36 protein-coding genes and 1 pseudogene (1 of these 37 only partly in view) are annotated in these 44,248 nt (G+C 53.4%); 9 read left to right on the top strand and 28 right to left on the bottom strand.

Annotation, left to right across the window (positions count from 1 at the left end):
- Positions 1-98: 98 nt before the first annotated feature.
- Positions 99-428 carry a hypothetical protein gene (locus tag AC3ZVB_RS06335; RefSeq protein ID WP_490146092.1) on the bottom strand — a complete coding sequence of 110 codons (330 nt, stop codon included), beginning with the start codon at positions 426-428 and terminating at the stop codon, positions 99-101.
- Between the two features lie 720 nt (positions 429-1,148).
- Here AC3ZVB_RS06335 and AC3ZVB_RS06330 point away from each other — a divergent pair.
- Complete coding sequence (locus AC3ZVB_RS06330) at positions 1,149-2,087, top strand: NAD-dependent epimerase/dehydratase family protein (protein ID WP_490146091.1); 939 nt, start codon at positions 1,149-1,151, stop codon at positions 2,085-2,087.
- Positions 2,088-2,179: 92 nt separating this feature from the next.
- Here AC3ZVB_RS06330 and AC3ZVB_RS06325 read toward each other — a convergent pair whose 3' ends face one another.
- From AC3ZVB_RS06325 to acnA, 22 genes are all read right to left on the bottom strand, one after another.
- Positions 2,180-2,566, bottom strand: coding sequence for a VanZ family protein (locus AC3ZVB_RS06325; protein WP_490146090.1), 387 nt, complete (start codon positions 2,564-2,566; stop codon positions 2,180-2,182).
- Positions 2,563-4,656, bottom strand: coding sequence for a YjbH domain-containing protein (locus tag AC3ZVB_RS06320; protein ID WP_490146089.1), 2,094 nt, complete (start codon positions 4,654-4,656; stop codon positions 2,563-2,565). Before AC3ZVB_RS06320 ends, AC3ZVB_RS06325 begins: the two co-directional genes overlap by 4 nt.
- A complete protein-coding gene (locus AC3ZVB_RS06315; protein WP_490146088.1) occupies positions 4,653-5,426 on the bottom strand; it encodes a capsule biosynthesis GfcC family protein in 774 nt (257 codons plus the stop codon). The genes AC3ZVB_RS06320 and AC3ZVB_RS06315 overlap by 4 nt, the downstream gene beginning before the upstream one ends.
- Positions 5,423-6,082, bottom strand: a complete 660-nt coding sequence (locus AC3ZVB_RS06310) for a YjbF family lipoprotein (RefSeq protein WP_490146087.1) — start codon at positions 6,080-6,082, stop codon at positions 5,423-5,425. Before AC3ZVB_RS06310 ends, AC3ZVB_RS06315 begins: the two co-directional genes overlap by 4 nt.
- Before the next feature lie 14 nt (positions 6,083-6,096).
- Positions 6,097-7,203: a polysaccharide biosynthesis/export family protein gene (locus tag AC3ZVB_RS06305; RefSeq protein WP_490146086.1), complete on the bottom strand. Its 1,107-nt coding sequence runs from the start codon at positions 7,201-7,203 to the stop codon at positions 6,097-6,099.
- 88 nt (positions 7,204-7,291) lie between these two features.
- Entirely contained in the window at positions 7,292-7,576 is a 285-nt protein-coding gene (locus AC3ZVB_RS06300; protein WP_490146085.1) for a hypothetical protein, read from the bottom strand.
- 520 nt (positions 7,577-8,096) lie between these two features.
- Positions 8,097-9,182 carry a glycosyltransferase family 4 protein gene (locus tag AC3ZVB_RS06295; RefSeq protein WP_490146084.1) on the bottom strand — a complete coding sequence of 362 codons (1,086 nt, stop codon included), beginning with the start codon at positions 9,180-9,182 and terminating at the stop codon, positions 8,097-8,099.
- A 32-nt stretch (positions 9,183-9,214) separates the two neighbouring features.
- The gene (locus AC3ZVB_RS06290; protein ID WP_490146083.1) at positions 9,215-10,012 is read right to left on the bottom strand and encodes a glycosyltransferase; all 798 of its coding nucleotides are present in this window, start codon (positions 10,010-10,012) and stop codon (positions 9,215-9,217) included.
- Positions 10,009-11,121 (bottom strand): EpsG family protein, encoded by a 1,113-nt coding sequence (locus AC3ZVB_RS06285; protein ID WP_490146082.1) that lies wholly within the window; start codon positions 11,119-11,121, stop codon positions 10,009-10,011. Before AC3ZVB_RS06285 ends, AC3ZVB_RS06290 begins: the two co-directional genes overlap by 4 nt.
- Positions 11,122-11,166: 45 nt before the next feature.
- Positions 11,167-12,345: a glycosyltransferase gene (locus tag AC3ZVB_RS06280; protein WP_490146081.1), complete on the bottom strand. Its 1,179-nt coding sequence runs from the start codon at positions 12,343-12,345 to the stop codon at positions 11,167-11,169.
- 14 nt (positions 12,346-12,359) lie between these two features.
- Positions 12,360-12,947, bottom strand: coding sequence for a DapH/DapD/GlmU-related protein (locus tag AC3ZVB_RS06275; RefSeq protein WP_490146080.1), 588 nt, complete (start codon positions 12,945-12,947; stop codon positions 12,360-12,362).
- Positions 12,948-12,953: 6 nt separating this feature from the next.
- Positions 12,954-14,324, bottom strand: coding sequence for a lipopolysaccharide biosynthesis protein (locus tag AC3ZVB_RS06270; protein ID WP_490146079.1), 1,371 nt, complete (start codon positions 14,322-14,324; stop codon positions 12,954-12,956).
- Complete coding sequence (locus AC3ZVB_RS06265) at positions 14,311-15,459, bottom strand: DegT/DnrJ/EryC1/StrS family aminotransferase (RefSeq protein WP_490146078.1); 1,149 nt, start codon at positions 15,457-15,459, stop codon at positions 14,311-14,313. The genes AC3ZVB_RS06270 and AC3ZVB_RS06265 overlap by 14 nt, the downstream gene beginning before the upstream one ends.
- Positions 15,456-16,043, bottom strand: coding sequence for a UDP-2-acetamido-3-amino-2,3-dideoxy-D-glucuronate N-acetyltransferase (wbpD, locus tag AC3ZVB_RS06260; RefSeq protein ID WP_490146077.1), 588 nt, complete (start codon positions 16,041-16,043; stop codon positions 15,456-15,458). Before wbpD ends, AC3ZVB_RS06265 begins: the two co-directional genes overlap by 4 nt.
- Before the next feature lie 7 nt (positions 16,044-16,050).
- Positions 16,051-17,001 (bottom strand): UDP-N-acetyl-2-amino-2-deoxy-D-glucuronate oxidase, encoded by a 951-nt coding sequence (gene wbpB / locus AC3ZVB_RS06255; protein ID WP_490146076.1) that lies wholly within the window; start codon positions 16,999-17,001, stop codon positions 16,051-16,053.
- Between the two features lie 69 nt (positions 17,002-17,070).
- A complete protein-coding gene (wbpA, locus tag AC3ZVB_RS06250; RefSeq protein WP_490146075.1) occupies positions 17,071-18,384 on the bottom strand; it encodes a UDP-N-acetyl-D-glucosamine 6-dehydrogenase in 1,314 nt (437 codons plus the stop codon).
- Positions 18,385-18,481: 97 nt separating this feature from the next.
- Complete coding sequence (locus AC3ZVB_RS06245) at positions 18,482-19,873, bottom strand: undecaprenyl-phosphate glucose phosphotransferase (protein WP_490146074.1); 1,392 nt, start codon at positions 19,871-19,873, stop codon at positions 18,482-18,484.
- 750 nt (positions 19,874-20,623) lie between these two features.
- Positions 20,624-21,142 (bottom strand): transcription/translation regulatory transformer protein RfaH, encoded by a 519-nt coding sequence (gene rfaH / locus AC3ZVB_RS06240; protein ID WP_490146073.1) that lies wholly within the window; start codon positions 21,140-21,142, stop codon positions 20,624-20,626.
- 54 nt (positions 21,143-21,196) lie between these two features.
- The gene (locus AC3ZVB_RS06235) at positions 21,197-23,434 is read right to left on the bottom strand and encodes a polysaccharide biosynthesis tyrosine autokinase (RefSeq protein ID WP_490146072.1); all 2,238 of its coding nucleotides are present in this window, start codon (positions 23,432-23,434) and stop codon (positions 21,197-21,199) included.
- Between the two features lie 24 nt (positions 23,435-23,458).
- Positions 23,459-23,893 carry a low molecular weight protein-tyrosine-phosphatase gene (locus AC3ZVB_RS06230; protein ID WP_490146071.1) on the bottom strand — a complete coding sequence of 145 codons (435 nt, stop codon included), beginning with the start codon at positions 23,891-23,893 and terminating at the stop codon, positions 23,459-23,461.
- Between the two features lie 213 nt (positions 23,894-24,106).
- On the bottom strand, positions 24,107-24,898 hold the full coding sequence (locus AC3ZVB_RS06225) for a CPBP family intramembrane glutamic endopeptidase (protein WP_490146070.1): 792 nt from the start codon (positions 24,896-24,898) through the stop codon (positions 24,107-24,109).
- A 431-nt stretch (positions 24,899-25,329) separates the two neighbouring features.
- Positions 25,330-28,071, bottom strand: coding sequence for an aconitate hydratase AcnA (gene acnA, locus AC3ZVB_RS06220; RefSeq protein WP_490146069.1), 2,742 nt, complete (start codon positions 28,069-28,071; stop codon positions 25,330-25,332).
- 222 nt (positions 28,072-28,293) lie between these two features.
- Here acnA and rlmM point away from each other — a divergent pair, with 222 nt between their 5' ends.
- Together rlmM and tusA are read left to right on the top strand one after the other, a co-directional pair.
- Positions 28,294-29,367 carry a 23S rRNA (cytidine(2498)-2'-O)-methyltransferase RlmM gene (gene rlmM, locus AC3ZVB_RS06215; RefSeq protein WP_162437433.1) on the top strand — a complete coding sequence of 358 codons (1,074 nt, stop codon included), beginning with the start codon at positions 28,294-28,296 and terminating at the stop codon, positions 29,365-29,367.
- A 203-nt stretch (positions 29,368-29,570) separates the two neighbouring features.
- Positions 29,571-29,822, top strand: coding sequence for a sulfurtransferase TusA (gene tusA / locus AC3ZVB_RS06210; RefSeq protein WP_162437432.1), 252 nt, complete (start codon positions 29,571-29,573; stop codon positions 29,820-29,822).
- Here tusA and AC3ZVB_RS06205 read toward each other — a convergent pair.
- Positions 29,819-31,222, bottom strand: coding sequence for an MATE family efflux transporter (locus tag AC3ZVB_RS06205; protein WP_490146068.1), 1,404 nt, complete (start codon positions 31,220-31,222; stop codon positions 29,819-29,821). The genes tusA and AC3ZVB_RS06205 overlap by 4 nt on opposite strands.
- A gap of 557 nt (positions 31,223-31,779) precedes the next feature.
- Here AC3ZVB_RS06205 and AC3ZVB_RS06200 point away from each other — a divergent pair.
- Positions 31,780-31,947 carry a hypothetical protein gene (locus tag AC3ZVB_RS06200; protein ID WP_490146067.1) on the top strand — a complete coding sequence of 56 codons (168 nt, stop codon included), beginning with the start codon at positions 31,780-31,782 and terminating at the stop codon, positions 31,945-31,947.
- 568 nt (positions 31,948-32,515) lie between these two features.
- Positions 32,516-33,664, top strand: coding sequence for a 4-phosphoerythronate dehydrogenase PdxB (gene pdxB / locus AC3ZVB_RS06195; protein WP_490146095.1), 1,149 nt, complete (start codon positions 32,516-32,518; stop codon positions 33,662-33,664).
- Positions 33,665-33,867: 203 nt separating this feature from the next.
- On the opposite strand, the gene AC3ZVB_RS06190 is transcribed toward pdxB, so the two are convergent.
- On the bottom strand, positions 33,868-34,047 hold the full coding sequence (locus AC3ZVB_RS06190) for a PA1571 family protein (protein ID WP_162437430.1): 180 nt from the start codon (positions 34,045-34,047) through the stop codon (positions 33,868-33,870).
- Positions 34,048-34,281: 234 nt separating this feature from the next.
- On the opposite strand from AC3ZVB_RS06190, the gene AC3ZVB_RS06185 reads away from it, so the two are divergent.
- Entirely contained in the window at positions 34,282-36,057 is a 1,776-nt protein-coding gene (locus AC3ZVB_RS06185) for an ABC transporter transmembrane domain-containing protein (protein ID WP_490146066.1), read from the top strand.
- Positions 36,058-36,158: 101 nt separating this feature from the next.
- Here AC3ZVB_RS06185 and AC3ZVB_RS06180 read toward each other — a convergent pair whose 3' ends face one another.
- Positions 36,159-38,087: a transglycosylase SLT domain-containing protein gene (locus AC3ZVB_RS06180; RefSeq protein WP_490146065.1), complete on the bottom strand. Its 1,929-nt coding sequence runs from the start codon at positions 38,085-38,087 to the stop codon at positions 36,159-36,161.
- 213 nt (positions 38,088-38,300) lie between these two features.
- Between AC3ZVB_RS06180 and AC3ZVB_RS06175 the strand changes: the two genes are divergently transcribed.
- Positions 38,301-40,220 carry an ATP-binding cassette domain-containing protein gene (locus tag AC3ZVB_RS06175; protein ID WP_162437427.1) on the top strand — a complete coding sequence of 640 codons (1,920 nt, stop codon included), beginning with the start codon at positions 38,301-38,303 and terminating at the stop codon, positions 40,218-40,220.
- Positions 40,221-40,260: 40 nt separating this feature from the next.
- Here the strand turns inward: AC3ZVB_RS06175 and AC3ZVB_RS06170 are convergent.
- Positions 40,261-40,371 (bottom strand): annotated as a pseudogene (locus tag AC3ZVB_RS06170) (outer membrane lipoprotein carrier protein LolA); the annotation flags it as partial.
- Between the two features lie 34 nt (positions 40,372-40,405).
- Positions 40,406-40,846, bottom strand: coding sequence for a universal stress protein (locus AC3ZVB_RS06165; RefSeq protein ID WP_162437426.1), 441 nt, complete (start codon positions 40,844-40,846; stop codon positions 40,406-40,408).
- Positions 40,847-40,965: 119 nt separating this feature from the next.
- On the opposite strand from AC3ZVB_RS06165, the gene AC3ZVB_RS06160 reads away from it, so the two are divergent.
- Positions 40,966-41,403: a hypothetical protein gene (locus tag AC3ZVB_RS06160; RefSeq protein ID WP_490146064.1), complete on the top strand. Its 438-nt coding sequence runs from the start codon at positions 40,966-40,968 to the stop codon at positions 41,401-41,403.
- A 704-nt stretch (positions 41,404-42,107) separates the two neighbouring features.
- A protein-coding gene (gene fadB, locus AC3ZVB_RS06155) for a fatty acid oxidation complex subunit alpha FadB (RefSeq protein ID WP_490146063.1) crosses the window boundary here: on the top strand, positions 42,108-44,248 show its 5' portion. 7 nt of this gene lie beyond the right edge of the window; the window shows 2,141 of its 2,148 coding nt (coding positions 1-2,141); it begins with the start codon at positions 42,108-42,110; its stop codon lies off the right edge, out of view.

The raw sequence follows: 44,248 nt of genomic DNA, 5'->3' as shown, positions 1-44,248 counted from the left end.
CGATCTGGCGAGCATTCTCACCTAAATGGGTGTCCGGTTTCATTAGACCACTACAATGACGCTAGGCCAGACACCAAACCTTCATCAGCCTTACACCACTATTCACTCCCCAAACCCCGAGGCCGTAACCGCCGCCGAACCACCTCCAACACATCACACCCATCCCGCAACGGCAGGGCGCACAGCAACGCAAAGTCACTAAGAATAAAAGACTGACACTCAATCGACCCGCGCATGGACAGGTTTTCCAGCACTTGGGTAACGGCGTTAATTCGGTAATTGGCGGCATCGACAAGGACGTCGAGCGGGGCTTGGGTGTCGACGAAGAGGGTGGGCATGTCGTCGCAGTTGCTGGTGAGGGGTTTGAAGCGGTTTTCGGGGTGGGGGGTTGGTTTTATGTAGGGTGCGTCGGTAGTTGGTTTTGTCATTTGTTTAACACCTGGGATATGGATTCAAGCTACCAACAGCCTTCCTACGGGCTAGGGTGGCAGCCGTACGCGGGAGTAGGAAACCGAGTACCCAGAAAACTCAGCCACGCCGAAGCGTGCCCCGCGCACAGCTGCCGCGAACGATATTGCGGACACTGAGTAAAGTGCCGCAATCAAACGACAGCGATGGTGCGCTTTGAGTTTCCAAGGGTTCCTACGCCCTGCCACTGCATATGCAGCGACAACGAAAGACTATCCATGGGGATCACCGCGCACCAGTTCATGCAAACCGCTAAAACTTGAAGGAAATCTCCGACGACCACGTCTCCGAAATTCTTCGGTTGTAGGACTGACGTCGTGATCTATTCCTGAAATCCGCCAATACGGCGCCGCAGACTGTGCGGTCTGACGAAACAGAAAGAAGTCAGACAGGGTAGGTGTGGTAAGTAGGAAGATTCGCTGAATAGCGAGAATAAAGCGATAGGCGCTGAAAGACCGCAATATCTCCATGCGCACAAAATGACTGTGGGAGCGGGCTTGCTCGCATAGTCGACTCAGCTCGAAAGCGCTGTGTCACTTGTGGGATAATCATCGGTTGCAACACCTCCATACCTACTGCATACCTGCCTTGAGCACATCCACGAGAGATGAGCCAACCAACAAGGTAAATTTTCGAGGCGAGGAAACCATTCCTCCCGAACTTTTCAATGGATTTTAAAGATGTCTAATGGACGTATTCTGATCACTGGGGGCGCTGGTTTCATCGGCTCCCATCTAACTGATGTATTACTTGCCAAAGGTTACACAGTCAGAATTCTTGACGACCTCTCGACTGGTAAGCGTAGCAATCTCCCGCTAGACAACCCAAGAGTGGAATTGATCGTAGGCGACGTGGCTGATGCTGATGTCGTTGCACGCGCGATGGTTGATTGCCAGGCAGTCGCACACCTTGCAGCCGTGGCTTCGGTCCAGGCTTCGGTCGACGATCCGGTACGCACACACCAAAGTAATTTCGTAGGGACGCTGAACGTTTGCGAAGCCATGCGTCAAGCCACCGTCAAACGAGTAGTTTTTGCCTCCAGTGCAGCGGTGTACGGTAACAATGGTGAAGGGTTTGCTATTGACGAGGACACGCCTAAAGCGCCGTTGACACCCTATGCTTCGGACAAGTTGGCAAGTGAGCATTACTTCGACTTCTACCGACGCCAGCACGCGTTGGAGCCTGTCGTCTTTCGCTTCTTCAATATTTTTGGGCCTCGCCAAGACCCGTCTTCGCCGTACTCCGGCGTGATCAGTATCTTTAGCGAGCGCGCACAGAAAGGCTTGCCCATCACGATTTTCGGAGACGGCGAACAGACCCGTGATTTTTTCTACGTAGAAGATTTGGTGGGGTTGTTGGTGCAGGCACTAGAAGCACCGCACGTTGAGGTTGGAGCGATCAACGTGGGCATGAACCAAGCGACTTCATTAACGCAGATGCTCGAAGTATTGGCGGAGGTGCTAGGTGAGATTCCACCTGTTAGCCACAGTCCGGCAAGAGCGGGAGATATTCGCCATTCACGCGCGAATAATGATCGACTACTGAAAAGATTCAAACTGGCAGAGACGACGCCGATGAGCGTTGGTCTTGCGAAATTGCTAGGAAAAGAGACTTGCTGATCAGCAGGGTGGAGCGGTAACAAAAAAGTCTGGCCATGGTTTTACAAACGTGGCCAGATTTTTTTATGCGTTCTAAAAAGTAGCTTTAAGCTTCATGCCGCAGGAGTCGATTGGAGCTTTTTGAGTTTCGAGTTCAAATATCCACGCCACACCAAAATCGCCACCATCCCGCACAAAACCCCCGTGGCATTAGCCACCATGTCACCCCAGGACGCCGTGCGAAGCGGCATGAAACTCTGCTCCAGCTCAATCAACATCGAACCCAACAGTGTCCAGAACAACAACCAGATGATCCGAGTGCCGGGGAACGCCAAATAAGCGCTCACCGTCAGACAAGCGAACCCGGTCCAGTGATGCAGCTTGTCCTGATTCTCGAACACCTGCGGCACCGGCTCGCCGCGCATCCCGGCGACGCACAGCACCAGCAGGATCACGAAAAAAGCCAGCTTGGGCAGGGCACGCAGTATCTGCTGCTTCATTCGGTGACCTTGTAGAAGTTGTTGTGGAACAGGTCGATATTGCGACGCTCGGTCAGGGAGTACAGCGAGTAGCTGCGTGCAAGCGCCGCACCACCGTCTCGGGTCAGCGGTGTCCAAGCTAGGCTAGCGCGTCGCGTGGTCGAACTGGCCATCAACTCATCGAACGGAATCGAGAAGTAGATACCCTTGCCGAAACTACCTTCGCCATATTCTTCTTTCGTGGCATTGGTGATTGTAACCCAACCACCGAATCGCACGCCGTTGGCGAACTCACGGGACAAGTCCAGGGTAGCGCCGTAATCCTTGGCCAAATAACGCCCAACGCTGAGAGCGCCCAGAATGTCCTGGAACGAACTGCGATAGTAAAGCGTGGCATTGCCGGTGATCGTACTGTAGTCCCGCAGGCCAAGCCCCTGATCGAAATCACGCTGCTTGACCCAGTTCATGTCTACACCAACAGCCCAGCGCTCGCCCATTGGGCGGTAAAGCGCTTCACCGCCAACACCAGCGAACATTGACTCCAGATAGCCGCCGTAAACCATGCCGTAGAGGTCTTCATCCAGCTGTTTAACTTTGTTCAACTGGAAAGTCGGCATCGTGACTTCCGACGTCGTCATGTACTGACGCAGGTCGGTACGTACACGAGGCAGGCCGCTGGGTGCGTCGTACTTGAACTTATCAAAGTTGTTGATCAGGTTCGCGCTCAGCAAACCACTCCACCACAAATCAGGCTGGAAGCGATACTCGGCGCTCAGGTCCGCACTGAATTGGTAAAGCAGGAATCCATCTGGACCGCCGACGTTCTGTTTGTACCCCAGACCCAGGCCATAGGTGAACTTGTCCGGTGTCTTCGCGTACAGGGTTTTCTCCTGATGCGGCACGGGAACATTCTGCTCGGTCACGCGACGCAGGTCTTCCAGCGGCCGATCTTCTTGGATCACTTCACGGAACGTATCCCGTGGCAAGCTGACTTCCTGGACTGGCAGGCTGTAGCGAGTGTCTACCATCGTGAACCAGTTGATCTCGTCGTTGACACTGTTGTCGAGGATACGAGATGCACGGCCCACGGCTTTCGGCGTGTGGAAGTAGCGGCCTTGTTCGCCGTAGACGATCAGCTCGGAATCGCGCTGGGTGATTTTCGAAACGGTGTAGCCCGCGTTGTTCTGCAAACGCTTGGCTACGCCAGCCCATTGCACGTCCGTTGGCGCAGTTGTCGGCTTGACGTCTGGTACGGGTTCGGGTTTTGGGTCGAAGCTTTTGGTTGGCGCTTTGCGGGTGGCAAAGTTGGTGTGCAGGGTGATGCCGAACATCGCGGTATTGCCGCGTTCCCAGGCTGCGTGCAGGTCGACCCAGTCATTGGCTTTGAAGACGAAGCCTAGGTTGATTGGGGAATCCTGGATCTGGTTGTTGTTCTGGGGCTCGTGTTGGTAGTCATTACCTTCGTACTCGAGCTTTATGGACAATGGGTCCCAAGGGGTTTGGTAATTTACGCCACCGAAGAAGGAAGGGGAGCCACGGAAGTAGCTGTTACCGTTGAAGTCACCGGCTTGAGTATTAGTGGAAGCTGGTCGGTCATTGAATTTGTCATCGACCCAACCCAAAGGATTATCAATATCGCCGCGGTTACCGATATAACCCCAAGCCAGGCCCAAACTCAGGTCGAAATTCCCCAGGCGTTTGTTGCCGACAAAATACTCGCTGGAGAACAAGCCTGTACCACCGATGTCCCGTGCTCCTAATGCAACTTCCGGTATCCAGTGGCTTTCGTCGAATAGGCGTACCTTTGCATCAATCGCCTTATCCTTATAGCTCTGGCTACCGCTCAAAGATTCCGGACCATAGTCTCGGTTACTGATCGAGGTGTATCGGAACGAGCCTTCCAACCAGTCAAAGGGCTGGAAAGAAACGCTGTAGCGGCTGTATGGATCAGTTCTGCTGGCGGTCAGAGACAGTTCGCCAGCAGGCGCCATACGCGCGCTAGGTGTCTGCAACAGGCCAACACCACCAAAGTCGCTCTGCGTGTAGCGCGGCTCAGCCACTGCCCAAGCGCTGCAGCCAAGCAACAGGCATGGAATCAAGTGATACTTCATGGCGTCACCTCCAGCAGCGGCTGGGTGGCGATAAAAGCAGCCAGTTCGGTATTCAGATCAGGCGTAGGATCGCCCTTCGCGGTGCTGTGCACAGGCACGTAGATGCGAGCGCCTGGGGCTGGCGGTACAGACTTGGTTTCATTCCAAAGCGCGATGCCTTCCTGAAAAACACGCCCATCCGGCTGGATAACGAAGAGCACATCCTTGTCAGCACCAGCGTCACGTTGGCAGTTTTTCAGATAGCTGATTGCCGGCTGCAATGCCTGGTACGGAAGATCGCATTCGCCTTGTACTGCCCCAACAACTCGTACCGTAGTAGGACGAGGAGGGTAGAGCAGTACATCGCCATTGCTCAGGTAGGGATTGTCCCCACGGTTCAATTCAACACGCACCGGATCGAGTTGAGCCACCCTGCGTCCGGTAACCGGCATCGCTTGCACCTTGGCGATCAAGCGTTCAGCCAGTTCAGCCAACTCGATTTCGTCATCTTGCAATGCGTTGCTTTTTACAGTCCCCAGATCGAATAGCACGCCCAATTTCAGTCGCTCTTGCGCGTTGCGCAATGGAGTATGCAACCACGCAGCGCCGAGCAGATAAGCCTTAGGGCTCACTTGAGCTGGTAGTAAAACGTCATGCAAGCGAGTCCCTTCCTGGAACGAGTAGCGCCCAGGTTTGGCGGCATCGCCCTGCACGGTGACCAGCGAGTCAGCATTTACGGCAAAAGTCATGAGCAGGCTGCAGCAAAGCAGCCAGGAGGAACGAGGAATCATTGCACTACCGGCTTATTCGGGCGCACTTGAACAATGCGTAGGGGCAATTCGGGGGTCAGATGTTGCACGCTGGCCATGATGAAGCCGTCGGCAGGGTCAACCCAGTACTGGTTCCGCGCAGTGAAGCCGAGACCTTCCATGGCGATGTCCTCGTCAACGCGCAGTAACTCAACGTCGCGGTCGAGGATATGCACGATTTCCAGGCCCTTTTTCTCAAAGCGGCTGGTGAGGGTCACACCCATCCGGTAACCGTCGACAAAGTCGACCTGGCGGCGGGTCTGCAGGCCATCGACAACGCGGTGCAAGCCGGCTTTGAAAGGCGATTCACCGTCAAAGCGTGTGCCATCGAGGTTGTTGTTGAAACCAACACTGCGAATGGCCAAGCCGTCTTCGAGCATCAGAATCTGGCGAGTCGAGGCCATCCAGAAACCGACACCACCCTGCTGACGCACCAGCGCCATTACAGCTTCACCCGTAGGTGCAGCAATGGTGATCTGGTAGTAGGGAGTTGCATCCACTTGCTGACGAGTAAGTTCCAAGGGTTCAGGCCCTTCGAAAGCGGCTTTCAGCGTATTCATGGAAGCAGTCATCAACGGGTTGCAGGCGCTCACCAGCAATGAGGCCACTGATAAAGTGGCCAGTCGCAAAAATTTCACAAGACTTCCAGTTCTTAGTTGTTGCTACCCAAGTCGTCCTGAATGCTCACGCCAGTGCGAAGCAGGTTCGCTGATGGGAACACCTGGCTGATAAAGCGGTTCCAGCGAGTGACATCTGCAGGGCCGACATAGACCACATCCTGCGGCTTTAATTTGAAGTGCTGGGCAAGGGCGAATGCCGACGGCGATTTGAGATCGATCTGGAACACCTTGACCGGCTCATCCGCGAGATTCTCAACACCGCGGATCACGTAAACCTCTTTGCCGCTAGACGTTTCTTGGCGTAGCCCACCAACGCTACCGAGTGCGTCGGTCAGGTTCATATTGCTACCCTTAAAGTTTAGCGAGCGAGTCGCAGTAACTTCACCTAGCACATAGACCTTTTTCTGGTCGTTGTATGGAAGGTGCAACTGATCGCCGTCTTTGAGGTAAATATCGTGAAGATGAGAGTTCTTACGATTTAGTGCATCCAAATCAATGAAGTATTCATGACCTTCGCGCTTTAATACTAGACCGGAAATATCTGCAGTCTCGGGAACGATGGAGCCTTGGCCCACTGCGTCGAGAAGTCTGAGCGGCGTGTTCGTAATGGGGAGCTGACCTGTTTTTAGGAAAGCACCGGAAAGAATTACCTTCTGGCTTACAAACCGCAAAATGCTTACATCAACCTGAGGTTCAGCGACTACTTTAGCCAATCGAGATGCAATAATTGACCGGAGCTCCTCAATGGTCTTTCCCGCCGCATCAATCGTACCCACATAAGGATAGAAGAGGCTGCCATCGGGACGTACCAGCCGCCCATTCGCTTCTATTTGTTGTTGCGGACCAGATGGTGCAGTGAGCTCCGGGTGGTCCCACACAGTGATATAGATCAGGTCGCCCGCACCGATCCGATATTCCGTAGGCTGGTAGCTAAGCAACTCAGATGCAATAACGTTGGAGTAGTCGGCAGCTGACTCTATAGCTACGAGTTTAGGGGTGATAGGAATCAGCTCCATGCGGCTGCTTTCCGGCGAACCCTCTCTTACCAGATTGCCTGTGTCCATGTGCTGACCAGGGGAGAAAATACAGCCTTGCAGGGTCAGGCCAACCAGCATGGCCAAGGGAAGCGCGCGATTCATTTTCGAAATTGCTCGAGGGAAGGCAAAACAAAACCTCCCAGCTGGGCTGGGAGGTTAGCGTATCGAACTTTAAGCTAAGAAACTGCTATCAGTTGGTGCCGGTAGTGCCGGTAGTGCCAGTGGTGCCGGTAGTACCTGGAGTTCCATCATTACCACCACCGCCGCCGCTGTTTGAGGCGGCTACAGCGACAGCGATCACACCTGCGCCGACAGCTAAGCCAGTACCGAGGGTCACGCCGCCGGCGATAGGAGTAGACAAGCTAAGCGGAGCAGAGGTGTCAGGTGCCGTTGCGGCTTTTGCAGGTACGGTTTCAGCAGCCATCAATGGCAGGCTGATAGAGGTGACGAGGGCCAAGGCCAGTAGCTTCTTCATGTTAATGCTCCTTGAAAGGATAATCCCTGAGGGTTATAGGGTTAAGGTTATTGTAGGAAGGGGGCGCATTGCAAGCCGGGTTTTCGACATTAACGAAAATTTTTTTGTTTTATTTGGGTTTCATGCCTCGTAATGTAGTGGATTTATAGCCTCGGATGTGATGGGCGGTGTGGAAAAGATTTTGAAGAATTGATCCGCTATTTGATGAGCGCCAACGAATGCCTACAAGATGTAAGGGCATGCAATTGAGAAAAACAGCAATCGACGATTATCTTTCCAGAATAGGTTGTCATTAATTCAATATACTAAACAACCTTCCTGTAATCGATGCTCCAGCGGTGATATGTTAGTCTGTTGAGGTTGTAAGCATTTGAGTTGGCATCTGTTTAAAATGCGTATTAAAAATTTAATATTTTTTAATTAGTTGGCCGGATAGTCGCGTCGCTAGCATGGGCGTTGGGGAAGTTAGGTATTAACCTAAATAGAGTATAGAGTGCAGCATTCAAGACCCGGCATCGCTTTATGGTGAGCGGTACAACTCCATTATTTGTCGATGGGTGCGATCTATAGAAAACGACTGTTCAAAAACCAATCTGCCTTCTTTCCCCATGTTCAAGAGAGTTTGATAGTCCAAGTTACGGATGGCATCGACCAGTTCTTGTGGGTTAGAAGGTGGAATTAACAGTCCAGTTTTGTTGTTTTGCACAACTTCAGACAATCCCCCAACTCTCGAAGCTATCACGGGTAATCCCGACCGCATTGCTTCTATGGCTACAAGCCCAAAGCCTTCCCATCTTGATGGGACAACTAATATATCAGCCGCCGAGTACAATTTTAATAATTCATTTGGTCTCAGCCATCCGACATGAACGATGTTGCTCGGAAATTCTAGGAAGGCTGAATCACCCAGTACATAGTCACCAACTAAGATTGCACTTGCTTCGTGTTCTAATGAGCGCATAGCGTCGCAGAATATATCTACGCCTTTTTGATGGTCTAATCGTCCCACGAAAAGCAATTTGCGTTTATTTTTTGGCCAAATATATGTGGTTTTGTCGTTAGGAAGAGGTGTGTCGCTTAAGCCATTCAATACTACGGTAAGCTTTCTACTTGAAATTTTGGCCAATTCAGCCTGGATTTTTTCATGTTGTGAAATACATACTATACAGTGGCAGAATAGTGACAAAAAACGTTCGACATTCTCAGTTAGAGTCTTCTTCCATTTTGCCATTGGTCTGTCCCAAGCCCAACCGTGGGGGCAGTAGACAATATTAATCTTACGATGTAGCAATTTAACTAGAGGTCTTACCGATGCACCAGCGAATGTAGAATGAACGTGTATGTTAGTCGCGGAGTATTCACGCAGTATCTTATTTATAGTGAGAGCCAGAGAAAGCGAATTACCAAGTCTGCCGCGCTTGTCCGGAAAAGTAATTAATACAATGCCCTCAGGTAATATTAATTCGATTGCTTGTGAGTCGGGGATGACTAGAGCGATAGTTCCAGCGCCTAGTGCGGCTAGTTGCAGAGGTAATAACTCGCGCAGATAAGTCGCTATGCCTCCTTTGATTGTTTCAGCGCAATGAATAACTTGAAATGTCTTCATGTAATATTATGTCTTTGAGGGTGGGGCATTGGTTATCTATTTGGCCGTAGTAACATGTTCAAGAAGACTGTGAAACTCCTAGGTGTGTGCAGTAAAATAGCGGATCGAATTAAACCGTATATAGCGTACCGGTTAAACATGAAGTGCTTAAGAATAACGGACATTCTACTGCGTATTTGCGTTTTTCTCTTTTTTGTAGAGATGCCATTAGGGTCCACAATGCAGTTAACCAAGCTTTCTTGGATATTGGATGCGTGGTGTTTTTGAATTATTTTGAAAAAATATGCGTAATCTTCTGCGGCTGGAGCATCCACAGGATAAAAACCTACTGTATCTAAAACTGTGCTGCGGAATACCACCGTAGGATGTGTGAATGTAGCGTTTATGAACATCCGTTTTTTGATTGTCTCGAAATTGGATGGATGCTGGACGGTGTAAAGTTTTTCGCCATGCATGTCAATGAAATCTACCCATGCACCAACTAGATAGCAGGAATGATTCTGCTCAAGAAATTTGATTTGTTTTTCAAATCTGTTGTTCTTGCAAATGTCACCACAGTCTAAACGAGCAATAAATTCGTAGTCACGGCCGTAAAGTTCCAAACCAAGATTTAAAGCGTGTTCGATACCTTGATTTTTTTCTAAATCAACCAGCTTTATAGGTAGGGGGCCTTGGTACGATTTTATAACATCTGCAGCCTTAATTATTTGGCTGCCATCATCCACGACGACTACCTCTAAGTCACAATAGTCGTGGTCTATGGATTCTAAAGAGTCAAGCAGAGAATCCCCCGCATTATAATACGGTATTAATACACAGCATTTTTTCATTGCGTAATTCCTAAAGTGGTCATCGCGCTTTCACGCGTAAAAACGAGCGTGGCCATTAACAAAAAAAGCGCTAAATAAAGTTGATTCTTCAGCACTGGGGCAATTTTGAATTTGGAAAAAAGCAATGTAACGGCTAACGGCACTACGAACAGAAACCAAACCATATATCGTTCAGATACGTCAGAGTTCGTGACCGCAAAAAGCATCAGCGAAAAAAACATAAGAACGAATTTCGAGACTTTTTGATTTTTTTCTAGAGTGATAGCGTTAGTAATGATAAGTGACAGATAAATTATCACGCATAGCCAGAAATTGACCGTCTTCCAAATAGCTTCGATGTGCGATATACGACCGCCTTTCAAATATAAGTCTGATTTTGTTGATAGCCAAGTAAAGCCAGTAACGTCGGTTACAAAGTCTACCAAGGGCCCTATGAGTGACGAACAAGCCAGCGCCAATAGTGGGATGCAGACGTAATACAGCCGTTTGTTAGGTACAGCAAGGACAAGAGGGCTTGCTAGTATAATTAGAGAAGACCAGTGAAACGAGGCTGCCAGCGCTGCGCAAATGAAAAACTTAATATTTTCTTTTTTGAAGCAGTAGTGGAACGCGATTAGGCCAAGTGGGATGGAATAGACTTGGCGCATCGCATTTCCGGAGTAAACTGCAAAGAATGTCAGAAGTGTTAGTGAGAAAATAAGCGGTGATAATTTGCTCCCCTCAGTTGTTTTTTTGTAGGATAAATAGGTCAGTCCTACCACTATCAAATAGTTAGCAATCAACCAACCTCTTACGTCAAACATAGACTTCAGAATGGCTTGCACTGGCCAGAAAAGTAATTCCGTCCCATAGATGGCGTCATTTAGAGCGGTAAATGGATTGCTAATTCTATTAAAAGCCGAAATATAGGCAGTAGTGTCACCGCCTGAATCAAACGGTCTCAAGGCAATAAAATAGAAGCCAAGTACTATCGGAGGCAGTGTAAAAAATAACAACTTATGAGCATTGTGCTCTATGTTTTTTTCAGTTATCGAACTGTTCTTGTGCAATATTGCAGAGAACAACCAGCTGATGATAAAGTATAAAAGGATAATGTAAGTGCTGGTCATTGAGATACTTCTGAATTGGTTGGTTCTAGTTCGGAGTCAGCGAGATTACAGATCATTCTTCTGACGCTTTACGACAGGGAGGCTTGCGGATCTTAGGAAGTTTAGGAAATACTTTGAGAATATATCAATTGTATGATTTTGCTTTACGAAATTTGTGCTGATATCTGTATTAATTTCATCCCTATTGTATTTCTGTAGTGCAAGTGAAATTTGAGACGCTAAGGCTGCCGGTTCGGGTGGTACTCGATATCCAATGCCATCGGGTACAAGACGGTGTGTTTCCCCGACGTCCGTTGCAATCACTATAGCACCACATGACATTGCCTCGAGAATGGACTGAGATGGATAGTTTTCATTATCCTGAAGTGACAAGAAAATTTTGGTTTTAGAGAATATATCAAAGGGATCTTGAGTATGGTCCAGGTCAATGTCAAATTCTGGATAATTTTGTATTAGGTGCTCTAGATGGTCTTGCAACGGACCTTTACCGAATATTCCAATTTTGCGGATGATGTCACTTTGATTTGATTCCTTAATTTTAGTAAGCGCTTCGAAAAAAAGATTGAAACCCTTACCCTCACAAAGTCGACTCATTAATACCAAATCGAAATATTTATTTTCTGAGTTTTTGGACTGTGAATAATCCGTGAAGGAGCAAGGCGAGATTTCGTAAGGAGGAATGTGGGGGAAAATACCTTGCAAGTTTTTTAGAATACCATTGGATAAGATGTCTAACCTGCTTGCCTTGGCAATACTTCGGGACCAAATGTGTAATTTAATACGGCTAAAATATTTTTTTGAAGATCTGTTTGAATCAACTATAGATAGTGAATAGGTTACACCAGTGATTTTCGATAGGAATGAATGTGCGTAAGTGAATATTGACGCGTCCACAGGGTAGTGAACGTGTTTGATTCTCTCAGACAATATAATTTTCCACAGCTTAATCAATGTTAATATTTTTACCGCGATCCCATCGCGGTTTTTTGGCGATGAGTTAATTTCACGCGTGTCCGGTGAAATTGTATCGATATTTGCCGTTCTCAAGGCCTCGCTACCCTGAGCATTAATGACCAGTAGCAATGAGGCATCGTGCTGAGTAATGTTATTAAACACTCTAGAAAATCTACGCTCAGCACCTCCTGGAACGCCGAAGTAATTGATAAAAAGCGATGACTTTTTCATATCAGAATTGTGGGAGCTTGTTTTTTCAAAAAAGAGCATGTGATATCCGAAAATTAATCTAGTTTGGATAACGTATTTCTTAAAATTCGGGCGGGTGTGCCACCAATGATAACGTTACCACCAAGAAAGCTTTTTGTGACGACTGATCCCGCAGCTACAATAGTCCGGTCGCCAAGTTCCACCCCAGGCAAGATCACACAATTCATGCCTATCCAACAATGCTTTCCAATTGAAACGTCGCGACCATCTTCATGTTCATCTAAGTTTTCAATTTTGTGATTTGCCGTAATTATTCCTACATTAGGACCTAAATAGGTTCCGATTCCCAAGTGAATATGAGCTTTGAAATTCTGGAGATAGATGCCTGGTGATTGAAAATTGTTCAGGTCGTCAGGGTGAAATGTAATATTTTTCGGATTCGAAACTGCGCTTGTAAGGCCGGTAGGCCAAGGCATGGGGGGGGCCAATCTTAGAATATTTTTCTGAAATATTGATTTTAAAGACCAGATATATCCTATATGACTTTCGTCAAAATAACGCCCTTTTAGATACCGCTGATCAAAATATATGCTTATAAATTTATATATAAGAGGTTTGCTGAGGTAGAATGTTTTTTTGAGGCATTTTTTTATTAGATTCATGGTGATTTAGTATCCAATATTTTCTAATAGAATTTGTACTGGAATAGCTATTGCGATTGAAAAAACTAAGAGTTTTCCGAAAACAAGTGCCATTCTTCCGCAAGAAGCTGATCCAAGTCCTGCAGTCGCGCAAAATAAAGTAAGGCAAATGGCGTAGAATCCTGCGCTCGCTATTGCATAGGTTTCGCTCAAAAATCCAGGCGCCCACATTGCAGCCATTATCACAGCCCCTAGCCGCGCTAACAGCCCTATAGTAGTTAGGACGAGCATCGCCAATTGGCGCCCTTTTACATGCATCACCATTGAAATTGGCGATGCCAGCAGTTGAATTATTAGCCATGGCGTCATCCAACTGACCAAGCTACCCGCTCGGCGCCATTCGTCCCCGAATAAAATGGCAAAAGCCGCTGGAGCGGTGAAACACGCTAGAACAAGCGGTATTATTCCGATTTTAATCAATCCAATTAAAGTTTTCTCCGTGAACTCGCCCAGAGTTCCTTGCCTATCCTCTTCAGCCGCTCTTGATAAGTAAACTTGAGATGCGGCGCTTCCAATTAAACCGAGTGGAGCTTGCATCACTCTCATTGCTAACATCAAAAAACCGGCCTCTGCACCGACCGCTAATGCAGCAATTGCAATTAACGGCAACTGGATTCCAGCGCTGTTAGTTAATGCTTCAAATGAGGAGTATTTTGGGAACCGGCTGTAGGTTTTGAAATTCAGTATCATTGACGCTACGTTGATTCTTTTTAAAATTTGTGTCTTGTCGTTGACTACCTCTCGAGTTAGCCCTACTAGACCGGCACCACTTGTAACCAACTGCCCTAGTATAAGTCCTAAGGGTATAAGACCCATTACACCCAGGCTAAGTTGTGTGGCTATGCCAAAAATTGCCTGACTCATTCTTGTTTTCGATATCAATAGAAATTTTTTCTTACGAGTCGCCCAGAACTGGAGTGCGTTATAACTGCTCGTGATGAAAATCCCAACTGGTACTAGGAATAGATATGGTTCAATTCCGGGTTGTTTGAGCGCTTCTGAAATTATGTTAGGGAATAGAGTTATAGGTATGGCGATCAATATGGTGACAATGGACGAGAAAAATAGTGCCAATGCTAATATATTAATAGCTTCTTCGTCATTGTCAGGTAACGGAATCGCTATATCGAACCGAAGACCTGCAGCTACCGATAATATAGTAACTAGTGCCGTATACACTGCCAGAATGCTAAAGTCGTTTGGACCGTATATTCTAGTCAGCAGCGGCAGCACTATGATCATCAGTAACTGGGCAAAAGCCGTCCCTCCAATCAAAATGCCCACAGATCTGGAGAAGCTGTTTTGTTTCAGGTCTTTAAGTTTTTCAAGGAAATGCATTATGGTTTGTCTTGAGTGACGCCGTTGCCGCTTCGGTAATCAATTTTATTTGCTGCGTTGTAAGGTAAGGGTGCATTGGCAAACTCACCACTCTTTCGGCAAGTCTATCACCGACACTGAGCTGAACGTTGTCATCGGAAACAGCTGGTTGCTTGTTCAATGGGATTGGATAATGAACAATCGTCGGAACGCCAAGTTCAGTCATGTTTGATTGAAAGCTGTTGCGATCGCTTACTTGGATAGTGTATTGCGCGTATACACTTGTACAGTTCACGTCCACTAATGGTGTTATTAGTGACTGCTTCGTATCAGTTGCATTTGTACCGTTTTTTATATTTTCCGCGTTTAGTGCTTGGTTGTATTGCGCGGCTATTTTTTGACGAAGAATAATTTCTTCTTCAAATATTTTCAGCTTTGGCAGTAATATGGCTGCCTGAATAGTGTCCAGCCGGCTATTAACGCCTACGCGAATATGATGATAACGTCTGTCCTGCCCGTGTCTAGAAATTTGGCGGATAATAGTTGCCAGTTCTTCGTTATTAGTGAAAATAGCACCGCCGTCTCCATAGCCTCCAAGAGGTTTGCTCGGGAAAAAACTAGTACAAGCGATAGTTGAGAGATTGCAAGATCGCCTTCCTTTATACGTAGCCCCAAAGCTCTGAGCCGCGTCCTCTATCACTGGAATATTGTATTTTTTGGCTATGCTGTTTATTGCATCAAAGTCAGCGCATTGCCCATATAGTGATACCGGGATAATCGCCTTGGTACGTGGGGTGATCGCTTGCTCAAGCAGTTCTGGATTCAGGTTGTAGGTGCGCGGGTCAACATCTACATAAACGGGTTTTGCACCAAGTAACGCAACGGTTTCCGCAGTTGCGATATAAGTAAATCCAGGTGTAATTACTTCATCACCTGGACCTATGCCCAATGCCATTTGGGCTATTTGTAGGGCATCTGTACCATTGGCGCAGGTTATGCAATATTTTGCGCCTACAAAGTCCGCTAATTTTTGTTCAAGCTCGGCTACCTCTGGGCCCAGTATATATTTGCCATGAGCAAGTACCCGTTGGATGCCCGCATCTATCTGATCTTTGATACGTTCTTGTTGTGTTTTGAGATCTATAAATTCTATCACTTGGTCACATCCACTTTTGACAGGGTTTTGCCATGTAATATGTATCTAGTGGCGGAGTTTGCACAGACTACTTCTCCTTCTCCATTGATCGGAAGTTCTAACTGTTCTCCGAATTCACTCATCCAGCCTATTTGACGAGCAGGCACTCCAACCATTAGCGCAAAAGCAGGAACGTTTTTATTAATCACTGCGCCCGCGCCAACAAATGCATATTCACCAATCGTCACGCCGCAAACTATCGTGCAGTTGGCGCCAAGAGTGGCGCCTTTCTTGACAAGTGTATTGCGGTACTGGTCCTTACGTTCTATCAATGAACGGGGATTATAAACGTTGGTGAATACCATGCTCGGCCCGCAGAATACACCTTCTTCAAGGGTCACATTGTCATAAACAGAAACATTGTTTTGTATTTTGCAGCGATCGCCTATTACTACCGTATTGCCGACAAAGACGTTTTGACCAAGAGAGACGCCTTTGCCAATATGAGCGCCTCCGCAAACGTGCACGAAATGCCAAATGCGAGAACCCTCGCCAATTTGTGCACCGGCATCTACGATCGCGCTTGGGTGTTGATAATGCGACATAAGGTACTCAACGATTGAGAGTTGTTAAAAACGGATGTCCTTCATTGTCTTGCGCTGTCACAGTAGTGGCTGAGCGAATAGTGTCAACAGTCTCTACACAATGTCTCGCATCTTCAATACCGTATCCGCGTCCAGCGAGTATTTCATGATAGCTTGTAGTATGTAGATCGGTGAAGCCGTCAGAAAACTCCATCTCCTCACCGTTAACGGTGATGGAGCGATAGGTCGGTTTTTTGCCTTTTACGGAAGCTGGTAAATCGCAGGCATCGATTGAAAGAAACCATCTAACACGCGCTTTTTCATATTCGAGATACCCCGATGCCTTAGATTCAGATGTGAAATGCACAACGTTTCTTTGCAGCTTTCCAAAAATGAAGTGCAGCATGTCGTAAAAATGTACGCCAATATTTGTAGCAATACCAAACGACTTGCGCGGATCCCCTTTCCAGCTTTCCATGTACCACTTTCCGCGTGAAGTAATATATGTAAGCTCCACGTCGTATTTGTGATCGCTTGCTTCATCAGCGACCTTATGTTTGAGATTAAGAATTGCTTGATGATGACGTAGTTGTAAGATGTTATATAGTTTATTTCCCGTCTCTCGCTCCACTAGAGCGAGCTCATCCAGAGCCTTCGGGGTTGGTACAAGCGGCTTTTCACAAATTACGTCGCATCCCAAGCGCAGACCTGCAGCAATATGTGAATGGTGCAGGTAGTTCGGTGAGCAAATGGAGATATAATCAAGCGCGGTTGATGAATCTCTCTTCAGACGATAAGCGTGTTCTTGAAAGCACTCAAATTGAGTAAAAAATTCGCTTTCTGGGGAAATGCTGTCAATTATTCCCACTGAGTCGTTTATGTCGTATGCAGATACCAACATATTTCCGGTTTCTTTGATGGCGCGCATGTGGCGTGGGGCGATATATCCGGCAGCGCCGATAAGTGCAAACTTTTTCATGAAATTCCTAGCTGAACTAATTAACCGGCGGGACTATTGCAAGTCCTACCGGATTTCTTAGTGTGGTTATCAGGCTTTAATAATATTATTTGCCGGTGTGCGATATTTGCCTCGGCTATCGACTATCAATCTTGCATGCGTTTTTATCAAGTCGTAGTCAAATTTATCGTGGTCAGTTGCAAGTATTACCGCGTCGAATCTCGAAATATTTTCTGCAGTTAATGATTCACTGCTCAAATCGAAATGATGTTCACGCATAGTCGGGAATACAGGTACGTGTGGGTCGCTGTATCCCACGATGCCGCCTTTGGCTTGAATTAATTCCATAATTTCGACTGAGGGTGATTCGCGCATGTCGTCTACGTTTTTCTTGTAGGCAATGCCAAGTATTAGAATGTTGCTTCCATTCAGAGCTTTACCGTTATTGTTTAGGCCGTCCATTAGTTTGTTCAGTACATATTCAGGCATAGCTTTGTTGACCTCACCTGATAATTCGATGAATCGGGTGTGAAGTCCATACTCACGTGCCTTCCAAGTAAGGTAGAAGGGGTCAATTGGAATGCAGTGACCACCAAGCCCCGGACCTGGATAGTAAGGTGTAAAACCAAAGGGTTTCGTTGCTGCAGCGTCCACTACCTCAAAGATATCTATTCCCATTCGGTCGGCAACAATTTTCATTTCGTTAACCAATCCGATATTCACAGCACGGTGAATATTTTCCAGAAGTTTTGTCATTTCGGCTGCTTTGGTAGAGCTAACCTGAACTACTTGGTCAATAGCTTGTTCATACAGTGCTACCCCAACTTCAAGGCATGCTGCAGTATGGCCACCAATAACCTTTGGTATAGTGCGAGTTTCGAAGTTTAGATTCCCTGGATCTTCACGTTCCGGCGAATATACCAAAAATATGTTTTCACCGACTACTAATCCACCTTCCTGTACACGAGGTAGCAACTCTTCTTCGGTCGTGCCAGGGTATGTAGTGCTCTCCAGCGAAACGATCTGACCTGAACGCAGATATGGTTTGATCGCATTCGTGGTATTGATCACGAAGCTCATGTCTGGTTCGCGATATTTGTTCAGCGGTGTTGGTACACACAGGATCAATGCGTCACACTCGCTAACCCTACGAAAGTCAGTAGTAGCGTTAAATCCAGATTCGCGCGCCGCCGAGACACTAGAGCTCGAAATGTGTTCTATGTAACTTTGGCCTGCATTTAGCTTGCTGACTTTACTTTCGTCTATGTCGATACCTAATACGCGGAAGCCAATCGCGTTGTATCGCAGCATCAGTGGTAGGCCTACATATCCCAAACCTACTATACCAATGATCGCCTCTTTGCTCTTGAATTTTACTATGCTGGATTTTTGGTGGTCGGACATAAAGTGCTCATGATTAATATGTAGTATATTTGATGGGTAGTTGATTTTTATCTTCGTATTAATGCGAAATATTATTTCGCAAGATTACCGTATAGTTTTAATAGATATCTTTCGACAAAAGTGTGAGGGGAGTTTTGATTAATATTTTTACATCCAGCCACAAAGACCAATTGTTTATATAGGCTAGATCAAGCTCCACTCGTTTCTCCATTTTGTCGATGGTCTCTGTTTCGCCCCGGAATCCACTGATCTGTGCTAAACCCGTAATGCCAGGCTTAATTCTGTGGCGCGCCATATAAGCGTCGATTTTTCCGGTGTAATAATCGTTATGTGCTATTGCGTGGGGGCGAGGTCCAACTAGCGACATTTTTCCTTGAAGCGCGTTGAACAATTGCGGTAATTCATCGATAGAAGTGCGGCGGATAAATTGACCCACTCGAGTGATTCGGGGGTCGTGACGGCTGGCCTGTTTGACCTCTTCGTCGTCATGTAATCGCATGGAGCGGAACTTCCATACCTTAATGATCTTTCCGTTCCAACCATGACGTTTCTGTTTGAATAATACTGGCCCTGGCGAAGACAACTTCACGGCGATAGCAGTTCCCAGTAACACTGGGCTGAGCAGAACGATGGCTATTAGCGCGACAGTACGGTCAAGCACCGCTTTTGAAAGCGCAGCAGTAGGATATGAGGTCAGCGGGCTTTCATTGAGGTGGATCGCAGGAAGCCCTTCGATTTCTGATACCGAGTGGTTCAGAAGGATCAGGCTTTGAAGGTCGGGAATCCAGATTACGTCCACACTGGAATCCAAAAGATCAATGTAGAGTTCTTCGATCTTCTCGGCTTCTGTGAGTGGTAACGCGATGTAGAGGCGGCGGATGCGGTGGGTTGCGATCAAGTCGCGTAGGTGAGCCAAGCTGCCCAGGACTGGGTAGACACTGTTGCTGGGCAATGGCAGATCGTCCGCAGTCACTAAACCAATTAATGGTTCGTTTTTTTGCCGAGCAAGTTTATCTGCGAGATCGAGCGCCAGCTCGCCAGCTCCAATGATTAGCGACGTGCGAGCCGCTTGAAGCTTTTGTTGATAGCGTCGGGCGAGGTTGTGAAGCGGCACATATAGACAAGCTTGCAACGCGAAGCCGGATAGAGCCAAGGTGAGAATCACCTCTCGAGAAAACAATTCGCTGGTCTTTGTTATGAAAGCCATAACTGTTAAGCCTGAAAGCAGCGCCAACCATCCGGCTAGCAGGCGACCAAGACCTACAAGATAACCATGCTGTTTATGGTAGACCTGCATCATCGAGTAAGCAGGTACAGAACCAAGCAACATGAGTACGCTAAGAACTCGATACTGCGTATCGACTTCCCCTGTTTTCATAACTGCCAATGCGCAAAGCAGGAGAATAAGTACAGAAATTGCTGCCACCCATTGGGCCCAGAAGGTAAGTCCGCGGCCTGCTGGCATTGTGGTGTTGCGCTTGCGAATCAAGATAATGTCCCTTGCGTTGAAATGGGCATAGCCATCCAGGCTGTGCCCGCTGATAGGAGTATTAGTTCCGTTCAGCTGGAGTTACTGTTTGGGCCTGTGGCACAAACCGGTCGTTGTCGTGGCGTCTCCCTTATCCGTAGTAGGGGACGCACTTCGCCTTGGCCAATATCAAGGTTTTGGACACGCTACCGCCCCAGGATTCACCGTTGGTTTCCTGAGAACGTGCGCCGTGGCTGCGACGTGAGCCGTATGCGCAAGCGCTGGCAATTTTTTGGGATGAGGATCAATCAGGCAGGCCGAGTCTGGGCTCGGTTAATGGCAAGCAGAGGAGATGAGTCTGTCCTTGACTGCTGCACAACGTGGGGTCTGTGCAATGGCATCCTGCCGGAGTGAGTTGTTACCCTCAGCCGACGGCGCATTTTACTGATTTGGTGGGAAAAGTGAAGGTAAAAACAGTTTTGTGTGAAAGATCCTACAGGCGGAAGTGTGTGATTTGAGTAGTGGTTCACAAGGGTAGTAGCTGGAGTGACCGGCGAGTCTTAAATCTGGGTGTGGGAATAGTGTTTTTTGATGATGCCGGGTTACATGGATGGGGGATTTCAGGGCGGGTTTGGTGAGTGGCATTTCGGGTAATGAGGGGACGTTGCTGGAGGCGTTGAAATCAAAAGATCGCAGCCTTCGGCAGCTCCTACAGGGGAGCAGTGGTGGTGGGGGAGATAGAGATTGTTTTTGTTTTTATAGAGAGTGGTATCAGGTTTTTTCTATTGCGGTTATTGGGACGCTAAGAGTGTGTTCGCGGTGGAGGAGCTGCAGAAGGATCACGATGCGTTCGGCACCGTCGTGGGAGAGGAAGATGGCCTCGAGTTCTTTGTAACTGCCGCTGGTGATGCGCACTTGGTCACCGGGTTCCAGTGCTATGGAGTCTTCGGTTGACGCGCAGTGTTGATTTTGACTTCGTTGCTTGAGTTGTTCGATGAGTCCATCAGCTACGGCGATCGGCTGTTTTCCGAATGTGACCAGTTGGTTGACTCCCCGAGTTGAGCGGATGGGGTGCCAGTTGTCGTTAAGCTGGTCGAGTTGGATGAACAGGTAGCCAGGGAACAATGACTCCACCGAAGTGGTGCGGCGGCCGCGTTGAATGCGTTCTACGTGTTGGGTGGGGCGATAACACTTGAAGGCTTGGCGCTTCAGGTTTTCCTCGGCGCGTGAGTCTTGTCGTGGCTTGCACTGGATCAGGAACCAGCGGGGTGGCGGGTGCTGAGGGGGCATGCGATGGGCTCTCATGGGTAGATCAGGGCAGCGGCACTGCCCTGATATCCGGCATTACTTTTTGTCTGAAGCGTATTCGTATTGGTAGTAGCTGTAGCTGCCGTAACCATAAGCCGAAGCTTTTCGCTCCACGGCGTTAAAAATCGCACCTTTGACGACGATACCGTTTTGTTCAAAGCGTCGCTTGGTCACTTGAATTTCCTTGGCAGCGTTAACGCCGAAACGGGTCACAATGAGGCTTGTGCCGGCTTGCCGTCCGACAAGGGCTGCATCGGTAACAGCCAGAATTGGCGGGGTGTCGATGATAACCAAATCGTACTGGCTGCTTACTTTTTCCAGGAACTGAGTGAAATTGCTGTGCATCAACAATTCAGAAGGATTCGGAGGAATTTGTCCGCGGGTAATGACGTGCAAGTTATCTACTTCAGTGGAATGGGTCGCAGTGGTCAAGTCGATTTTGCCTGCAAGCAGATCGGATAGTCCGTTGCTCACATCCATGCGGAACAATTTGTTTAAATAACCTTTGCGCATATCAGCGTCGACCAGCAGAACCTTCTGCCCGGTCTGAGCAATGATGGCGGCCAGGTTGCACGAAACGAAGGATTTACCTACGGCAGGGCTCGGGCCGGAGATCATTAAGATGTTGTTCTTTGCTTCCAGAGTTGCGAAGTGAAGACTAGTACGCAGGCTTCTCAACGACTCCACGGCAAGGTCGGCAGGGTTGTTGACCGCCAATAATAGGGAGCCAGTCGTTGCGCGACCGTTACCTTTCAAAGTAGCTTCAATTAGAGACTGCCCTTTGCTGAGCGGGATCGAAGCGTATACAGGGATGCCAAGTTGTTCGATGATCTCTGGATCTTCGACACCGCGATTCATCGCCTTGCGGACCAAAACATATGCAAGGGCAATCATTAAACCCAGAAGTGTAGAAATCAATACGATCAACGGCTTCTTCGGTTTTACCGGTCTCTCGATGTTGGCGTCAGCCGAGTCGATAACTCGTACGTTACCTACTGTGCCGGCACGGACGATGTCCAACTCTTGAGTCTTGTTCAGCAACTGAGTATAAATCTCAGTCGTGACCTGCATATCTCGAGCCAAGCGCAACAACTCCTGCTGAGTCTCCGGCAAATTTTTGATCTTCTTTTCTAGCCCCCGTTTTTGTTGATCGAGTTGGCTCATTTGGGTCATCAAGGCTTGGTACGCTGGGTGTTCTCGTGTGAATCGGTGTTCCATCTCTGCTTGCTTGAGCTTTAATTCAGAAATCAATGTTTCTAAGGCCACAATCTGATCGAGCACGGCTTTGGTTTCGATCGTGATGTCTACAGAGCGGGCACTTGTCTGATAGGCGTTAAGTTGGCCTTCAGCTTTCTCCAATTGTTTGCGTACGTCTGGCAACTGGGTGCGCAGGAACTCAAGGCTTTGCGCAGCTTCTGCAGAGTTTCGCTGAACGTTCTGCAATACATATAGACGGTTGATCTCATCGAGCACTTTGTTAGCCAGCTCTGGATCTTCATTTTCGATTGACAACGCGATGATGCCGGATTCCTTGCCGCGCTCACTTGCCGATACATCTTCCTGATATTGTAAAATAGCGTTGAGGCGACGCTGCTTTCTGACATCGAATAAAGCGCCGGCATTGGCATTAAGGGTGGCGACTTGCAGCTTGAAACCATTTTGCTCAAGCTTCTCGCCTGCTTGGCCAGTTAGAAGAACTTCGTCGTCATTGTTGAGCAATGTGAAGCTTTTGTCACCTTCAGCTCGCAGCGTTAGGCCCTTACCTAGATAGTCATCCGGTACTTCTAGCTGGAAAATATCCAGCTTTTCCCCGCCCCATGTATAACTGTCTAAACCAAACAATGATGTGGCTAACGCATTTTCGCTATCAGGCTTAAAGTGTCGGCTCAGGAAGTGACCAATAAGCGGAAAGTAGTTCGGCTCAACAATAATATCGAGCTTGAGGTTTTCTACAGCCTTACCCAGCACCGCTCGGGATTTAAGCAGCTCAATCTCGGTCACCGCCGGAGATGTCCCACCAAACATCTCGCTCATTTCACCCATGCCGCCAAGAGCAGCCATACCACCTTTTTTCTCCTCTACCTGCACAAGCGCGTTAGCTTGATAGATCGGGGTAGAAAGAAGGGCGTAAGCAACGCCTACTGCGCAGAAAAACGCAGTAATGGTGATAATTATCCACTTGCTATCGATCAAAGTGCCGAATAGCGCGAGCAGATCGATGCTGTCATCGTCGTCGCTGTGATCCTGAATAGGTAGGCTGTTTTGGCTTGGCATGCGGGGTACTTTTACAAGAGGTGATTATAGTTTTTGCGACCAGCTGTCGACGCCTTGCGTCATCAGTTGGTAGACGTGTTCGAAGGCGACTTTCTGCTGGCGGTACGGATCGGGAATTTCCTGATTGTTCTGCCATTTGCCCAGCAGGAATGTCTTGCCGCGGACTTCCGGCGCCATGCGCGCGATGCTGTCCACGTGGCGTTGTTCCATGGTCAGTATTACATCGGCCTGTTGCAGCATTTCTCGAGTCAGTTGCCGACCTTTATGGTCTGGCAGGTCGCCGCCGTGTTCGCGCAGGACTTCCAGCGCGGTGGCGTCCATGGATTTGTCTACGAGGGCGCCGAGGCCGGCTGAGCTTATGACTTTGCCGCGATCAGCCAGCTTGCTTTTAAGCAGGGCTTCTACGGTGGGGCTGCGGCAGATGTTGCCGATGCATACGACCAGGATTTTATTGAACATAGGGCTGCGCAGGTTACGGAATCGAGTGTTTTGACCGCACGGGCAGCAGGAGGAGGGGGATGGAATTCCTTTCCAGCGCAACAGTACGGCCTTCTCCGGTGCACTACTGCTGCCGGGGCCATTTTAAAAGCGTGCACTCTAGTGGCGTAGGTGGGTAGGGTCAAGGCTCGATGGGAACTTTCTGTCATACGGGCGTTCGGTTTAACGCCCTGGCTATTCCGCCAGCATTGGGTACGTGAATAACCCGAAGTGCAGCAGATTCAAACCGAAGTGCGTGGCGATGGCGGCGGCCAGTCCTCCGAACCGGTAGGCCAGGCCGTAGCCAATCCCAGCGATGGTCGCCAGCAGTACCCATTGCCAGCCGGCGCCCCAGTGGGCAAGACCGAAAAGTATTGCGGCAAGTAACAGCGCGAAGTGCTCACCGTACGGTAAGTGTTTGAGTCGTTCGCTCAGGCTGCCTTGTATATAGCCGCGGAACAGGGCTTCTTCGACCAGGGTGACGAGTAGAAGGTTGTTGAGGATCCAGATTCTGGCGACGTCGGGCCATTTGGGTGCCCAATCGATGATGCCGAGTAGCCATGCGCTGGTGAGGGTGATCAGGGCTGTGAGGCTTAGGGTGATGGCGCTGGTTTTCAGTGTTTGCGTGAAAGAGCGCTGGGCGATGATCCATGGGCAGGCGAGCAGGAGCCAGAAGCCGAGCAGGGGTTTGTCGAGGTTGAGGTACATCGAGAACGGGATGGCGTTTTCGGTGAAGCGTGTGGGCTCGATGACTTGGGCGTTGTGGAAGCCGGGTAGGTAGTGCAGGGCCAGGGCGAGTGCGAGGAGGACGAAGAGGCTATGGCCGAGGTAGCGGGCGTAGCGGTGGTTTTGGGGTTGGACGGCGATGCCGGCGAGGATGAGCAGTGTGATGGGGATGCTGGCCTGGAGGGATAGCTGACCGTAGGTGAGCGCCAGGACGTAGCCGGCGGTGAGCATGGTGAGGTAGGGCCAGGGTAGGCGGAGCATGGGGTCATCCTTGGTTGATGCGGGCTTGGCTTGGGGCATTTAGGCAGATGTGGGGGATGGTAGGCAATTGGTGGGGAGGGTTTTTGCAGGGGATTTATTGTTGGAGGCGGTTGGTTGGGTTGCGTGTTTTCAGTGGGGGCGATGTGGGTGGTTTTGCGGCTGCCGCGCAGCCGAGCGGGAGTGAACTCCCTCGCCACAGGGGTGGGTGTTGGCCATATGGTTGTGTTTGTAGGGACAGTGTCGGAGTTGTAGCCGCAAGGTATGTGATGAGGGCGCTTGATGTGGGTGTCTTTGGGTTTCAGTCGTCTGTGAGAGCGGCTTTATCTTTGGTAGCTGTGTGGCTGACAAGACGCTATCGCGAGCAGGCTCATTCCTACAGAAGAAATGAAATTGTGGGGTTGGCGTGGCCGCGCAACCCCATGCTGCTGCGTTTATGAGGCTATTAGTTGGCGCAGTACGTAGTGCAGGATCCCCCCCGATTTGAAGTACTCCACCTCATTCAACGTATCAATCCGGCACAGCACGTCGATCTTCTCGCGGCTGCCGTCTTCCCGGGTGATGATCAGCGTCAGGTTCATCCGGGGCGTCAGTTCCACGCCGGTCAAACCGAGGATGTCGATGCTTTCTTTCCCCGTGAGCTTCAGGCTCTTGCGATTCTGATCCAGCTTGAATTGCAGCGGTAGCACGCCCATGCCCACCAGGTTGGACCGGTGGATACGTTCGAAGCTTTCCGCGATGACGGCTTTTACGCCCAGCAAGTTCGTACCTTTGGCCGCCCAGTCGCGGCTGGAGCCGGTGCCGTATTCCTGGCCGGCGATGACGACCAGCGGGGTGCCCGCGGCCTGGTAGCGCATGGCGGCGTCGTAGATGGCGACCTTTTCTCCGGTAGGGATGTAGATCGTGTTGCCGCCTTCTTCGCCGCCGAGCATTTCGTTGCGGATGCGGATGTTGGCGAAGGTGCCGCGCATCATGACTTCGTGGTTGCCGCGGCGGGAGCCGTAGGAGTTGAAGTCGCGGGGTTCCACGCCTTTGGCGCGCAGGTATTGGCCGGCGGGGCTGTCGGTCTTGATGTTGCCGGCCGGTGAGATGTGGTCGGTGGTGACCGAGTCGCCAAGCAGGGCGAGGACGCGTGCGCCCGAGACGTCTTTGACTTCCGGTGGCGGACCGCCGATGTCGTCGAAGAATGGTGGGTGCTGGATGTAGGTCGAGTCGTCCTGCCAGACGTAGGTCGCGGCTTGCGGCACTTCGATGGCTTGCCACTGTTCGTCGCCGGCGAACACTTCGGCGTATTCCTTGTGGAACATGGCAGTGTTGACCTGGCTTACGGCGTCGGCGATTTCCTGGGTGCTGGGCCAGATGTCGCGCAGGTACACCGGGTTGCCTTCTTTGTCGTTGCCCAGCGGTTCGCTGCTGATGTCGGTGCGCACGGTGCCGGCCAGTGCGTAGGCGACGACCAGTGGCGGGGAGGCGAGCCAGTTGGTTTTGACCAGTGGGTGCACGCGGCCTTCGAAGTTGCGGTTGCCCGAGAGGACCGAGGCGACGGTGAGGTCGGCTTTCTGGATGGCTTTTTCGATCGGCTCCGGCAACGGTCCGGAGTTGCCGATGCAGGTGGTGCAGCCGTAGCCGACCAGGGAGAAGCCGAGTTGATCAAGGTATTGGGTCAGTCCCGCGGCCTTGTAGTAGTCGGTGACGACTTTCGAGCCGGGCGCCAATGAGCTTTTCACCCAGGGTTTGCGGGTGAGGCCTTTTTCCACGGCTTTTTTCGCCACCAGGCCGGCGGCCATCATCACGCTCGGGTTGGAGGTGTTGGTGCAGGAGGTGATGGCGGCGATGACCACGGCGCCGTTTTTCAGGCGGTAGGTGTGGCCGTCGTATTCGTAGTCTGTTTCGCCGACCAGGTCAGCGTTGCCCACGGCAACACCGCCGCCGCCTTCACTTTCCAGTCGTCCTTCTTCTTTGCTGGTGGGCTTGAATTGCAGGTCGATGAAGTCACTGAAGGCCTGTGCGACATTCGGCAGAGAAACGCGGTCTTGCGGACGTTTCGGGCCGGCGAGGCTGGCTTCGACACTGGCCATGTCCAGGGCGAGGCTGTCGGTGAACGACGGTTCCTTGCCGGGCAGGCGCCACAGGCCCTGGGTTTTGCAGTAGGCCTCGACCAGTTTGACGGTTTCCGGCGGGCGGCCGGACAGGCGCAGGTAGTCGAGGGTGACGTCATCCACCGGGAAGAAGCCGCAGGTGGCGCCGTATTCCGGGGCCATGTTGGCGATGGTCGCGCGGTCGGCCAAGGGCAGGTCGGCGAGGCCGTCGCCGTAGAATTCGACGAATTTACCGACCACGCCTTTTTTGCGCAGCATTTGGGTAACGGTCAGCACCAGGTCGGTGGCGGTGATGCCTTCCTTGAGCTTGCCGGTGAGTTTGAAGCCGATCACTTCCGGAATCAGCATCGACACCGGTTGGCCGAGCATCGCCGCTTCCGCTTCGATCCCGCCGACGCCCCAGCCGAGTACGCCGAGGCCGTTGATCATGGTGGTGTGGGAGTCGGTGCCGACCAGGGTGTCGGGAAAAGCGTAGGTGCGGCCGTCTTCGTCCTTGGTCCAGACCGTGCGGCCGAGGTATTCCAGGTTGACCTGGTGGCAGATGCCGGTGCCCGGTGGCACGACGCTGAAGTTGTCGAAGGCGCTCTGACCCCAGCGCAGGAAGGCGTAACGCTCGCCATTGCGCTGCATTTCGATGTCGACGTTCTGCTCGAACGCGCTGGCGCTGCCGAACTTGTCGACCATCACCGAGTGGTCGATCACAAGGTCCACGGGGGAGAGCGGGTTGATCCGCTGCGGGTCACCGCCGGCCTTGGCCATGGCGGCGCGCATGGCGGCCAGGTCGACCACGGCGGGAACACCGGTGAAGTCTTGCATCAATACCCGCGCGGGGCGGTACTGGATTTCACGATCGGAGCGACGCTCCTTGAGCCAGGCGGCAATGGCCTTGAGGTCGGCGCCGGTGACAGTTTTTTCATCTTCCCAGCGCAGCAGGTTTTCCAGCAGCACTTTCAATGACATCGGCAGCTTGTCGAGATCACCGAGGCTTTTGGCAGCATCGGGCAGACTGTAATAATGGTAGGTCTTGTCGTCGATCTGCAGGGTTTTAAGGGATTTCAGGCTATCGAGGGACGGCATTACGATCACTCCTTATGATCCGCACGGCTACGGACTGAGGGGACGAACTGAGGTCTAAACCTAGTCCTCTTTGCGGCTTAAAGCTAATAACTGGACTCTATGGACAGGTCCAAGGTTCCGAACTCGGCTATCATGCGCCGGTTTTCGTGACAGGCTTTGCTTCAACGCAAGTCTGGGCATCGCGCAGTGGTTGAATTTCTCGCCATCTGCCCAGGAGTAAGAATGAACACCCTCTTTATGCATTGCCGGCCAGGCTTCGAAGGCGAAGTCTGTTCCGAGATATCCGAACATGCCGCACGCTTGAACGTGGCCGGTTATGCCAAGGCCAAGGCCGCCAGCGCCTTTGCCGAATTTATCTGTACCGAAGAAGACGGTGCCGAGCGCCTGATGCGCGGGCAGCGTTTTGCCGATCTGATCTTCCCGCGCCAGTGGGCTCGCGGCATCTTTATCGATCTGCCGGAAACCGATCGCATCAGCGTGATCCTCGCGCACATGAGGGATTTCCCGTTGTGCGGCAGCCTGTGGCTGGAGATGGTCGACACCAACGACGGTAAGGAACTGTCGAATTTCTGCAAGAAGTTCGAAGTTCACTTGCGCAAGGCGCTGATGGCTGCCGGCAAATTGGTGGAAGACCCGCTCAAGCCGCGGTTGCTGTTGACGTTCAAGAGCGGTCGCGAAGTGTTCATGGGGTTGGCGGAGTCGAACAACTCGGCGATGTGGCCAATGGGCATTCCGCGCCTGAAGTTTCCCCGTGACGCGCCAAGCCGTTCGACGTTGAAGCTGGAAGAGGCGTGGCACCACTTCATCCCGCGTGATCAGTGGGACGAGCGTTTGCACAGCGACATGACCGGCGTTGACCTGGGTGCCGCGCCCGGTGGCTGGACCTGGCAGCTGGTCAACCGCGGCATGCTGGTGACGGCGATCGATAACGGGCCGATGGCTGAAAGCCTGATGGACACCGGGCTGGTGCAGCATTTGATGGCGGATGGTTTTACCTTCAAGCCCAAGCAGCCGGTGGACTGGATGGTGTGCGATATTGTCGAGAAGCCGGCGCGTAATGCCGCGATGCTGGAAGAGTGGATTGGCGAGGGGCATTGCCGCGAGGCGGTGGTCAACCTGAAGTTGCCGATGAAGCAGCGTTATGCCGAGGTGAAACGCCTGCTGGAGCGCATTGCCGACGGGTTCAAGGAGCGCGGGATTCGGGTGGAGATTGGCTGCAAGCAGCTGTATCACGACCGTGAAGAAGTGACGTGCCATTTGCGCCGGATCGATGTGAAGAAACCGAAGTCTCGTTGATGTGCGTCGGCAGATATGCGGGCTTGTGTGGCGAGGGAGCTTGCTCCCGCTGGGTTGCGTAGCAGCCCTAAAACCGGACACAGAGATATAACTGATAAACCGCGTAGCCATAGTTGGGGTCGCTTCGCGGCCCAGCGGGAGCAAGCTCCCTCGCCACAAACCCGACATTGCGCGACAATGTCGGCACGTTTCAGGAGTGAATCATGAGTGAAATGATTGATACGCCGGTTGACGGCACCCTCGACGCCACCGGCCTCAACTGCCCGGAGCCGGTGATGATGTTGCACCAGCACATCCGTGACCTGGCGCCCGGCGGACTGTTGAAGGTGATTGCGACCGATCCGTCGACCCGTCGCGACATCCCCAAGTTTTGCGTGTTTCTCGATCACGAGCTGATCGGCCAGCATGAAGAGGCAGGCACCTACCTCTACTGGATTCGCAAGAAACTCGCTTAACTCGTCGAACGACTGATGCGGATCTGCTTGCGTGCACTGCGCGTCAAGCGGATCGACAGCATTAGCGCCGCGCAACTCAAGCCCACGATCAAACCCTGCCACAGCCCGCTCGGGCCGCTTGGCGCGCCTAACCAATCGGTCAGACCCAGCGCGTAACCCACCGGCAACCCAATCCCCCAGTAAGCGAACAACGTCAGGATCATCGTCACCCGCGTGTCCTGATAACCGCGCAATGCGCCGGCTGCCGTGACCTGGATCGCGTCGGAAAACTGGAACAGCGCCGAGTACACGATCAGCATCGCCGCGACATGAATCACTGTCGGGTCCGAGGTGTAGATGGTCGCGATGTGCTCGCGCAACAACAGCATCATGCTCGCCGAAATACATGCATACGCCAGCGCCGTGCCCATGCCGACACCGGCGGCGAAGCGCGCTTCGCGTGGCTCCCGACGCCCCAGTGCCTGGCCTACGCGCACGGTGACAGCCATGCCGAGGGAGTAGGGGATCATGAACACCAGCGAGCTGAAATTGAGCGCGATCTGGTGCCCGGCCACGACTGTTGCGCCGAGGCTGCCGATCAGCAGGGCGATCACGGCAAAGATGCTCGATTCGGCGAACACCGCAATGCCGATGGGCAAGCCGATGCCCAGCAGGCGTTTGATCACCGTCCATTGCGGCCAGTCGAAACGGCTGAACAACTGACTCGACTGATACGCCGGCGACCAGCGCTCCCACCCGGCCATGCCCAGCGCCATCACCCACATCACGATCGCCGTGGCCCAGCCGCAACCGACGCCGCCCATGGCGGGCACGCCGAAGTGGCCGTAGATGAAGATGTAGTTCAGCGGGATGTTCAGCGCCAGGCCGCAGAGGCCGAGGACCATCGCCGGGCGCGTACGCCCGAGGCCATCACTGAAGCAGCGCAACACGTGATAGATCGCGACGGCAGGCAGGCCGCTGGCGATGCCGTGCAGGTATTGCATGCAGGGGCCGATCAGTTCGGGATCGACGTTCATCAGGTGCAGGATCGGCTCGGCGCCGAGCAGCATGCCGGTGGCCAACACTCCGACGACCAATGCCAGCCACAGTGCCTGACGGACGATCGGGCCGATTTCGCTATGAGTGCCGGCGCCGAAGCGTTGGGCGACTTTCGGGGTGGTGGCCAGCAGGGTGCCGGTCATCAACAGGAAGACCGGGACCCAGATCGAGTTCCCCAATGCCACCGCCGCCAGATCCCGAGGCCCGACGCGGCCGGCCATGACCGCATCGACGAAACCCATCGCTGTCGTGGCCAGCTGCGCGACCATGATCGGCAGCGCCAGGCCGAGCAGGTTTTTCAGCTCCAGGCGGATGCGTTCGGGGCGGGTGAGGACGGTGGTGTTGTCGGTTACGGAGTTCAAGGGCGAAACGTCCAAAGGTATTGATGCGCGAGGCGGGGCATTCTACGCGTTGACGCTATGGTCAGGAAAAGAGCTGTGTTGGGGATTTGTAATCGTCTCCCGCAGGTATCGATAACCCCTGTGGCGAGGGGATTTATCCCCGTTGGGCTGCGAAGCGGCCCCTATTATTGAATCCACGTTATTACAGGTACACCGCGTGCACAGGTTCTGGGGCCGCTTCGCAGCCCAACGGGGATAAATCCCCTCACCACAGGAGAAGTGGTGACCATAGGAGAAGTGGTGACAACGTCCAAAGGTATTGATGCGCAAGGTGGGGCATTCTACGCGTTGACGCTGTGGTCAGGAAAAGAGCTGTGTTGGGGATTTGTAATCGTCTCCCGCAGGTATCGATAACCCCTGTGGCGAGGGGATTTATCCCCGTTGGGCTGCGAAGCGGCCCCTATTATTGAATCCACGTTATTACAGGTACACCGCGTGCACAGGTTCTGGGGCCGCTTCGCAGCCCAACGGGGATAAATCCCCTCACCACAGGAGAAGTGGTGACAACAGGAGAAGTGATGGCAACAGGAGAAGTGATGGCAACAGGAGAAGTGGCGACCACAGGAGAAGTGGTGACAACGTCCAAAGGTATTGATGCGCAAGGTGGGGCATTCTACGCGTTGACGCTGTGGTCAGGAAAAGAGCTGTGTTGGGGATTTGTAATCGTCTCCCGCAGGTATCGATAACCCCTGTGGCGAGGGGATTTATCCCCGTTGGGCTGCGAAGCGGCCCCTATTATTGAATCCACGTTATTACAGGTACACCGCGTGCACAGGTTCTGGGACTGCTTCGCAGCCCAACGGGGATAAATCCCCTCACCACAGGAGAAGTGATGACCACAGGAGAAGTGGTGACCACAGGAGAAGTGGTGACAACGTCCAAAGGTATTGATGCGCAAGGTGGGGCATCCTACGCGTTGACGCTATGGTCAGGAAAAGAGCTGTGTTGGGGATTTGTAATCGTCTCCCGCAGGTATCGATAACCCCTGTGGCGAGGGGATTTATCCCCGTTGGGCTGCGAAGCGGCCCCTATTATTGAATCCACGTTATTACAGGTACACCGCGTGCACAGGTTCTGGGACTGCTTCGCAGCCCAACGGGGATAAATCCCCTCACCACAGGAGAAGTGATGACCACAGGAGAAGTGGTGACAACAGGAGAGGTGGTGACCACAGGAGAAGTGGTGACCTCTAATGCCCGCTGGCCCAGCATGGCCATCTACGCCTACACTGCCGATCCCCCAAAGGAGCCCGCCATGCTGATTGTTGCCGACGAAAATATCCCGCTGCTCGATGCCTTCTTCGAACGTTTTGGCGAAATCCGCCGGGTGCCGGGGCGCTCCATTGACCGTGCAACGGTCGAGCAGGCCGATGTGTTGCTGGTGCGCTCCGTGACCAACGTCAACCGCGCATTGCTCGAAGGCAGCAAGGTGCGGTTTGTCGGTACGTGCACCATCGGCACCGATCACCTGGACCTGGATTACTTTCAGCAGGCTGGCATCACCTGGTCGAGCGCACCCGGTTGCAACGCCCGAGGCGTGGTCGATTATGTCCTCGGCAGTCTGCTGACCCTGGCCGAAATCGAAGGCGCCGACCTGACTCGACGCACCTATGGCGTGGTCGGCGCCGGTGAAGTCGGCGGCCGATTGGTCAAGGTGCTGAAAGGGCTGGGCTGGAACGTGCTGGTCTGCGATCCGCCACGGCAAGCGGCGGAAGGCGGCGACTTCGTCAGCCTTGAGCGCATCATCGAGCAGTGTGATGTCATCAGTCTGCACACACCACTGAAGAAACACGGCGCCCAGTCCACCTGGCACCTGTTCGATAAAACCCGTCTGAATCAACTCAAGACCGGCACCTGGCTGATCAACGCCAGTCGCGGCGCGGTGGTCGATAACGCCGCCCTGCGCAACGTCCTGTTGCAGCGTGAAGACCTGCAAGCCGTGCTGGATGTCTGGGAGGGTGAGCCCGAGGTCGATGTGGCACTGGCCGATCTCTGCGTGTTGGCGACACCGCACATTGCGGGCTACAGCCTTGATGGCAAACAGCGCGGGACGGCGCAGATTTATCAGGCGTATTGCGATTTCCTCGGTCAGCCGGCGGACATCAGCCTGAGCGAATTGCTGCCGGCGCCTTGGCTGTCCCGCGTGACCTTGAACGCTGAAAGTGATCCGGCCTGGGCATTGGCGATGCTGTGCCGTGGCGTGTACGACCCGCGCCGTGATGACGCGGATTTCCGCCGCAGCCTTGTCGGGACGGTGAACGAACAGCGTGCGGCGTTTGATGCGTTGCGCAAGCATTACCCGCAGCGGCGGGAGATTGATGGATTGCAGGTGCGGATTGAAGGGGACTCGGCGCAGTTGCAGAAGATTGTGGCGGCGTTGGGTGCAACGCCCATTCAGGGATAACGGTGTCCCCTGTAGGAGCTGCCGCAGGCTGCGATCTTTTGATCTTGCTTACTGATTTTGAAGATCAAAAACCAGATCAAAAGATCGCAGCCTGCGGCAGCTCCTACAGGGATATGTGATTAAACGGCACCCAGGGTGGGGGCGCGAAATTCACCCATAAAAAACCCGGCCATCAGGGCCGGGTCAAGAAGACGGTGGCTACATCAATCTTGTTTGGCAGGCTTGACCAATCGCTGTTCCAGTTCGCGGCAAGCGTCCTGGATCATGCCTTCAGTGATCGGTACTTCGCGCCCTTGTTCATCGATAATCGAGCAACCCAGAGACTGGTCTGGCTGTGTACGGATCACTTCAATTTTGTCTTCGCTGCTGTGTTGCAAGGACATGGCCTGTCTCCTCATCAGGTTGTGTGCTTACTATAAAACCGCCCGGTGACCGGGTTGTGACAACTCCCTGCGATCTTTCCTGAACGGCAGCATCAGTCCACCAGAAATATCGCAACGTTGCCAGCCGGACTTTAGACCAATAGCGTCTAGAGGCTAGGCTTTGCGGTCATAATTAACCTGACTCATTGTGATTTACAGAGTTCCTTCCTATCAACTGCGCCGTTGCGTATCTGGATGATCCCCATGCTTTCTGCTCGTCAACGCCGCGCCATTCGCTTGACCACTCGCTTTCTTGCGCCTTATCGCTGGCCGGCTTTGGGTGCGTTGCTCGCGCTGATCGTCACTGCCGGCATCACGTTGTCGATGGGGCAGGGCATTCGGTTGTTGGTCGATCAGGGCTTCATGACTCAGTCGCCGCATCTGCTCAATCAGTCGATCGGGCTGTTCATGGTGTTGGTCGTGGGGTTGGCGATCGGTACGTTTGCGCGTTTCTATCTGGTGTCCTGGATCGGCGAACGGGTGGTCGCGGACATTCGGCGGCAGGTGTTCAATCATCTGGTTTACCTGCACCCAGGGTTTTATGAAGACAACCGCAGCTCCGAGATCCAGTCCCGTCTGACGGCAGATACAACGCTGCTGCAATCGGTGATTGGTTCTTCGCTGTCGCTGTTTCTGCGCAACTTGCTGATGGTGATTGGCGGCATCGTTTTGCTGTTCATCACCAACCCCAAGCTCACCAGCATCGTAGTGGTGGCCTTGCCGTTAGTGATCGCACCCATCCTGATTTTCGGCCGCCGGGTCCGCAATCTGTCTCGTATGAGCCAGGACCGCATTGCCGACATCGGCAGTTATGTGTCCGAAACCCTGGGCCAGATCAAAACCGTGCAGGCCTACAACCATCAAGTCCAGGACGAGCAGCGGTTTGCCGTCACCGTGGAGCAGGCATTCGAGACTGCGCGTAAACGCATCTTCCAGCGCGCCTGGCTGATTACCCTGGTGATCGTGCTGGTGCTGGGGGCCGTGGGGGTGATGCTGTGGGTCGGTGGTATGGATGTGATTGCCGGACGGATCTCGGCGGGTGAACTGGCCGCGTTTGTCTTCTACAGCCTGATCGTCGGCAGTGCGTTCGGCACCTTGAGCGAGGTAATCGGTGAGTTGCAGCGCGCCGCCGGGGCCGCCGAGCGAATCGCCGAACTGCTGCGCTCGGAAAACATCATTCAGCCACCGGTCACCGGGTTGGTGACGTTGCCTGAGCGGGTGAGAGGTGATCTGGTGCTGCAGGATGTGCGCTTTTCCTACCCGTCGCGTCCGCAAAGCTATGCGGTCGATGGCTTGAGCCTGACCATTAATGCCGGCGAAACCCTTGCGTTGGTCGGCCCGTCAGGTGCTGGCAAGTCGACGGTGTATGACCTGCTGCTGCGATTCTACGACCCGGTCGAAGGAAGAATCCTGCTGGATGGCGTGCCGCTGACTCAACTCGATCCCCTCGACCTGCGCCGCTGCTTCGCCTTGGTCTCGCAGAGTCCGGCACTGTTTTTCGGCAGCGTGGAAGAGAACATTCGCTACGGCAACCCGGGCGCGACCCTGGCCCAGGTTCAGGAGGCCGCGAAAATCGCCTATGCCCACGACTTCATCGAACAGATGCCTGATGGCTATCAGACCCACCTCGGTGACGGTGGTCTCGGCTTGTCCGGCGGCCAGCGCCAACGCCTCGCCATCGCCCGCGCGCTGCTGGTGGACGCGCCAATCCTGCTGCTCGACGAAGCCACCAGCGCCCTCGACGCCCAAAGCGAACACCTGATCCAGCAAGCCCTGCCCAGCCTGATGAAAAACCGCACCACCCTGGTCATCGCCCACCGACTGGCCACGGTAAAGAACGCCGACCGAATTGCGGTGATGGACCAAGGGAAGCTGGTGGCGGTGGGGACGCATCAGGAGTTGATTGCAAGCAATGCGCTGTACGCGCGGTTGGCGGCGTTGCAGTTCAGTGATGGGCATGAGGCGGCGTGAAGAACGCTGCGGAACAGAAGAACCTTTGATCTTGTTTTTGTTTCTAAAAAAATGCCCGCATCAATCGATGCGGGCATTTTCGTTATGGCGTCAGGCAAACATCATTGATCATCAAAATACCGCTCATGCCAATCCACCAGCGGCTGTGGCGAGTTGAGCTTTTGGCCGTAGATCACCGAGTACGACAATACGTTTTGCACGTACTGGCGGGTTTCGTCGAACGGGATGCTTTCAACCCATACGTCGAAGCTCAGGTGATCCGCGCCGCGCAGCCATTGACGCACACGACCGGGGCCGGCGTTGTAGGCGGCGGAGGCGAGGACGCGGTTGCCGTTGAACTGGGCGTGCACCTGGCTCAGGTAGGCGGCGCCGAGCTGGATGTTCTTGTCCGGGTTGAGCACTTGCTGTGGCGAGGCCAATGGAATGCTGAATTTGCGAGCGGTTTCCTTGGCGGTGCCTGGCATCAACTGCATGAGGCCGGTGGCGCCAACGCCGGAGCGGGCGTCGTCCATGAAGGCGCTTTCCTGGCGGGTGATGGCGAACACCCAGCTTGAATGCAGGCCACGGACCTTGGCCTCACGGACCAGCGTTTCGCGGTGAGCCATCGGGAAGCGGATATCCAGGTCGTCCCAATACTGCGCCTGGCTGATCGTGCGGATCGCCGGGAAGTACCATTTCAGGTCATAGGCCAGTTTGGCCTGGGCGACCATTTCGTCACGGTTGAAATGCCGGCTGACGTGGTACCACTCGCGACGACCGTCGACGATCTGCCCGCGGGCGTGGAACTCCAGGGCACGACGTACGCCCGGTGTGTTGCGCACTTTATTGACCAGCGCCTGGCTTAGCACCAACGGCTTATTGACCAGCGAATAAGGTGACTGCGAACGATCCGCCGCGAGGAATCCGTAGAAATCCCGCTCGCGAGCGAGGTGCTTGTAGAGCGCCTGCGACTCCGGGTTCTGTGGCTGCGCCAGTTCCAGGCTGCGGGCCTGCCAGTAGCGCCAGCGGTTGGTGGTCGCCAGATCCTGGGGCAGGCGTCGGGTCAGCTGATACGCATCGTCCCAGCGGGCCAGGCGCAGCAACAAGCGCAGACGCCATTCGGACACGGTGTTGTCGCGCAGTTCCGGGTCGTACTTGGTCATCACGTCCAGGGCACGGCTGTCGAAACGTCGGGCGAGGGTCAGGCCGATTTCCCGGGCAATCGCAACTTTTTCATCGCGAGAGAAATGCATGCTGCTGGCATAACCGTCGAGCAGGGCCATGGCCTTGTCCGGGTCCTGACGGGCAAGACGACGCAGGCCGAGGCTGACAATGTCGGACATCGGCTCGTCGGCCGGGGTGAAGCGCGACGGCTGGTTCAGCAGTTCGGGTTTTTGCGCCACATCCACCAGCAAGCGACCGCGAGGGGCGAGGGTGGTCAGGCCGCTGATCAGGCTGTTGGCCAGCGGATAGTTGCGTGCCTGGGCGGCGAGCTTGGTGCGCTCCCAGCGCTTCTCTTCGGTCAGCTGACCATCGGCCGCCCACACACCGAACAAGCCGTCGCACGCGGCAGGCAGGGATTTACCGGTGAGCCAGAGTTTGTTCGCGTTGGCGTAACCGACGGATTTCTGGTTGCTGCCGATCTGGTACTGCGCGTTCAGGCAGTCCAGTTCGGTGAAGTTGAGCTTGGGGTCGTAATACTTGACGAAGGTCGCCCATTCGCCACGATCGGCCAGCCAGCGCAACCAGCGCAGCTTCATCCAGTTGGCCTGGGGCAGGTCACCGTGTTCGGCGAGGAATTTCTCGATTTCGGCGTTGCTCGCGGTTTTCAGGCGCGCGGTCAGCTCGTCATAGGCCAGATACGGTTCCAGCGGATAATCGGCGAGGGCCTGGCTGTAGCGAAAATAAGGGCCGGTATCGCCCTTGGCCAACGCGCGCTTGGCTTCATCGTAATACTGGCGCTGAGTGGACAGGTCCACCGCCTGGGCTGACTGGATGGCAGTGGCAGAAAGAAGCAAACATGAAAAAAGACTAAAAAGGCGACTGCGCATGAGACATCCGGGCAGAGAAATCATGACAAGTGCGGACAGTACCCACACTGAATAATCTGTAGCTTAGCCTTTTGCCAGCAACGGGCGAAAGCTTTGCGGACCGGTTGGCATCAGTTCGCAACATTTGTCATGCAGAGTGCCCCGACAATGAAATTGCCGGCCTTTTGAAGCCTCAAGTCAGGTAGAATGCGCGCCCGGTTTTTGGAGAAGCTCATGACCCTGCTCAAATTCAGCGATGTGTCCCTTGCTTTCGGCGCTATGCCGTTGTTGGACAAGGTGTCCTGGCAGATCGCCCGTGGTGAGCGGGTGTGCATCATCGGCCGCAACGGCACTGGCAAGTCCAGCATGATGAAGCTCGTCAAGGGCGACCAGAAGCCCGATGAAGGCTCTGTCTGGCGTGCACCCGGCCTCAAGATTGGCGAATTGCCGCAAGAATTGCCGGTAGCCGACGAGCGGACCGTGTTCGACGTGGTGGCTGAAGGCCTGGACGGTGTTGGCGAGCTGCTCGCGCAGTATCACCACCTGAGCCAGAACATCGTCACCGACGCCGATCTGGACAAACTGATGCACGTCCAGCACGACCTCGAAGCCCGAGACGGCTGGCGCTTGCAGCAACTGGTCGACAGCACCTTGAGCCGTCTGCAGTTGCCGGCCGACAAGACCCTCTCGCAATTGTCCGGCGGCTGGCGTCGTCGCGTCCTGCTGGCCCAGGCCCTGGTTTCCGAACCGGACCTGTTGCTGCTCGACGAGCCAACCAACCACCTGGACATCGGTGCGATTGCCTGGCTTGAAGAAGCGCTGAAGGATTTCCAGGGCGCCGTGCTGTTCATCACGCACGACCGTTCTTTCCTGCAGAACCTCGCCACGCGCATCCTCGAACTGGATCGCGGCGGCCTGATCGACTGGAACGGCGACTACGCCAGCTTCCTCGTGCACAAAGAGGCCTCGCTGGCCGCTGAAGAAACCGCCAACGCGCTGTTCGACAAAAAGCTGGCCCAAGAAGAAGTCTGGATCCGCCAGGGCATCAAGGCCCGTCGCACCCGTAACGAAGGCCGTGTGCGCGCCTTGAAAGCCTTGCGCGTTGAGCGCAGTGAGCGTCGTGAGCGTACCGGCAAGGCCAACATTCAGCTGGACACCGCTGACAAGTCCGGCAAGCAGGTGATGGTCCTCGAGAACGTGAGTTTCGCTCACCCGGGTGGTCCGTTCCTGATCAAGGATTTCTCGATGGTCCTGACGCGCGGCGACCGTATCGGTCTGCTCGGCGCCAACGGTACCGGCAAGACCACGTTGCTGAAGCTGATGCTCAGTGGCCTGCAGCCAACCAGCGGCACAGTGGAAGAAGGGACGCGCATCGACGTGGCCTACTTTGACCAGTTGCGCCACCAGTTGGACCTGGAAAAAACCGTGATCGACAACGTCGCCGAAGGTCGAGATTTCATCGATATCGATGGCCAGAGCCGTCACGTGTTGAGCTACCTCGGCGACTTCCTGTTCAGCCCGCAGCGTGCCCGCACGCCGGTCAAGGCGCTGTCGGGTGGTGAGCGTGCGCGTCTGTTGCTGGCGAAACTGTTCAGCAAGCCGGCGAACCTGCTGGTCCTCGACGAACCGACCAACGACCTCGATGTGGAAACACTCGAGTTGCTGGAAGAGGTCTTGCTGACCTTCAACGGCACCGTGCTGATGGTCAGTCACGACCGGGCATTCCTCGACAACGTGGTCACCAGCACCCTGGTCTTCGAAGGTGAAGGCAAGGTTCGTGAATACGTCGGTGGTTATCAGGACTGGCTGCGTCAGGGCGGCTCGCCGCGCCTGTTGGGCGTAACAGAGAGCAAGTCCGGCAAGGCCGATCTGACCTCGGCAGTGGTGACGGCCGAAGCGGCACCCGTTGCTGCTGCAGCCGAAGCACCTGTAGCGAAGAAAAAGCTCAGCTACAAGTTGCAGCGCGAGCTGGAAATGTTGCCGGCGCAGATCGAAGCCATGGAAAAGCAGATTGCGGCGGTTGAAGCGCAGATGGCGGACCCTGCTTTCTATCAGCGTCCAGCGACGGAAACAGCTGCCGTGATCGCTCAGCTGGAGCAGTTACAGGCTGAACTCGACGTGATGGTCGAGCGTTGGGCTGAGCTGGATGCCTGATTGATCCTGTAATAAAAAAGCCCGGCGTTCAGAGATGAGCGCCGGGCTTTTCGTATGCAACACAATCCATCTCTGTAGGAGCGAGCTTGCTCGCGATGAACCGGAGAGCGCCGCGGGGTGTCAGGCACCCCGCTTTATCGTTGACGACCATCGCGAGCAAGCTCGCTCCTACAGAGGTCCGTGTTTCAGCTTTTGTTTTGCAGGCGCACCGCAAGTACGTCACAAGGCGCACCGTGCAGCACGTCATTGGCAGTGGAACCCAGCAGCAATGCCAGGCCGTGCCGGCCGTGACTGCCCACTACGATCAGGTCGCAGGTTTGTTCCTTGGCCAGGTGGTGAATCTCCTGGCGCGGCTGGCCGTAGGTCAGGTGGCTGTATTCCTTGGAAAGCTCAGGGTACTTCACGATCAACCGATCCAGGCGCTCGCGGGCCTGATCAAACTGCTGTTGCTGCAGTTGTGACAGGTCCATCGGCACGTCGCCACCAAAGGCCATGGCCATGGGTTCGACGATATGCACCAGGGACAATTTGGCACCATTGCTGACCGACAGTTCGCGAGCGCGATGGATTACAGGATCGCACTCTTCGGTTAGATCTACAGCGACCAGAATATGGTTGTAGGGCATGAGGTGCTCCTCCTGAGGATTGCAATATTGGTAAGTATGGCTGGTTTCAAGCGCAGTGGTTCCAAAGTGGCCCGGTGCGCTCATTTAAAAGCGGTGCGTGTAAAAAGGGGTGTACTGATATGACGGTCTGGATAGTGGTGTCAATCCTGTTAGTGGTTTTGAGTCCATTGGCATGGTTGCGACCCTCCCGTGGTCAGAGCGGTCGCATGGCCCTTCGCATGGAAGCCCGACGCATTGGATTGGCCATGCAACTGGCGCCGCAGGAGTGGCCACACTGGCTGAGCCAGGAGCCGCCCAGTCCGTGCGCGCAATATCATCGTCCACGGCGCGGCAAGCAGCCAGCGTGCTGGATTTACTGGCAAAAAGCGCCGGGTGTCTGGGTGAATCAGTGGCAGGAGGTCTGCGAGGATCAGGTGCTGCTGAATTATTTCGAAAAATTGCCAGCCAACGTTTACAAGGTCGAAGCCGACAAGCAGATGATCGCTTTGTATTGGGGCGAGAAGGGCGAGGCAACCGTCCTCCAGCAAATCGATGCAACCCTCAAAGCACTCGCTTGAACACCGTCGAAATACCTGAACCACTGGAACCTGTAGCAGCTGCCGAGCCTGCGAGGCTGCGTCCGGCTGCGCAGCAGCCGTAAGATCTGTAGATTCGGTAGAACTGACACACCGCAGTGCCTGGTTTTACGACTGCTGCGCAGCCGGACGCAGCCTCGCAGGCTCGGCAGCTGCTTCAGGGTGTCCGGGTGTGGTTCTGTTGGGAGTTTTCTACGGGCAATAAAAAGCCCGACATCAACATCGGGCCGGGTTGGCCAGGCAGGCCGGAAAACGGTGTGGGCTGATCTTACGCCGGGCATTCGCCAATGCGTTGATATTTTTTCTTCCACGTCCCGCCAGCGTAGCCTTTTAAACAAAGGCTGCTGCGAATTAGGGCGACTTTTCTAACTATTGATCCTATGAATGGCTTCGCATGCACCCGCGTGTTGAAGATCTTCGCGTCACGGAAATGACCGCAAAGTCGAGTTTCAACCCGTATTTTGGGCGATTGACAATTGTCTGAAATTCCGTGAAGGTGACGTACCCAAATCAAACGGGCGTATGAATTGAGCGTTTGCATTGCAGATCGCTCCTACAGAATCCCGACTATCGCGTTGGCGGGTGTGTCGGGTGGATTGGCGTAGCATTGACGATGATCGTCCTGCCCAGCCATCCGCCTGCGTCCGACGTGTACTGTTCAGCTTCCATATCGTGGAGATCAGTTGATGATTTACGAAGGTAAAGCCATCACGGTTAAGGCTCTTGAAAGTGGCATCGTCGAACTGAAGTTCGACCTCAAGGGTGAGTCCGTCAACAAGTTCAACCGTCTAACCCTGAACGAACTGCGTCAGGCCGTAGACACCATCAAGGCAGATGCTTCGATCAAGGGTGTGATCGTCAGCAGCGGCAAGGACGTTTTCATCGTCGGCGCCGACATCACCGAATTTGTCGAGAACTTCAAGCTGCCTGATGCAGAGCTTGTTGCTGGCAACCTCGAAGCCAACAAGATTTTCAGCGATTTCGAAGACCTCAACGTCCCGACTGTGGCCGCGATCAACGGCATCGCACTGGGTGGCGGTCTGGAAATGTGCCTGGCGGCGGACTACCGCGTCATGTCCACCAAGGCCAAGATCGGTCTGCCGGAAGTCAAACTGGGCATCTACCCGGGCTTTGGCGGTACTGTGCGTCTGCCGCGTCTGATCGGTGCCGATAATGCCATCGAGTGGATTGCCGCCGGCAAGGAAAACCGTCCTGAAGACGCGCTGAAAGTCGGCGCCGTGGACGCAGTGGTTGCCCCTGAGAAGCTGCAGGAAGCTGCCCTGGAACTGATCAAGCGCGCCATCTCCGGTGAGTTTGACTACAAGGCCAAACGTCAACCGAAGCTTGAGAAACTCAAGCTGAACGCGATTGAACAAATGATGGCTTTCGAAACCGCCAAAGGTTTCGTGGCCGGTCAGGCTGGCCCGAACTACCCGGCGCCGGTCGAAGCGATCAAAACGATCCAGAAAGCCGCGAACTTCGGTCGCGACAAGGCACTGGAAGTCGAAGCGGCTGGCTTCGTCAAACTGGCCAAGACCTCTGCTGCGCAGAGCTTGATCGGTCTGTTCCTGAACGATCAGGAACTGAAGAAAAAGGCCAAGGCCTACGACGAAATCGCCAAAGACGTGAAGCAGGCTGCCGTATTGGGCGCCGGCATCATGGGTGGCGGTATCGCTTATCAGTCGGCTTCCAAAGGTACGCCGATCCTGATGAAGGACATCAACGAGCACGGCATCGAGCAAGGTCTGGCTGAAGCCGCCAAGCTGCTGGTGAGCCGCGTTGACAAGGGTCGTATGACCGCTGCGAAAATGGCTGAAGTCCTTAACGGCATTCGTCCTACCCTGTCCTACGGTGATTTCGGTCACGTGGATCTGGTGGTTGAAGCGGTCGTCGAGAACCCTAAGGTCAAGCAGGCTGTTCTGGCTGAAGTCGAAGACAAGGTCAAAGAGGACACCATCCTCGCGTCCAACACCTCGACCATTTCCATCACCTTGCTGGCCAAAGCCCTCAAGCGTCCGGAAAACTTCGTCGGCATGCACTTCTTCAACCCGGTGCACATGATGCCGCTGGTTGAAGTGATTCGTGGCGAGAAGTCCAGCGAGCTGGCCGTTGCCACCACCGTTGCCTACGCCAAGAAAATGGGCAAGAACCCGATCGTCGTCAACGACTGCCCGGGCTTCCTGGTCAACCGCGTTCTGTTCCCGTACTTCGGCGGTTTCGCCAAGCTGGTCAGCGCCGGTGTGGACTTCGTGCGTATCGACAAGGTCATGGAAAAATTCGGCTGGCCGATGGGCCCGGCCTACCTGATGGACGTGGTCGGCATCGACACCGGTCACCACGGTCGTGACGTGATGGCTGAAGGTTTCCCGGACCGCATGAAAGACGACCGCCGTTCGGCGATCGACGTCCTCTACGAAGCCAAGCGCCTGGGCCAGAAGAATGGCAAGGGCTTCTACGCCTACGAGACCGACAAGAAGGGCAAGCAGAAGAAAGTCGCCGACTCGTCGGTACTGGAAGTGCTCAAGCCGATCGTTTACGAGCAACGCGAAGTCACTGACGAAGACATCATCAACTGGATGATGATCCCGCTGTGCCTGGAAACCGTGCGTTGCCTGGAAGACGGCATTGTCGAAACCGCTGCCGAAGCCGACATGGGTCTGGTCTACGGTATTGGCTTCCCTCCATTCCGTGGCGGTGCGCTGCGCTACATCGATTCGGTCGGTGTTGCAGAGTTCGTTGCCCTGGCTGACCAGTACGCTGATTTGGGCGCGCTGTACCACCCGACCGCAAAACTGCGTGAAATGGCCAAAACCGGCCAACGGTTCTT

The sequence above is a fragment of the Pseudomonas sp. MDV22-iso1 genome (assembly GCF_058145095.1).
Note: the sequence above shows the minus strand (reverse complement) of the source record. Positions and strands in the feature narration are given on the sequence as shown.

Bases quoted from the DNA above. Each gene is read 5' to 3' on its own strand.
- AC3ZVB_RS06335 (WP_490146092.1), bottom strand. From the start codon at position 428: ATGACAAAACCAACTACCGACGCACCCTACATAAAACCAACCCCCCAC.
- AC3ZVB_RS06330 (WP_490146091.1), top strand. From the start codon at position 1,149: ATGTCTAATGGACGTATTCTGATCACTGGGGGCGCTGGTTTCATCGGC.
- AC3ZVB_RS06325 (WP_490146090.1), bottom strand. From the start codon at position 2,566: ATGAAGCAGCAGATACTGCGTGCCCTGCCCAAGCTGGCTTTTTTCGTG.
- AC3ZVB_RS06320 (WP_490146089.1), bottom strand. From the start codon at position 4,656: ATGAAGTATCACTTGATTCCATGCCTGTTGCTTGGCTGCAGCGCTTGG.
- AC3ZVB_RS06315 (WP_490146088.1), bottom strand. From the start codon at position 5,426: ATGATTCCTCGTTCCTCCTGGCTGCTTTGCTGCAGCCTGCTCATGACT.
- AC3ZVB_RS06305 (WP_490146086.1), bottom strand. From the start codon at position 7,203: ATGAATCGCGCGCTTCCCTTGGCCATGCTGGTTGGCCTGACCCTGCAA.
- AC3ZVB_RS06300 (WP_490146085.1), bottom strand. From the start codon at position 7,576: ATGAAGAAGCTACTGGCCTTGGCCCTCGTCACCTCTATCAGCCTGCCA.
- AC3ZVB_RS06295 (WP_490146084.1), bottom strand. From the start codon at position 9,182: ATGAAGACATTTCAAGTTATTCATTGCGCTGAAACAATCAAAGGAGGC.
- AC3ZVB_RS06290 (WP_490146083.1), bottom strand. From the start codon at position 10,012: ATGAAAAAATGCTGTGTATTAATACCGTATTATAATGCGGGGGATTCT.
- AC3ZVB_RS06285 (WP_490146082.1), bottom strand. From the start codon at position 11,121: ATGACCAGCACTTACATTATCCTTTTATACTTTATCATCAGCTGGTTG.
- AC3ZVB_RS06280 (WP_490146081.1), bottom strand. From the start codon at position 12,345: ATGCTCTTTTTTGAAAAAACAAGCTCCCACAATTCTGATATGAAAAAG.
- AC3ZVB_RS06275 (WP_490146080.1), bottom strand. From the start codon at position 12,947: ATGAATCTAATAAAAAAATGCCTCAAAAAAACATTCTACCTCAGCAAA.
- AC3ZVB_RS06270 (WP_490146079.1), bottom strand. From the start codon at position 14,324: ATGCATTTCCTTGAAAAACTTAAAGACCTGAAACAAAACAGCTTCTCC.
- wbpD (WP_490146077.1), bottom strand. From the start codon at position 16,043: ATGTCGCATTATCAACACCCAAGCGCGATCGTAGATGCCGGTGCACAA.
- wbpB (WP_490146076.1), bottom strand. From the start codon at position 17,001: ATGAAAAAGTTTGCACTTATCGGCGCTGCCGGATATATCGCCCCACGC.
- wbpA (WP_490146075.1), bottom strand. From the start codon at position 18,384: ATGTCCGACCACCAAAAATCCAGCATAGTAAAATTCAAGAGCAAAGAG.
- rfaH (WP_490146073.1), bottom strand. From the start codon at position 21,142: ATGCCCCCTCAGCACCCGCCACCCCGCTGGTTCCTGATCCAGTGCAAG.
- AC3ZVB_RS06235 (WP_490146072.1), bottom strand. From the start codon at position 23,434: ATGCCAAGCCAAAACAGCCTACCTATTCAGGATCACAGCGACGACGAT.
- AC3ZVB_RS06230 (WP_490146071.1), bottom strand. From the start codon at position 23,893: ATGTTCAATAAAATCCTGGTCGTATGCATCGGCAACATCTGCCGCAGC.
- AC3ZVB_RS06225 (WP_490146070.1), bottom strand. From the start codon at position 24,898: ATGCTCCGCCTACCCTGGCCCTACCTCACCATGCTCACCGCCGGCTAC.
- acnA (WP_490146069.1), bottom strand. From the start codon at position 28,071: ATGCCGTCCCTCGATAGCCTGAAATCCCTTAAAACCCTGCAGATCGAC.
- rlmM (WP_162437433.1), top strand. From the start codon at position 28,294: ATGAACACCCTCTTTATGCATTGCCGGCCAGGCTTCGAAGGCGAAGTC.
- tusA (WP_162437432.1), top strand. From the start codon at position 29,571: ATGAGTGAAATGATTGATACGCCGGTTGACGGCACCCTCGACGCCACC.
- AC3ZVB_RS06200 (WP_490146067.1), top strand. From the start codon at position 31,780: ATGGCAACAGGAGAAGTGATGGCAACAGGAGAAGTGGCGACCACAGGA.
- pdxB (WP_490146095.1), top strand. From the start codon at position 32,516: ATGCTGATTGTTGCCGACGAAAATATCCCGCTGCTCGATGCCTTCTTC.
- AC3ZVB_RS06190 (WP_162437430.1), bottom strand. From the start codon at position 34,047: ATGTCCTTGCAACACAGCAGCGAAGACAAAATTGAAGTGATCCGTACA.
- AC3ZVB_RS06185 (WP_490146066.1), top strand. From the start codon at position 34,282: ATGATCCCCATGCTTTCTGCTCGTCAACGCCGCGCCATTCGCTTGACC.
- AC3ZVB_RS06180 (WP_490146065.1), bottom strand. From the start codon at position 38,087: ATGCGCAGTCGCCTTTTTAGTCTTTTTTCATGTTTGCTTCTTTCTGCC.
- AC3ZVB_RS06175 (WP_162437427.1), top strand. From the start codon at position 38,301: ATGACCCTGCTCAAATTCAGCGATGTGTCCCTTGCTTTCGGCGCTATG.
- AC3ZVB_RS06165 (WP_162437426.1), bottom strand. From the start codon at position 40,846: ATGCCCTACAACCATATTCTGGTCGCTGTAGATCTAACCGAAGAGTGC.
- AC3ZVB_RS06160 (WP_490146064.1), top strand. From the start codon at position 40,966: ATGACGGTCTGGATAGTGGTGTCAATCCTGTTAGTGGTTTTGAGTCCA.